The 57,671-nt window shown below is 57.9% G+C and carries 36 protein-coding genes and 4 pseudogenes (2 of these 40 only partly in view); 15 read left to right on the forward strand and 25 right to left on the reverse strand.

The genetic code is table 11. From position 1 onward, the window contains the following. From ACDZ94_RS26575 to ACDZ94_RS26620, 10 genes are all read right to left on the reverse strand, one after another. Window positions 1-1,651 carry the 5' portion of a type VI secretion system Vgr family protein gene (locus ACDZ94_RS26575; protein ID WP_432751681.1) on the reverse strand. 914 nt of this gene lie to the left of the window's left edge, so the window shows 1,651 of its 2,565 coding nt (coding positions 1-1,651); it begins with the start codon at window positions 1,649-1,651; its stop codon lies beyond the left edge, outside the window. A gap of 91 nt (window positions 1,652-1,742) precedes the next feature. After that, complete coding sequence (gene tssH, locus ACDZ94_RS26580) at window positions 1,743-4,364, reverse strand: type VI secretion system ATPase TssH (protein ID WP_432751682.1); 2,622 nt, start codon at window positions 4,362-4,364, stop codon at window positions 1,743-1,745. After that, entirely contained in the window at window positions 4,361-5,341 is a 981-nt protein-coding gene (gene tssG / locus ACDZ94_RS26585) for a type VI secretion system baseplate subunit TssG (RefSeq protein ID WP_262664726.1), read from the reverse strand. The genes tssH and tssG overlap by 4 nt, the downstream gene beginning before the upstream one ends. Further along, window positions 5,338-7,050 carry a type VI secretion system baseplate subunit TssF gene (gene tssF, locus ACDZ94_RS26590; RefSeq protein WP_432751683.1) on the reverse strand — a complete coding sequence of 571 codons (1,713 nt, stop codon included), beginning with the start codon at window positions 7,048-7,050 and terminating at the stop codon, window positions 5,338-5,340. The genes tssG and tssF overlap by 4 nt, the downstream gene beginning before the upstream one ends. A gap of 7 nt (window positions 7,051-7,057) precedes the next feature. Beyond that, a complete protein-coding gene (tssE, locus tag ACDZ94_RS26595; protein ID WP_221294707.1) occupies window positions 7,058-7,477 on the reverse strand; it encodes a type VI secretion system baseplate subunit TssE in 420 nt (139 codons plus the stop codon). 82 nt (window positions 7,478-7,559) lie between these two features. Further along, on the reverse strand, window positions 7,560-9,047 hold the full coding sequence (gene tssC / locus ACDZ94_RS26600) for a type VI secretion system contractile sheath large subunit (RefSeq protein ID WP_407016931.1): 1,488 nt from the start codon (window positions 9,045-9,047) through the stop codon (window positions 7,560-7,562). A 4-nt stretch (window positions 9,048-9,051) separates the two neighbouring features. Then, window positions 9,052-9,549 (reverse strand): type VI secretion system contractile sheath small subunit, encoded by a 498-nt coding sequence (gene tssB, locus ACDZ94_RS26605; RefSeq protein WP_064452398.1) that lies wholly within the window; start codon window positions 9,547-9,549, stop codon window positions 9,052-9,054. A gap of 54 nt (window positions 9,550-9,603) precedes the next feature. Further along, the gene (gene tssA, locus ACDZ94_RS26610; RefSeq protein WP_432751684.1) at window positions 9,604-11,118 is read right to left on the reverse strand and encodes a type VI secretion system protein TssA; all 1,515 of its coding nucleotides are present in this window, start codon (window positions 11,116-11,118) and stop codon (window positions 9,604-9,606) included. Between the two features lie 241 nt (window positions 11,119-11,359). Continuing rightward, window positions 11,360-11,713: a putative quinol monooxygenase gene (locus tag ACDZ94_RS26615; RefSeq protein ID WP_432751685.1), complete on the reverse strand. Its 354-nt coding sequence runs from the start codon at window positions 11,711-11,713 to the stop codon at window positions 11,360-11,362. A gap of 86 nt (window positions 11,714-11,799) precedes the next feature. Further along, window positions 11,800-11,997: a tautomerase family protein gene (locus tag ACDZ94_RS26620; RefSeq protein WP_432751686.1), complete on the reverse strand. Its 198-nt coding sequence runs from the start codon at window positions 11,995-11,997 to the stop codon at window positions 11,800-11,802. A 148-nt stretch (window positions 11,998-12,145) separates the two neighbouring features. On the opposite strand from ACDZ94_RS26620, the gene ACDZ94_RS26625 reads away from it, so the two are divergent. Beyond that, on the forward strand, window positions 12,146-13,048 hold the full coding sequence (locus ACDZ94_RS26625; protein ID WP_432751687.1) for a LysR family transcriptional regulator: 903 nt from the start codon (window positions 12,146-12,148) through the stop codon (window positions 13,046-13,048). A 280-nt stretch (window positions 13,049-13,328) separates the two neighbouring features. Here the strand turns inward: ACDZ94_RS26625 and ACDZ94_RS26630 are convergent, their stop codons facing one another. The 3 genes from ACDZ94_RS26630 to ACDZ94_RS26640 form a co-directional block, all read right to left on the reverse strand. After that, window positions 13,329-13,610, reverse strand: a complete 282-nt coding sequence (locus tag ACDZ94_RS26630; protein ID WP_064452401.1) for a pentapeptide MXKDX repeat protein — start codon at window positions 13,608-13,610, stop codon at window positions 13,329-13,331. A 70-nt stretch (window positions 13,611-13,680) separates the two neighbouring features. Beyond that, a complete protein-coding gene (locus ACDZ94_RS26635; protein ID WP_221294711.1) occupies window positions 13,681-14,466 on the reverse strand; it encodes a molybdopterin-dependent oxidoreductase in 786 nt (261 codons plus the stop codon). Next, entirely contained in the window at window positions 14,463-15,101 is a 639-nt protein-coding gene (locus tag ACDZ94_RS26640) for a cytochrome b/b6 domain-containing protein (RefSeq protein ID WP_259762533.1), read from the reverse strand. The genes ACDZ94_RS26635 and ACDZ94_RS26640 overlap by 4 nt, the downstream gene beginning before the upstream one ends. 202 nt (window positions 15,102-15,303) lie before the next feature. On the opposite strand from ACDZ94_RS26640, the gene ACDZ94_RS26645 reads away from it, so the two are divergent. Beyond that, a complete protein-coding gene (locus ACDZ94_RS26645) occupies window positions 15,304-16,176 on the forward strand; it encodes a patatin-like phospholipase family protein (RefSeq protein ID WP_432751688.1) in 873 nt (290 codons plus the stop codon). A gap of 124 nt (window positions 16,177-16,300) precedes the next feature. Here the strand turns inward: ACDZ94_RS26645 and ACDZ94_RS26650 are convergent, their stop codons facing one another. Together ACDZ94_RS26650 and ACDZ94_RS26655 are read right to left on the reverse strand one after the other, a co-directional pair. After that, complete coding sequence (locus ACDZ94_RS26650; protein WP_064452405.1) at window positions 16,301-16,663, reverse strand: response regulator; 363 nt, start codon at window positions 16,661-16,663, stop codon at window positions 16,301-16,303. Between the two features lie 44 nt (window positions 16,664-16,707). Next, window positions 16,708-18,129 (reverse strand): ATPase domain-containing protein, encoded by a 1,422-nt coding sequence (locus ACDZ94_RS26655; RefSeq protein ID WP_432751857.1) that lies wholly within the window; start codon window positions 18,127-18,129, stop codon window positions 16,708-16,710. Between the two features lie 253 nt (window positions 18,130-18,382). Between ACDZ94_RS26655 and ACDZ94_RS26660 the strand changes: the two are divergent. Beyond that, a pseudogene (locus ACDZ94_RS26660) lies at window positions 18,383-18,520 on the forward strand (inorganic diphosphatase); the annotation flags it as partial. A gap of 272 nt (window positions 18,521-18,792) precedes the next feature. Beyond that, the gene (locus ACDZ94_RS26665) at window positions 18,793-19,356 is read left to right on the forward strand and encodes a carboxymuconolactone decarboxylase family protein (RefSeq protein ID WP_221294715.1); all 564 of its coding nucleotides are present in this window, start codon (window positions 18,793-18,795) and stop codon (window positions 19,354-19,356) included. A gap of 43 nt (window positions 19,357-19,399) precedes the next feature. Here ACDZ94_RS26665 and ACDZ94_RS26670 read toward each other — a convergent pair whose 3' ends face one another. From ACDZ94_RS26670 to ACDZ94_RS26695, 6 genes are all read right to left on the reverse strand, one after another. Next, a complete protein-coding gene (locus ACDZ94_RS26670; RefSeq protein WP_064452407.1) occupies window positions 19,400-19,837 on the reverse strand; it encodes a PAS domain-containing protein in 438 nt (145 codons plus the stop codon). 220 nt (window positions 19,838-20,057) lie between these two features. Further along, window positions 20,058-20,768 carry an SDR family NAD(P)-dependent oxidoreductase gene (locus ACDZ94_RS26675; RefSeq protein ID WP_432751689.1) on the reverse strand — a complete coding sequence of 237 codons (711 nt, stop codon included), beginning with the start codon at window positions 20,766-20,768 and terminating at the stop codon, window positions 20,058-20,060. A 36-nt stretch (window positions 20,769-20,804) separates the two neighbouring features. Further along, window positions 20,805-21,365: a GTP cyclohydrolase I FolE gene (folE, locus tag ACDZ94_RS26680; RefSeq protein WP_064452409.1), complete on the reverse strand. Its 561-nt coding sequence runs from the start codon at window positions 21,363-21,365 to the stop codon at window positions 20,805-20,807. A 154-nt stretch (window positions 21,366-21,519) separates the two neighbouring features. Continuing rightward, on the reverse strand, window positions 21,520-21,984 hold the full coding sequence (locus ACDZ94_RS26685) for a thiol-disulfide oxidoreductase DCC family protein (RefSeq protein ID WP_432751690.1): 465 nt from the start codon (window positions 21,982-21,984) through the stop codon (window positions 21,520-21,522). A 268-nt stretch (window positions 21,985-22,252) separates the two neighbouring features. Beyond that, window positions 22,253-22,663 (reverse strand): hydroxyisourate hydrolase, encoded by a 411-nt coding sequence (gene uraH, locus ACDZ94_RS26690; protein ID WP_262664738.1) that lies wholly within the window; start codon window positions 22,661-22,663, stop codon window positions 22,253-22,255. A 10-nt stretch (window positions 22,664-22,673) separates the two neighbouring features. Further along, complete coding sequence (locus tag ACDZ94_RS26695; RefSeq protein WP_064452412.1) at window positions 22,674-23,177, reverse strand: GlcG/HbpS family heme-binding protein; 504 nt, start codon at window positions 23,175-23,177, stop codon at window positions 22,674-22,676. Window positions 23,178-23,323: 146 nt separating this feature from the next. On the opposite strand from ACDZ94_RS26695, the gene ACDZ94_RS26700 reads away from it, so the two are divergent. From ACDZ94_RS26700 to ACDZ94_RS26725, 6 genes are all read left to right on the forward strand, one after another. Continuing rightward, a complete protein-coding gene (locus tag ACDZ94_RS26700) occupies window positions 23,324-23,995 on the forward strand; it encodes a heavy metal response regulator transcription factor (RefSeq protein WP_064452413.1) in 672 nt (223 codons plus the stop codon). Next, a complete protein-coding gene (locus ACDZ94_RS26705; RefSeq protein ID WP_432751858.1) occupies window positions 23,992-25,362 on the forward strand; it encodes a heavy metal sensor histidine kinase in 1,371 nt (456 codons plus the stop codon). Before ACDZ94_RS26700 ends, ACDZ94_RS26705 begins: the two co-directional genes overlap by 4 nt. A 140-nt stretch (window positions 25,363-25,502) precedes the next feature. Continuing rightward, complete coding sequence (locus ACDZ94_RS26710) at window positions 25,503-25,751, forward strand: CsbD family protein (protein WP_064452415.1); 249 nt, start codon at window positions 25,503-25,505, stop codon at window positions 25,749-25,751. 222 nt (window positions 25,752-25,973) lie between these two features. Next, the gene (locus ACDZ94_RS26715; RefSeq protein WP_262664739.1) at window positions 25,974-26,624 is read left to right on the forward strand and encodes a dTMP kinase; all 651 of its coding nucleotides are present in this window, start codon (window positions 25,974-25,976) and stop codon (window positions 26,622-26,624) included. 641 nt (window positions 26,625-27,265) lie between these two features. Further along, window positions 27,266-27,901, forward strand: coding sequence for a TetR/AcrR family transcriptional regulator (locus tag ACDZ94_RS26720; RefSeq protein WP_082895887.1), 636 nt, complete (start codon window positions 27,266-27,268; stop codon window positions 27,899-27,901). Then, the gene (locus ACDZ94_RS26725) at window positions 27,898-28,575 is read left to right on the forward strand and encodes a glutathione S-transferase family protein (protein WP_221294718.1); all 678 of its coding nucleotides are present in this window, start codon (window positions 27,898-27,900) and stop codon (window positions 28,573-28,575) included. The genes ACDZ94_RS26720 and ACDZ94_RS26725 overlap by 4 nt, the downstream gene beginning before the upstream one ends. Window positions 28,576-28,793: 218 nt before the next feature. Here the strand turns inward: ACDZ94_RS26725 and ACDZ94_RS26730 are convergent, their stop codons facing one another. Then, window positions 28,794-29,855 (reverse strand): SDR family oxidoreductase, encoded by a 1,062-nt coding sequence (locus tag ACDZ94_RS26730; protein WP_432751691.1) that lies wholly within the window; start codon window positions 29,853-29,855, stop codon window positions 28,794-28,796. Window positions 29,856-29,991: 136 nt separating this feature from the next. Between ACDZ94_RS26730 and ACDZ94_RS26735 the strand changes: the two genes are divergently transcribed. The 3 genes and pseudogenes from ACDZ94_RS26735 to ACDZ94_RS26745 all read left to right on the forward strand — a co-directional run. Beyond that, complete coding sequence (locus ACDZ94_RS26735) at window positions 29,992-30,456, forward strand: DUF3429 domain-containing protein (protein WP_221294720.1); 465 nt, start codon at window positions 29,992-29,994, stop codon at window positions 30,454-30,456. Between the two features lie 580 nt (window positions 30,457-31,036). Continuing rightward, window positions 31,037-31,213 (forward strand): annotated as a pseudogene (locus ACDZ94_RS26740) (DHA2 family efflux MFS transporter permease subunit); the annotation flags it as partial. Between the two features lie 5 nt (window positions 31,214-31,218). Beyond that, window positions 31,219-31,563, forward strand: a pseudogene (locus tag ACDZ94_RS26745) (response regulator); the annotation flags it as partial. 35 nt (window positions 31,564-31,598) lie between these two features. On the opposite strand, the gene ACDZ94_RS26750 reads toward ACDZ94_RS26745, so the two are convergent. The 3 genes and pseudogenes from ACDZ94_RS26750 to ACDZ94_RS26760 form a co-directional block, all read right to left on the reverse strand. Further along, the gene (locus ACDZ94_RS26750; protein ID WP_432751859.1) at window positions 31,599-32,303 is read right to left on the reverse strand and encodes a methyl-accepting chemotaxis protein; all 705 of its coding nucleotides are present in this window, start codon (window positions 32,301-32,303) and stop codon (window positions 31,599-31,601) included. Between the two features lie 201 nt (window positions 32,304-32,504). Beyond that, window positions 32,505-33,290, reverse strand: a pseudogene (locus ACDZ94_RS26755) (hypothetical protein); the annotation flags it as partial. A gap of 949 nt (window positions 33,291-34,239) precedes the next feature. Next, window positions 34,240-37,977 carry a PAS domain S-box protein gene (locus ACDZ94_RS26760; protein ID WP_432751692.1) on the reverse strand — a complete coding sequence of 1,246 codons (3,738 nt, stop codon included), beginning with the start codon at window positions 37,975-37,977 and terminating at the stop codon, window positions 34,240-34,242. A 757-nt stretch (window positions 37,978-38,734) separates the two neighbouring features. On the opposite strand from ACDZ94_RS26760, the gene ACDZ94_RS26765 reads away from it, so the two are divergent. Further along, window positions 38,735-40,456 carry a ShlB/FhaC/HecB family hemolysin secretion/activation protein gene (locus ACDZ94_RS26765; protein WP_432751693.1) on the forward strand — a complete coding sequence of 574 codons (1,722 nt, stop codon included), beginning with the start codon at window positions 38,735-38,737 and terminating at the stop codon, window positions 40,454-40,456. A 33-nt stretch (window positions 40,457-40,489) separates the two neighbouring features. Further along, a protein-coding gene (locus ACDZ94_RS26770; protein WP_432751694.1) for a hemagglutinin repeat-containing protein crosses the window boundary here: on the forward strand, window positions 40,490-57,671 show its 5' portion. Its footprint extends 1,640 nt past the window's final position; only the first 17,182 of its 18,822 coding nucleotides appear in the window; it begins with the start codon at window positions 40,490-40,492; its stop codon lies off the right edge, out of view.

Here is a 57,671-nt window from a genome sequence, read left to right on the forward strand (position 1 = left end):
ATGTCAATTGCATATGAGCGTTGGTGCGCAGTTGCGCGCCGGCGACTTCGCCATTGCCCAGTGTGAAGGTGCTGTTACCGCCAGGCGCGCCCAGTTTCAGATGGGCGGCCCCAGGGTGGTCTTCCATCGCCAGGAAGTGCCCTCCGGCCGTGGAGAAGCCGCTCTGGGTGGCGTTACGCTCAATGACCATGCTCGGGTTTTCCGAGTTTGGCACGCAGCCAACGATAATCGGCCGGTCCGGGTCGCCGCCGAGAAATGACACCAACACTTCACTGCCTTTGAGCAGCGGAAAGTGCATGCCATGGCTGGAACCGGCAGACAACGACACCCTGCGCAGCCATGCCGAACCCCGAGTGCTGGGTTTTTGATCGCGGGTAAACGGGAAACGGACTTTGTAGCAGCCGTGCTGGTTGAGCAGGGGCTTGCCGCTGTCGTCGCCATCCACCACGGCACTCAGTACGCCAAACGCGTTGGGTTTTGGGGTTTCCAGGGGCGGACGGAACTGCACCTCGGCAGGGATCACCAGAAAGCGCGTTTGGGTATCGCGGGCCACGTTATCCTCGCCCGTAGCGGGCAGTGGTTGTTGCCCGCTGTGGTGCACTTCAAGCACTTGATAAGCCGCATTCATGCAGGGCCGCGCATGCCCGGCCAAGACCATCGAACCGCCTGATCGAAGGCCGGTAACATGGCCACTGCCGTGGAACAGCCGATGACGGCATCCCAGCGCCTGGGCACGGCGTTGCGCCAGCCAGATGCCCTGAGCGTGACTGCCAAAATGCTCACCATAGAGGCCATAGTCGCCGCTGAACGCTGGCGAGGCGCTCGGAGCTTGGGCATCTTCGGCGACGCTACCGGCCGCCACCGACGCTGTGCTGTGTAGCGCCAGTTGTGCATTGCTGGCAGAAAAGTCCTGTAGCACCACCTGCTCCGGTTGCACCACGGTGCGACGGATAAAGGTGTGCGCTACCGCCTGAAGACCGTTGTTCAGCGCGGTGTCCAAGGGGCGGTACAGCACCGGCAGCACTGTCTTGGGTTGGGCGCTGCGATCACTGCAAATGATCAGGGCTTCCTGCTGATCCTGCTGCTCGAAGAAGTAGTAGCAGCCGCTGTATTCCAACAGGCGCGACAGAAAGTCGAAGCTGGATTCTTCGTACTGGCAGGTAAAGTTGGCTTGCGTATGGGGGATGTCGTCGCCCCGCAGGCGTACGTCAAAATCGAAGGCAGCCGTGCTGATGCTGTCCGAGCCCGGGCCTTCACGCGTCAGGTCGGCATTTTTGAGGATGTCGCGGACCAACTGCGGCAGGTTTTTGTCCAGCCAGATTTCGCTGAAGCGCTGCTGGCGCAGCCGGGTGATGCGCGGCTCCAGCACCACACGGCAATAGTGGTAAAGATCATCGGCGTCCAACAGTTCCACCGACGTGACGATGCCGTGGTACGGGTGAGCGGCGCCCAGGGTGTCAAACAGGGTCAGGTGCGCGGCTGCACCGAGCATGGCATCTTCGTTCAGTAACGGGTTCAGCGATGCCAGTACCACCTCGAAGCGATAGGGCCGTGACAACACGTCTTCACCCTGCCAACGGGCGACCAGCAGGGGTTCTAAGGCGAGCGCGTCACTGAGGAAGGTGCACAGAGGTTGCTCGGTCAATGTCATGGTCTGAACTCCTGGTTACCTGCGCAATCGAGTCACGGGGCCACTGTAGGGCGGGCCCGTTTTTTTTGCGCTCGGGTAAAGACCTGATTGTTCAGCTGTCCAGGGCGTCGATCCGCCACCCACCACTGGCGTCCATATCGACGCGGATGGCACTGAGCACGCGCTGCTCGGCCATCGCCGTGAGCAGCACGTCCGACAGGCGCGGCGTCAGGCTTTTGCGCAACATAAAGTCAATGTTGCGCGCGCCGTTTTGGACGTTCGTGCAGCGCTCGGCGAGGGTGCGCGCGACCGACGCGCTGAAGCACAGGCGTACCTTGGCCGATGCCAGCAGGCGCGACGCCAGGCGCTGCAGCTTCAGCTCGACAATGCTCGCCAGGTGTTCTGCTTGCAGGGTGAAGTAAGGCACCACGGTCATGCGGGCGAGCAACGCCGGTTTGAAGTGCGACGACAGCACGGGCTGAATCCGCTCCACCAGCGTGTCGGCACACGGGCGTTCACCGGCACACAATGCGCTGATTTCATCGCTCGCCAAGTTGCTGGTGAGAAATATCACGGTGTTGCTGAAGTCGATTTGGCGGCCTTCACCGTCGGAAAGGACGCCCTTGTCGAACACCTGATAAAACAGGTTGACCACCTCCAAATGGGCCTTTTCCACCTCGTCGAGCAGCACCACCGAATAGGGCCGACGACGCACGGCTTCTGTCAGCAAGCCACCTTCTCCATAACCCACATAACCGGGAGGCGAGCCGACCAGGCGACTCACCGTGTGCTTTTCCTGAAACTCACTCATGGCGAGCGTGGTCAGTGCATGCTCGCCGCCAAACAAGTGATCGGCCACGGCGAGTGCAGTTTCGGTTTTACCGACACCGGAAGGACCCACCAGCAGGAACACGCCCAAGGGTTGTTGCGGATCGCGCAGACCCGATTGTGCCGCCTTGAGTATGTCGGTGATGCATTGGACGGCGGCGTCCTGGCCATGAATCCGGGTGTTGATCGTGGCGGCCAACGACATGACGCCGCCGGCGCTATCGCGCAAGACCTTGCCCAGCGGGATGCCGGTCCAGTCAGACACGACTTTGGCGATGGCGTCCGGACCGACCTCGGTGAACAGCAATGGGTCGTCACCTTGCAGGTGCGCCAGGCTGTCACGGGCCTCAGCCAGCCTTGCCGGCCAGTCCTCAAGGGTTTGCGCCTCGGCGCGCGCCTCAAGCACGCGATACGCAGCAGCACGCTCCAACTGCCAGCGGTGTTCCAGCGCCTGGTACTCCACACCCAGTTGAATGAGTGTTTGCTCGATGGCCTGTATGCGGCCAGGGTCCACCGGGTGGCCATGGCGTTGATCGCGTTCCAGGGCCTCGCGCTCGCGGGACAAGGCGCCTTGATGCCGTTCGAGCTGTTCCAGGTTCGCGGGCCGTGTGTCCAGGCCAATACGCACGCGCGCACTGGCCGTGTCTAGCAGGTCGACAGCCTTGTCGGGCAACAACCGCCCTGTGACATAGCGGTCGGACAGTTCGGCGGCGGCGGTAATTGCATCATCGCGAACGCTGACACCGTGGACTTTTTCATAGTGGGGCTTGAGGCCTCGCAGAATCAGCACAGCGGTTGCCACGCTCGGCTCCTCAAGCTTGACGAGCTGGAAGCGGCGGGCGAGGGCAGGGTCTTTTTCGAAGTGCTTCTTGTACTCGCCCCAAGTGGTTGCGGCGATGGTGCGCAGCTCTCCCCGGGCCAGCGCAGGCTTGAGCAGGTTGGCGGCGTCAGTGCCACCGGTCGGCCCCCCGGCGCCAATCAGCATGTGGGCTTCGTCGATAAATAAAATGATCGGCACGGTGGACGCTTTAACCTCGTCGATCACCGCGCGCAGGCGACTCTCGAACTCACCTTTGACACTGGCACCGGCCTCCAGCAGGCCCATATCGAGACTCAGCAGCCGTGTGTTGCGCAGAAAATCCGGGACATCGCCCAGGTGGATAGCCAGCGCCAGGCCCTCGACCACGGCGGACTTACCAACGCCCGGTTCGCCGACCACGATGGGGTTGTTCTTGCGGCGTCGGGCGAGGATATCCACCATCTGGCGAATTTCCTGGTCACGTCCGAACACGGGGTCAATACCACCCTTGGCGGCCTTGGCGCTGAGGTCTTCGCAGAACCGCGCGATGGTGTTTTCGCGATTGACCCCAGCGCTGGTATCAGGCGCGCTGCCGCCCGGCGCTGCGCCTTGCAGGTGTGCCAATAGGCCTTCGCTGGAACCAGCGACGATATCGGCGAACTGATTACCCAGGCGCTCGCGTGAAACGCCCTTGAGCAGTTCGCCGTAACGGGTGCCCGCCGTGTAGTAACCCAGGCGCGTGACCAAGGCGAGCAGCAACGTCCCGGCGCGGATGCTGGGGCTGCCGACAATCAGCGACGCGGCGATCCAGGCGTCCTGCACCCACTCGGTCAACAGCGGTGAAAAGACCGGGCGTCCCGGATTACCTCGCTTGAACTGGGCCAGGCTATCGTCAAGCCGGGCTGAAAGGCGTAAGGGATCTACCTCAAAATACGCAAGAATCAACGCAATATCACCCTGCGGGTCCTGCAGTAATTGGTGCAGGAAATGCTCGATCGTAATTTCGTAATGGGCGCGCGCCAGCGTCATGCCGGCGCTATTTTCCAGGGCGTGATTGCTGAAGGTATTGAGCCTGGCAAATAACGGCTTGAGTTCTACCTGAATCATTGTCCGGTCCTCGATTGAGCGCCGGGACTTTGCGCCCCGGCCAGCGTGAATACCGCCTTGCCCTGGTCGACTGTGCGCCCCAGCCAGGTGTTGGTGCCCAGGCGCTGCCAGCTGTCACCCAATCGCGTGCCACGCTGTTGTTCTGGTTTAAGGCTCAGCACCAGCCGGCATTTGAGCGGGGTGTGCAGGTACAACGCGGTTAATCGTTCGATACGTTTGTAGAGTGCGGCGCCCGGCATCAGCAGGTGAAAACGCAAGGCGTCCAGGGGGCCGATACGGATGTCCAGAGTACTGGTGCGGTCGCTGACCTGTTGCCCGAGCAGGCTGTCCTGCCCCAGCACGTTGCCCTGCAGACCCAACCGGCAGCGGGACTGGTCATCAATCGGCACTTGGGTCAGCACGCAGGGCACGACTTCGACGGGATCGCCGTCCAGTGTGCTGCTGAGCAGTTGCTCCAGGCCGAGCGCCGAGCGCGGGAACTGGTTGAAGATGCCGGCGTAGCGCACTAATTGCGGTGCATGCTGGCGCCACTGCGGGTCGGCGTCGGCCAGGCCGATCAGCGAGCGCACCAGGTTGAGACGGCTCAGGTCACGACGCTCGCCGATAGCCATCCACAGACGGTGTTTTTCCCAGGCACGAAACAGCAGCGGGTACAGCGCGGCATGCACGATATCGAGAAAATCACGGCCGGCGCTACGGCCTTGCAGCTGCTCGTCGATCAGGTCTTCGGTGTAGAACGTCGGCAGCGGTGAGGTCACGCCATACAAGCCAAAGAAGCTGGCTTGCAGGTGATAACGCCCGCTGTCGTCCTGGTCAATGGTTAAAATATCGCTCTCGGGGAACCCCAACCCCAGGCCAGGACGCACGCGTACGCCATCGCTGAAGGCGTTATCGTCCGGGAAGCGAAGACGCAGCAAGCGCAACGCCTGGAAAAAAGCATAGTCGCGACCGTTGGCCAGCAAGGCGTCCTGAGTCATAGCAGGCGCTGCCGGCCGATTTTCGCCGGCCAAGCCAGTGTTTCCTGATTAACGCTGTCGTACAGGTTGAGCGCTACGAAGCTGTTGAGCGCGACACTGCCAGCAAAGAACTCATCGAGTACCACGCCAAACAGGTAAAGCCCTCCGGCACCCAGGAAGTGGTCGCCACGGCACTCCAGGTGCACCACCGTACCTTCGATGGGCAGGCCGTTGATGAAGCGTCGCTCCTGCGTGGCAAAGACTTTTTCAATGCCGTTGATCCGTCGATTGTTGGCGTCTTGCCCACCCTCATCGGCGCTCGGCAGGTAGAGTTTGAGCAGGCTCTTGAGGTAATCGGCGTCCAGCAGTTTGAAGTGGTTGGCGTTCAGCTGGGAAAGCATGCGCCACAGCAACCGGTCCTGGTATTTGGGCGGATGGCAGGGGGTGATGCCACGAATGTTGCGCAGGGTGACGCGCGCCGGGGTGTTGTCCATCGGCTGGTTGAGGTCCCCGGGGTGCAAGCTCTCGGGCAGCGGGCCGTCAGTGCACAGCAGCGAGATCGACAGGGTGAGGTCTTCCGGCGATTGACGGTCGACATACGGCAGGCTGATGAAGTGCTCGTAATCACGCGGGTCGTTGCTGCCCTGGCGAATGCGCAGGTTGAACGCATCACGCTGGTAAATGGTGTGGAAGGGTTTTAAGGTTTTTTCGTTGCCGGTGCCCGAATAGGCGCTGACACTCAGCACCGAATGAATGCGCAGGCGTTGGCGCTGGGACTGGTTCGCAGGCTGGATGCGATATTCGGGTTGGCGGTGATCGACCCTGAGCGGGTGAGCGTCCTGGGTGAACAGGTTGACCGCGGGTGTCACCCCGAGCATGAAGCTGTTTTCAGTTATCGAGGGGGCCCACGACGGCACTTTGTCGAACACCAGCTTTACGCTCATGCGGGTGTGTTCGCCTCGATGGCGCCAGCGCTGCAAACCGCTCAAGCGCACGAACAGGAATTTTTCCGGCAACGCGAAATACTCCTGCAAACCCCGGTAGGCCGGGTGTGCGGCGTCCGGGTAGGGCAACAACGCGTGCTCACGATCAAAGCCGCACGGTTGGATGTGGTTGGCTGACAGCAGCGTTATCGGTTGGCCTTCACCCTGGATGCGTATTTCGCGCACATGCTGGTCCAGCAGACGGAGCAGGGCGCAAGCCTCGCTGAAGGTATCACCCAGGTAAAAGGTCAGGCTGTCGGCCTTGAAGTCATTGGGCGCGACGGTCAGCGCAAGGTCCAGCACCAGGCAACGGCTGTCTGAGGTTCCGCCTTCCCAGCGCGCACCGGTTAGCGTGACCGGCTCAAGGTCGACCGGCATCGTGCTGCGAAAGCTCACTCGATGGCCATCAATGGGCACGGAAGCCACTTCGCAGCCGGTATCGATAGTTTGTGTCTGTGAAAGCGCTGTTCGCGGCGCGAACTGCAGCAGCGTCATGCACGGCAGCGGCTGCAAATACTGCGGATAAAGCAACTGCGCCAGCTCTTGGACAAATTCGGGAAACTCGTCATCCAACCGCTGGCGCACCATGCCCGTCAGGAAGGCCACGCCTTCGAGCAGCCGCTCCACATCCGGATCACTGGCGGAGCCACTGCCGAGCAAGGGCGCCAGCGCAGGGTTACGCTGGGCAAACTCATCGGCCAGATGCCTCAGGTTATTCAGTTCACTTTGGTAGTAGAAGTTCTGCACAGTCCACCTAGCGCATCGACAGCGAGACGCGCCCGTCGCAGGAGACGAGGGTCGATAAGTGGATGGGGATGTCGCGGTCATTGATCGCGACCAATCCGTCGAGCATGAAGCGCAACGACAACACCTCGCGACCGTGTTCGGCCAGGGTGATGCAGGGTGATTTCAGACGCGGTTCGTAACGCGCAACCATGCGTGTCATGTGGTCGATGATTTGCGCCGTTTCTCCGGTGGCGAAACTGCCGGCCAGGTTGGTGAAGTCGGGCACCCCGAAATCCGGGTCTATCGGCACGCTGCCTTGGCGAGTGTTAAGAATCCGGCTCAGATGCTCCATCAGTGAATCCAGCAGCACTTGAGCCTGGGTCAGGTGAGAGCGTTCGCTGCCCAGTTGCAGGGCGCCAATGCGTTCCAGCAGGCGTTTTTCTTTCATCACCGATCCCTCAATCACTCATGATTCAACGGTTGCGGCCATCGGCAGGGCGGATGACCGCAGAGTGAGCAGCGCGCAGCTTTCAGCTCTTGTCCAGCTTGCCGACCAGCGACAAGGTGAACGAAGCCCCCATGTACTTGAAATGCGGCCGGACCTTGAGGCTCACGCGGTACCAGCCTGGGTCACCTTCGACGTCGTTTACGGAAATGTCGGCCTGGCGCAATGGCCGACGGCTGCGCACGCCCACGGCAGGGTTGTCCATGTCGGCGACGTATTGACGGATCCAGCCATTGAGCTCCGACTCCAGGTCGCCGCGCTCTTTCCAGGTGCCGATGTTTTCGCGCTGGATGACCTTGATGTAGTGAGCCAGGCGACTGACCACGAAGATGTAGGGCAACTGGGTGCCGAGCTTGTAGTTCAACTCCGCTTCCTTGCCTTCTTTGTCATTGCCAAAGTACTTGGGTTTCTGACAAGAGTTGGCGGAGAAGAACGCGGCGTTGTCGGTGTTCTTGCGCATGGTCAGGGCTATAAAACCCTGCTCGGCCAGCTCGAATTCCCGCCGCTCGGAGATCAGCACGTCAGTCGGGATTTTGGTCTGCACCTCACCCATGGCTTCGTAGTTGTAAATCGGCAGGTCGCTGACGGTACCGCCACCTTGCGGGCCGATGACGTTGGCACACCAACGGTACTGGGCGAAGCTGTCGGACAATCGGCTGGCAAAGGCGAAGGCGGCATTGCCCCACAGGAAATCGTGGTTGCTGGAGGTCACGCTTTCGTTGTAGCGGAATTTTCTGACCGGCACCGTTTCTTCCCCGTAGGGCGTGCGCAGCAGGAAGTGCGGCAACGTCAGCCCCACAAAACGTGAGTCTTCACTCTCGCGAAACGCATTCCACTTGATGAACTGCGGGCCTTCGAATACGGCTTGCAGGTCTTTCAGGTTGGGCAACTGGGAAAAGCTCTCGACACCAAAGAACTGCGGGCCTGCCGCCGCGATGAAGGGTGTGTGCGACATCGTCGATACGGACGCGATGGACTGCAGCAGCTTGATGTCCTGTGAGCCAGGGTTGAACTCGTAATTGCCGATGATGGCGCCGAACGGCTGGCCGCCGAATTGTCCGAATTCTGCGCTGTAAACGGCCTTGTACAGACCCGAGCGCGTGATCTCCGGGGCGTCTTCAAAGTCGTCCAGCAGCTTTTGCTTGGACACACTGAGAATTTCCAGGCGGTTGTTTTCACGAAAATCGGTACGGTCGACCAAAAATTTCAACGAGCGCCATGACGCCTCGAGTGCCTGGAAACGCTCATGATGCAAAATAGCGTCGACTTGACGGCAGAGCTTGGCGTCCAACGCTGCAATCATGTCGTCGATCAGGTTGGCACTGACTTTTTCGACCGCGCGGCTGGGTTCCAGCAACTGTGCGACAAAGGCCTCCAGACCTTGGCGCGTCACCGCGTAGGCCTCGTCGCCAGGCTTTATTCGCGCGGTATGGATCAATTGATCCAGCAGCGAACCCTCCTGTTGCGTCGCAGACGCTTGCGTGGCCGGGTTTTGCGTTGCTTCTTGGGTCATGGCTTTACTCCTTTTCCTCAACGCCCAACTCACCGAGCAAGCGGGCACGCGCACCGTCGTCTTCGATCAATGCCTGTAATTCCTTGCGAAAGTCGGGCACGTTACCCAGTGGGCCTTTCAACGCTTTGAGTGCATCACGCAGGGCGATCAACTGGCCGAGTTCCGGTACCTGCTCAACCAGGGCGTCCGGTTCAAAGTCACGAATCGATTCGAACTTCAGATTCACCGCCAGACGCTCGTCTGGCGTTGCGTCATCCGAGAGGCGGTTGGCGATGGATAGTTGCAGGCTCAGGTTCTGGCCTTTGAGCACGTCGGTGAAGTTGTCCTTGTCGACGCGAATCGGCTTGAGTTCTTCGACAGGTGTCTGGTCTTCACGCAGGGTGAAGTCACCGATCACCAATTGCTTGAGCGGCAGCTCGACCTGTTCCTGGGCATCGCCCGTCGCAGGTTTGTAGACAATATTGACGCGCTCTTTAGGCGCGACGGAACCGTCACTTGCCATGGTGTTTCTCCTCAGTGAGCGACTCGCAGAGGCGGTCGCGTCGTGTCAGCGGGTTCAGTCGGTTGCGGTACAGGCGCTGCGCTTGCGCCAGAACCCGTTGAGGTCCAGGCGTGACAATCGCCGTGACCATTCAGACGAGTTGCTGTGCTCAAGCATCATTTCAAGCAGCGGCTTGACCAACTCGGGCTCCCATTGCTCCAGATTGAGCTCGTCGGCCAGGGCCAGCAGGCCTTCCAGCGCGATACGCAGATCAGGGTGGGGGTCGAACCGATAAACCAGCACGCATTGCGAGGCACTCAGCCTGAAACGGTCGCGCGCGCTGGCGGTATGGGCGATGCAGCGCTGCAGTTCGGCTAACCCATCATTCAGCCGACCTTCATTGGCCATACGCCGAGCGTCTTCTACGCAGGTCTCGATAGCGTCCTTGGGGGCGACTACGGGCGTCGTCGGCGCCAGGCTTTCCAGCCACGCTCGGGTGGCGCCATCGGCAAAAGGCATGCCGTCGGCGAAGGTCAGATCGATAACGCCAGGCAGGCGGCTTACCAACCCTTGCACCTCGTGCGCTATGGCCTGGGCAGCAGCGCTAGCACCCGCCTGTAAAAGGGCGATGTGGCTGATGCGATTAAGGTCGAGCCAAAAGGGGTAGCTGCTCAGCCGACCTTCGCAGAAACGCACGATATCCAGCGGCTCGGCGACTTCCTGCAAACGCAGGAGACTCTCTCGCAGAGTAAGGGGCGGAGAGGGCAGGCGAGTGTTTCGACCCTGGCTGGGAGGAAGCGCTTCGAGCGTGATCCACAGTGCCTGGCGATTCAGCCGATAGGTCAAGGGCAGAGCAGGGCGCCGATCCAGGCAGTAGGCGTGCACCGGACGCAGCGACTCAAACACCTTTTCTACGTTGCTGACGATGGCCTCATCGCCGTCCAATAAGGTCACTGTCGGGCTGATGACCATGGGCAGGGCGCCGGTCGCGACGTCAGCGGGCGTGGATTGCGCGGCTGGCGACGTCGTGCCCTGTGACGGCTCTTGGGTTTTGCTACGGGTCAGTTGCTCCAGGCGCCGACGGACTCGGGCAAAGCTCGGGGCCTGGTCGTCCTGCATGCGCCAGAACGCCTCAATGGTCTCCCAGTCGCTGATCAAACGCTCAGCCGCCATGGGGTCCAACGGTTCAAAAGGCTCTGCCAGCGTCTTGTCCAGCCACTCGATCAGCCATTGCGCTTGATTGCGCCGAGCCCGCAAGCGCGAGACGGGTGGCGTCAGGGTGTGCCAATAGAGGTCCAACATCTCTCTGAGCAGATGAACCCCGGCGCTTAGCCCGGCCATCGCGCGCAGGCGAGTCCAGGCACACAGCAGCCAAATGGCGACACTGAGGTCTTTACCTTCGGATTTGAGAATGCCTTCGCAGAGTGTCGACAGGCGCTGCCAATCCACGGCGTCGACCGCATGGATATTATTGAGCTTGTCGATCTCTGCCTGAGCCGCAGCAAACGCATCACCCTCGCGAGGGTTGTGACCTGCCGGGTATTGTTCGTTGATGGGATAAGCCCCCAACTGATCCTGGTCACCATGCATAGTTCGTTTGCCTTCTACTGCCTGCTTAAAGGAGTCGTGCGAGGGCCCGAGGCAATACACGAAGGGCCCGGGGCTTGACGACTAAGCAGTACCGTAGGGGATGGGGGCGATTCATCCCATCAGGTCAACACCTGAAAGTGCAGGCGCAGATGCGGGACTTAATAACGTCGACGATAACGGACATAGTGATCTCTGTGCAGGATGTGGGGTGCGCAGGAAACGGTGCTGGCTTTGAGCGAACTCAGCGGCTGAAGCCATCGAACGGGATCATGTATACGGCCCCGAATGGGTCCAGGCGTTTGCGAATTTCTGCATCGGGGGTGCCGTATACCACCAGGCTGGTGATGGTGCACAGCGCCAGGAAACGCTGGCCGAAAGGGGCAAAAGTGGTGTCTACGTGGCTCACCACGGCATCGGCGTTATACCGCTCAAGAATGTGCACGGTGCTCAGCTCTTCGTTGACGCTGTATTCGTAAACCCGTGTGCCCGGTTCGGCACGGGTGGCGGCAACGATTGTGGCGATCAAGGCCTTGAATTCAGCGAACTGCGCGGGTTTTACCGCGAGAGAAAACAGGCAGGAAATAATGGGGTGCATCGTGGTTGTCTCCGGCAGAGGCTTTACAAACGCCTGCACCGCCATGTCGCTGGCCTAGCCGATTCATGCGGTGCGGGCAGGGAGCATCAGGTGTTTTCGGGCGCTTCCCCGAACAGCTTGCCGGCGCCCGCCCAATCCGAGGCGGCTACGTCTTCGAAAATGACGTAGATGTAATTGGCATCGGTACCGGTGTGTTTGACGATGCTTTGAGTGATATCGGCTGCAACAGCGGCTTTTTGCGCGTGTTCCTTACCTTTGAACCAGCTCACACGTACGACGGGCATGATGTATTCCTTCAGGACATTGATCGGGGAGCGGTGCGCGGTGCACCGTTGTCTGACTGGAATTCATCGTACTGTTGAACATGCTGGTGATAAATGGCCTCCAGCTATAATCTGGGTAGACTAAAACTCTACAATTGGCGAGCCGAGCATGGTACCTATCGATTCCTTTCAGGGCGTCATCACCTTTGTCGTCGCGGCCCGCTCCTCCAGCTTTACCCAGGCAGCCGAGCGCTTGGGGCTGTCAAAGTCCGCCGTGGGCAAAGCCATCGCGCGCCTTGAAGAACGCTTGGGGACGCAGCTGTTTCATCGCACGACGCGACGGATTTCCCTGACTGCGGATGGCGAGGCCTATTTTGTGGCTTGCTCTGCGGCGCTGGAGGAAATCGGCACAGCTGAAAGTGGGCTGGCTTCGGGAGGTGGAGAGCCAACCGGGCGTTTGCGCGTTGATGTGCCGGTGGCGTTCGGCCGTCGGGTCGTCGCACCTTTGTTGTTCGAGATCGCCAACAAATACCCTGAGCTGCACCTGAGCCTGACCTTTTCCGACCACTTGGTGGACCCGTTCGAAGAAGGTATTGATCTGCTCGTACGTTTTGGCGAATTGCAGGACACCAGTGGCCTCGTGGCGCGACGACTGACTCGTCAGCGCTGGGCCATCTGTGCAGCCCCTGATTACCTGGCACGTTTGGGCATCCCGCAAACCCTGGAAGAGCTGAGCCAGCATCGCTGCATTGTCGGCCATCGCCGTGGCCAGCCGCTCGCATGGCGCGTGATGCAAACGGGGCAGACCGTACGCTACGCACCGCCCTCAAGCCATCAGATTGGCGACGGCGAAGCCATGATTCTTGCGGCCGTAGCAGGCACCGGCTTATGCCAGATGCCGCGCAGCCTGTTCCAGGACGATATCGAAGCGGGCAGGCTGGTTGAGGTGTTACATGCTTATGAACCTGAAGCGGTTGATGTGCACGCGGTATGGCCGAAGGTTTCGCACTTGCGACCCAAAGTGCGGTATGTGGTCGATGAGCTGGTCAAACTGTGTGCGCATTGGCAGTAATAGACGTGCACATGCTTAAGCACTGAACAAATCAAACCGCAAGAGGCCGTCAAACTCATTGAAGGGCTGGAGAATAGGCGCTCGTACGCGCTTGTGCCTGGTGTTCCTTTGCACAATGCTTGGCATCAGGCACCCAACGTTTGGAACTGCAAACACCTGATCAATGAGAGGAGAACTTTTCAGATTGCAGGTTGATGCCATCGCACCTGTGAGCGCTATCGAGAAAACCCGCCGAGGCGGGTTTTCCAGACGCAGTACAATTTTCCTGTAATGCACCGCTTTACTGAGACATGTCATTCTTTTTCATGTCGTCTTTTTTCATGCCGTCATTGGACATGGAATCTTTCTTCATCGTGTCTTTGCCCATGGTGTCTTTTTTCATCGTGTCCTTACCCATGGTGTCTTTGTGCATTTCATCCTTTTTCATCGTGTCCTTTTTCATCGTATCGTGGGACATCGTGTCTTTCTTCATCGTGTCATTGCTCATCGTATCGTCGGCGTGTACAACCGCGACGCCCACTGCCAGGCACATACCCAGGATTGCAGTCGTTAACCTTTTCATCGTGAAGCTCCTTGAGACTCAGGTTGCGAAAAAGCGCAGCCCGGGCTGCGCAATGGGGTTGCCACGGGCGTCAGCTGCCACCGAACCAGTTGTAGCCCTGGTCTTCCCAGTAACCACCCGGGTAGGTATTAGTGACGAAAATCGCTTGAATGTGTTTTGGGTTCTTGTAGCCAAGCTTGGTAGGCATGCGCAGCTTCATTGGGAAGCCATATTCACGCGGTAATACGGCACCGTCGTAGGTCAGCGTCAGCAGCGTTTGAGCATGTAGCGCCGTGGCCATGTCGATACTGGTGTAGTAATCGTCGGCACATTTGAAGCCGACGTACTTTGCGTCGGTGTCGGCCCCGACGCGTTTTAGGAAATCACTGAAGCGCACACCGCCCCAGCGCCCGATGGCGCTCCAGCCCTCGACACAGATGTGCCGGGTTATCTGATCGCTCTGTGCCATGGCACGCAGTTCCTCAAGCTTCCAGCTGCGCTTGTCGGCGACCATGCCGGTTACTTCCAATCGGTAGGTGTCCTCATCGACGGCAGGCGCTTCGTCGATGCCGTAGAAGGCATTGAAGGGAAATGGCCGCGTAATCATTGACTCTGCGTAGGTAGGGGCCATGGCGTTCGGGTTGAACAGCCAGCCTTGCACCCTGTCATTGAAGCGCGACATGGAGGACAGAGCCGTTTCAACGTGATCGTTATCGGAAATGTTGCAGCCGGACAGCATCGCCACGCCGCCCAAGGTCAAGCTACGCAGCAGGAAGGAGCGCCGCGAGCTATCTTCGACCTGGAGCGAAATAATTTTCCGTGCATCCTTCAAAATGGACGACTCATCCAGCGCTGGGCGTTGCTCACGCTTGCTCATACGCGCTCCTTATGGCCAACAATCATGGCCAATAAGGTCTTTGGAACCAGTGCGACCATCACCAAATGCACGGCGATAAAAGCTACCAACAAAGACATCGCAATGAAGTGCACATGCCGCGCGCTGTCGTAGCCACCCAGCAGTTCACGCAGAAGCGAAAACTGTACTGACTTCCACAAAACCAACCCGGAAATCACCAGAACTGTAATGTCGAGCATTACAAACAGATACGCCACACGCTGCACGTGGTTGTAATGGCTTATATCGTTATGCCCCAACCGCCCATGGAGTGCAGACCACAGGTCATTAAAAAAACCTTTGGGTGATACAGGAAAAAAACGTCGCGACAGACGGCCGCTAAAAAGATTGAAAAGTAGGTAGAAAAGGCTGACGACGACCAACATCCACATTGCTGCGAAATGCCATTGCAACGCGCCCCCGAGCCAGCCACCCAAGGTGATCGACGTGGGGAAATTAAAATCATAAAGGGGAGAGGCGTTGTAGATACGCCAGCCGCTGGTGACCATTACCAACACCGCCAAAGCGTTCAGCCAATGGGCCAATCTCAACCAGGCGGGATGGCTGCTTTGTGGGACTACAGGAGCAGCACGGGTTGTTTCAGGTGCGGCTTGCATTGGAGGAGACTCCAAACAGGAATAACGTCATAACCATTTGATCGAGTGTAGACGCTAACTCAAAACACGTTGCTCCTTTGAGGTGGGCGAATCGCTCCGTACGTCCCATATGCCTATCAGGCAGGTAGTCTCCATCCGAGCCAATGTCGCCAGTCAGCTAGGCTTGTAACGTCAGGAGGGCGTTATCAGAGAGGGTACGTCTATGCCAACTGTTAAAACTGCTCTTGTACTTGCTGGTGGTGGGAGCCTTGGCGCGGTTCAGGTCGGAATGTTACAGGCGCTCGTTGAGGCTGAGGTTTCATTCGACCTGGTGGTTGGTGCTTCGGTCGGAGCCATCAATGGTGCCTACTTCGCGGCCAGACCGAATGCTAAAGGCGTGAGCGAGCTTGCGGATTTCTGGCGCAGCTTACGTAAGTCGGATGTGTTTCCGTTCTCGGCACTCGACACCTTCAAGGGTATTCTGAATCGTCGCGGTCACCTGCTGAGTGCTTCGGCGCTGCATCGTTTAGTGCGCAGATCTCTCCCGGTCGAATTAATCGAAGAAACTGAACTACCCCTGCATATTGTCACCACCAATCTGCTCAGCGGCGCCGAAGAACTTCTGTCCAGTGGTAATGCTGAACAGGCCTTGCTCGCCAGTGCTGCGATTCCGTTAGTGTTTCCCAATGTCCGGGTGGGAGAAAAGTTCTTGGTCGATGGCGGTGTCACCAGTAACACGCCGATTTCCAGTGCGGTGACATTGGGGGCAACGCGAGTTGTAGTTCTACCCACCGGGTTCGGTTGTGCTTGCCTGTGCCCACCGAGCGGGCTCGTTGCGTTAGCCTTGCACACGCTTAACTTGATGAGTATGCGTCAACTGGTACGCGACATCGAATTGTACAAGGCGCGTGCAGCTATCCATGTAGTGCCGCCGCTGTGCCCACTGGATGCGTCAGTGTTCGATTTCAACCAGACAGATCAACTGCTGCAACGTGCGTATCAGTCAACCCAAGCCTGGATAGAAGAGGGCGGATTGATGCGCGACGGGGTACCCGATTCGTTACTCGCCCATACTCATCATGTTGGTGAGCGCTGACTTTAGCCACGCAGGCGGTTGCGGAGTTGCACACGAAGGACTACACGCTGCATCGTTGTGTTGAGCGCAAATGAGAGCCCTTTGAGTGACATGGCGGGCTCTCATGGCGTTGAACGGTTGCGCGCTATCCTGAAGCCAAGAGTTTTTTAACTTCGGCAATGATCAAATCGATATTGAATGGCTTTGCCAATACAGCATCGAACAAATCTGATCTCTGCATACCGATATGTGCCTGAGCACCGCTCATCAAGATGATCGGCAAATCATTCGCGCAAGGAAGGGCTCGGACGGCGGTGGCGAATTCCAGGCCGTCCATGACCGGCATCATGAAGTCGGTAATGATCAGGGCAGGCCGTTCTCTGTCCAGCACCTCGAGTCCTTTTCGACCATTGCTGGCCGTCACCACCATGAACCCCTCATCCTCCAGCGCGAAGCTGAGAATGTCAGCGATCAAATACTCGTCGTCGACGACCAGGATGGTGGTCATGTTAATTCAACCCACTTAAAAGCTTAAGAAATCGAACCGGGAGATCACTCAGTGGGGACTGGTGGTTCATGCCTTGAAGCCTTTTTCAGGAAAACGTCTTGATCTTGGATGACGACCTCAAATCGCGAGGGGTCATAAGCGCTATCTCGTAATTTAAGAATAGATAGCGTCCTGCTTAGTTCAGAGTGATTCTCAGAAAATCGCATCAGCATCAGGTTGTCGACGATGCTGGACAGGTCAGAGCTTGGTGCGCTGACCTCGGAGCCAAATAGATCGCGCATTTCCCAGGATGCAAACACTGTAACGCCCCGGGATCGCAGCTCGTTCATCAATGCACTGAAGAAGTCATTGATCCGCGCCGGATTTGTCGAGACTCTTGTCATACCGCCAAGGCTATCGATGAACAGGCGCTTGATGCCCTTTGCTTCAACGATACTCAGCAGGCGTGCGCCCAGTCCATCCAGCAGGCCTTCCGTAGTAGGCTGCCAGGCAATGGTCAGCGCGCCGCTGTCTTCCATACCTTTGATATCGATACCCAGTGATTGGCCTTTGAGTCGCAACCGTTGCGGGCTCTCGTAGAAGCCAAAATGCAGCCCCGGAGTTTCCACCGTCGACTCGGCCAGGAATTTGAGACCCAGCGTGGTTTTACCTATCCCGGAGGGGCCCATGACCAGAGACACACTGGAACTGTAAAGGCCTCCGCCCAGTATGCTGTCCAGTGATCCAATACCACTGGCAATACGCGTCATGTCGGCGCTGTCGGGGGCGGACGGGTGGCTATAAAGGCTTTCGAGACGCGGGTAAACCACCAATCCATTGTCCGTGATTTCACACTCATGCAGACCGGTCATTGCTCCGCTGCCACGGGTTTTACGCAGTTGAATACGACGTGCTGAGCGCGTTCCATATAGCTCTTCGCCCATCTCGATTACGCCATCAACCATGGTGTGCTCAGGGCTACCGTCGTCGAGCCGGGAGCTGGTGAGAAACAGCACCGTGCAACCCGCGAAAGCGGCATGCCCCTGCAATTCGGAGATGAACTTCTTTGTGTCGATCGGCGAGTCGGCTTTTGAGCGCGCATTGAGCAGACCGTCGACTACCATCACCGTGGCTTTTTGACGGCTTATTTCGCGCCGAAGCAGCTTTACTACTTCATCCAGACCTTCGTTTTCCAGAGTGTCAAACGCGCTGACAAATTGAATGTCGGCGCCGACTTTGGACGCGTCGAAAAAGCTCAGGGTAGAAAGAAATTGAAAAAGACGGTCATGTGACTCGGCCAATAGCGTGGCGACCAGAACCCGACCTCCATTGTTCGCATGATGGAACCCAAGCTGGTTGGCGAGGATCGTTTTGCCAGACCCTGGGCGCCCTTGGATTATGTATGAAGCGCCTGCGACCAGCCCTCCCTTGAGCAGAGCGTCGAGCCCTTCTATTCCACTTTGGAGGCGTATTAGCTTTTCCACGATGCGACCCTGATCTGAAAAACAGGCTGTTTAAGCCGAGTGGGCGGAATGCTAACGCTATTTTCGCTCTGGAGCCATTCACGCCTAAAGCATGGTTGGTTATGTGCGTTGTCCGTCGCATTCCAAGGCCGCCTTTTACTCGGCCTTTGTCCCTCTAACGTCAAACTTCCCAGCAAATGACCCTCTCGCCTTGCAGTGATTCAATTTCACTCCATGAATTCTTGACCGTTATCGAGATTCCTGAAAACCACTCGCCCCAGATACGTTGAGCGATGACGTTGATCCTTTGGGCGTCTTGGTGATTTGCCTTTATCCGGTATCGCCAGGTGTTGTTATCCGCAGTCGCCCGGTAGGTGTGATGAGCAGGACGGACGAAGCGGGTGCGGATGCCAAATAAAACGTCAACACTCACCCGATTTTGTTGTACATGGATAAATGTCGCGTATAAGTTTTGTGTTGCCTTTTAAGGCGCGTTCAGGCGCAAAACGCTCCGGTGATTGATGTGCAGGTACCTGCCTGAATCGGATCGATGACTGAAGCGGATCATGGGATCGCAACGGCCGACGGTTTTATCCGAGCAGCACATTGAGTCCCGTCATGGGAAGAATCGCTGCAACTATCCTCTTGGAACGTGGCTCCGAGGTGGGCCTTAAAGGAAAATTAGCTATGACCCTACAATCGCGCCTCAGCCCACTTTCTGAAGAACAGATGGATGAATCACAGAGAGCTGTCCTCAGGGAGATTATCAGTGGCCCACGAGGTAACCTTGACGGCCCGTTTTTAGCCTGGATTCACAGTCCCGAGCTTGCCAACCATGCGCAAAAGTTGGGTGCGTTTTGCCGATACGGTACGCGCGTGGAGCTTCGATTGACCGAGCTGGCAATTCTTGTCACTGCCGCCTGGTGGCAGTCCCAGGCCGAGTGGCAAATTCACGAGCCCATTGCCCGCAGCGCGGGTGTGTCAGACAGCATCATCGAGTCGCTCAAGCAGCAGGTTTTGCCCGAGTTTCAGCAGGATGACGAACGTATTGTTTATCGTCTGGGGAGGGCGCTCTATGAGCATCGTCGGGTTGATGATGCTCTGTACACCGACGCCGTCAGTACGCTTGGCGAGCCTGCTGTGGTTGAGTTGATAGGTGTCTACGGGTACTACGCGTTTGTGGCGATGACACTCAATGTTTTTGCCGTGCGACGCGATGGAGATGCACCACTGCCATTCCCTGAACCCTAGGGCTTGCTGAGGCGAGTTAAGTCTCTATTCAGGCCGCTCATGGCTATTGAGCCAGTTGAGCCTTCAAGCTGGCGACTTGCGCTTCAAGTTCACGCACGCGTTCGCGGGCCTCAAATTCGACGCTGACGTCCTTCTGGATGCCGATGTAATAGGTAAGCTGGTCCGCCTCGTTAAAAACCGGAGTAATCGACAGCTCATTCCAGAAGGCGCTACCGTCCTTGCGATAGTTCCGAATGATTTGCCGGCAGGGCTGAAGGTTCTTAATGGCCTCGCGAATAGCGGCGAGGCCGGCCTGGTCACGGTCATCCCCCTGCAGGAAGCGGCAGTCCTGGTACAGCGTTTCGTCGGCGCTATAGCCTGTAAGGCGCAGGAAGGCGGGGTTGGCGTAGATCAGTATGTTCTCATCGCCTTCCTGCTCCGCAACGACGATGCCATCGTTTGATGCTTCAACAACCAGTTTCAGCAGTTCTGCGTTGATCATTTTCCGAGCCCCAGTAAATTTCACATCATTTTAGGACAATTTGGGGGGCAAGAAGGTTTTCGAGATCATTTGAAAGTATCCCTGTGACTTACCGAGACATTGCCGACGATTCGATGTGCCCTTCATCTGAGCCGCAAATCTCATCATGGGCGCACTGCAACAACCTGAGTCGATCATTGATGATCGGTCAGCCCCTATAGGTTCAAGGTCCACTCCCTGCTTACCAGGGGAGACGTTCGCCGTTATAAGCGAAGAAATTGCCGCTGTCGGCAGGCGCCAAGCGGTCAATCAGAGATAACAACTCATGGGCAGCAATGTTCGCCGGCCTGGCTGCCGAGGCACCACGAAACGGGTGTGACAGGCCCGAAATTACCGTGCCGGGATGCAGGCTCAACAAGCGGGTCTGAGGGCGGGTTCGTGCCAGTTCGATGGCAGCCGTTTTAATCAGCATGTTCAGTGCTGCCTTGGAGGCACGATAGGCGTACCAGCCGCCCAGGCGGTTATCGCCGATGCTGCCTACCTTGGCAGAGAGCATCGCCATTGCGCCATGAGCATCCAGCAACGGCAGGAAGTGACGCAAAACCAGCGCAGGCCCGAACGTATTGACTTGAAAGACCGACTGCAACGCGTCTGCTGCAATCGCGGAGTAGCTTTTTTCAGGCTTTATTTCGTCGCGATGAAGCAGGCCTGCAGCATGCACGATCAACTGGTACGGTGCTTCTTCAGTCAATTCGGCTGCCGCTCTGGCGATACTGTCGGGATCCTCCAGATCAAGGCATGGAACACTGTTGCGCCCCAACTCACGAACATACGCACACCGTGGATCCTGATTGAGCAACTCACAAAAAGCCGAGCCGAGCGCGCCACTGGCGCCTATCACGAGGGCACGATAGCCCTCACCAAGGGAGTTCATCGTCAAGTGACTGTTCATCCAGGCTCTCCTGCGGTCTGATGCGATTTGTTGGTGTTAACCCAGTCGCCCTATCAGTTGCAGGAACTCGTGACGCGTCGCAGAGGACTCGCGAAAGGCGCCCAGCATCACGGATGAGGTCATCACCGAATTTTGTTTTTCTACGCCCCGCATCATCATGCACATGTGCTTCGCTTCAATGACCACCGCCACGCCGGCGGCATCGGTGATGTGCTGAATGGCGTCGGCAATTTGTTTGGTCAGGTTTTCCTGGATCTGCAGGCGACGGGCGAACATATCCACCACTCGGGCCACTTTCGACAGGCCCAGTACCCTGCCGGTGGGGATGTACGCTACATGAGCCTTGCCGATGAAGGGCAGCATGTGATGCTCACACAATGAATACAGTTCGATGTCGCGCACGATGACCATTTCATCGTTTTGCGACTCGAACAATGCGCCATTGATCACTTCCTCCAGACTCATTGTGTAGCCATTGCACAGGTACTGCATCGCTTTGGCGGCGCGCTTGGGGGTGTCCAGCAGCCCTTCACGCTCAGGGTTCTCGCCTACGCCGACGAGAATTTCACGGTAATGTTCGGCTAATGATGGGTTCATCTTAATTCCTCGCAGCCATGCTGCGCTGTATGTGTCGGCAATCCTTGGCGGTAGGAGAGTATCTGCTGCGCACGATCTGACGCAGATGACACAGGGTTCGCCAGATCAGCCATGACCCAGGTTCTGCGTCGGGGCCATGACCAGGCGAAACTTTCTAGGTCTGCTTGGTTTTCAACGTTGACGGCTCGTCTGATGCGGGTTTGGACGCTGGCACCGTGCAACGGTTATCGACACAGCGGCGACCACTGTCTGGGTGGGGTAACCACGCCAAATGGGGCCGTAAGCGGCAGAAAAGGCGATAACCCAGTTCAAGCAACGGGCGCAATGCACGCCACGTCAGTGGCGCTGCCCAAAAACCCAAACCGGCGGCTCGCCAGCTCCACAGGGTGGCGTCCAGGCCGGTTACCCAGCGTCCGTCAGCGAAACGGGCGTGCAACGACGACTGCATGTGCTCGAACGTAAACCCGAGTGCCTCGGCATCGAATGCACCGCTGCTGATGTCCACAAAAACCAGTCGATCCTTCACCGCGTGCCCGCGCAGGTACTTGATTTCGCGCGCACACAGAGGGCATTCACCGTCAAAGTACAGCGTCAGCGGCCAATTCATTTTGTTGTACATCGACAAGGCCTTTGTATAAGTTTTATACAAGATATGCCGAAAGAAACAGCCTGACAATGGGCAGTGTTTTTTTACTGCGCTAAGGACGGTGATGCCCAGTTTTGTGAAGGGACTGCCTGTGCCTTCGATAGGAAGGTGGCGGCGAGCTAGGCGAAGGCGTTCATGTTCGGGGGGAGGGCCCAACCGGTCATTTCCAGCAAAGCGGGGCGTGCAAAAAAATGCCGCCCATGGGATGAGGGGCGGCCTTGTCTCTTTGTCCGGTAGAAGCTCAATTCCCTCTGTAGGTAGAGAAACCGTAGGGGCTGAGCAGTAATGGGATGTGGTAGTGCGCAAGGGTGCCGTCCACCTCAAAAATGACCGGCACCTCCGGAAAGAAACTTGAGATCTTGTGAGCTTTGAACCACTCACCGGTTTTGAAGGTGACACGGTAGGTGCCTTTTTCCAGGGCCTGACCTTCGGGGTAAAGCCCGGGAATACGACCTTGCTCGTTTGTCGCTGCGCTGTTGAGCATGTTCCAGTGCTCGCCGTCCTGTTTTTCCAGCGTGACATTGACACCCGGGGACGGCAAACCATCTTGTAAGTTGAGTACATGCACACTGAGCGGGTTTCCTGCCGCTGATGCCAGTGACGATACGACACTCAATACCACGCCAGCGAAGAGTGCTTTTAATACAGTCATGATGATGTCCTTAGTTTTTAACAGCAGGTAAAATTTTGTTGATAGCGACTAATGCGCAACCTTCGTCGAATGCGGCCCCACCGGCACCAGCCACTCCGATAGCGCCAATGACTTGCCCTTCAAACAACAGCGGGACTCCACCGCCCAGCAGCAATAGTTCACCCAGGGTGTTGAGGTTTTCAGCATCGGGTGTACTGCGAGCACGCTCTGCCAATAGTCGTGTTGGCGTCTTGGTCGACAGGGCGGTATAGGCCTTGCGTTGGGCCGCTAATGTGTTGTGTGGGCCAACGTTATCGTCGCGCTGCAGGGCAACTAAATTGCCTCCGCGGTCGACAATTGCAGCAACACCTGTGCGGCCATCGGCATGGCACGCTGCCAGCGCGGCATTTAGCAAATCATTGGCCATTGCCAGTGACACGTCGTTGCGCTGCACAACTTGAGCCGGGGCTGCAACGGCGAGCGCAGAGCTCATTGCGAGTGACATCAGCAATGAAGTCGATAGGCTTATACGCATGCGTTTTCCTTTGTTTTGTCTGGCTGGGTCATAGCCAGGCATGATGACCCGTGCACTCCGTCAGAATGATTGCCTCATGATTACCAAGATGTAATGTGCCAAACCGGTCGGGCGCGCTAGCCTATGCTCCCGGTTTGGAGGAAGAGATGCGTATCCTGGTCGTTGAAGATGAAGCGAAAACAGCGGATTACCTGCACAAAGCCCTGACTGAATCGGGCTACGTGGTTGAGGTCGCCCTGGATGGCCTGGAGGGTCAGTACCTGGCGCAGGAAAGTGAGTTCGACTTGATCATCCTGGACGTCATGCTGCCGGGCCTGGACGGATGGCAATTGCTTCAGATTATTCGGCGCAAGTGGCAAACCCCGGTGCTTTTTCTTACCGCCAGGGACTCTGTGGAGGATCGGGTCAAGGGGCTTGAGTCTGGCGCCGATGATTACCTGGTCAAACCTTTTTCCTATGCCGAGTTGTTGGCACGCGTACGTACTCTGCTGCGCAGGGGGCCGCCCCGTGAGGTCGAGCAGTTCCTGGTTGCAGACCTGAGCCTGGATCTGTTGCGGCGTAAGGTTACGCGCAGGGGAGAGCGCCTGACCTTAACCAACAAGGAGTTTGCCCTGTTGCACCTGCTGGTCAGTCGTGAAGGGGAGGTGCTATCGCGCTCGTTGATTGCCTCACAGGTCTGGCAGATGAACTTTGACAGTGATACCAATGTGGTCGACGTTGCCATCCGGCGTCTGCGCGCCAAGGTTGACGATCCTTACCCGCTTAAATTGATACACACAGTGCGTGGCATCGGCTACATGCTCGAGGTGCAATCCTGAAACTGTTCCCGCGTGCCTTGAGCTTGCGCCTGGCAGTCATGTTCGCGTTGGTCAGTGCGCTGCTGCTGGGCTCGATTGGTTTTTATCTTTATCAGTCGTTACAGCGAGAAATCGCGTGGCGCGATGACCAGGCCCTGCTTGGGCGCCTGGAGCGCATGCAGGCGTTGATCAATGACAGTGTCAGCGTCGAGCAACTCAGAAATCGGCCCACGCTCTACGAAAATATGCTTGGCAATCGCGACAACCTGCTGTGGATTGTCGATGACACGGGCCAGTTGCTGATCGAAATCAACCCCGTAAGCATGAGCTTGCCCACGTTACCAGCGGCTGCCCAGGCCCGGCTCGGTGACGGCCATGCCTCGCAGGCAGTGCGACTTGCCTGGAAAGATGTCATGCAGGGCGGGCGCGGCTTGACCCTTATTGCGGGCAAGTTGTTAAGTGAGCGTGAGCAGATGCTGGGGGCTTATCGACTCAAACTCTGGCTGGCCATGTCAGTCGGCGCGCTGTTGGCTTTTTTGCTCGGCGGGTGGGTCAGTCGACGAGGCTTGCAACCTGTGCGCAGGCTGGCGCAGCGCGCAACCGGCATTGATGTACAGCATCTGCATCTGCGGCTGGATGAGTTCAATGAAATGAGTGAACTGCAAGCGCTCAGCCATGCACTTAATCAAATGCTTGCACGCCTTGAAGAAGGGTTCGCCCAGCTCTCACGATTCTCGGAAGACCTCGCCCATGAGATGCGTACCCCGCTCAGTAATCTGATGGGGCATACCCAACACAGCCTGAGGCACAGTCGTTCAATCGAGGACTACCAGAACCTGCTGGTATCCAATCAAGAGGAATATGAGCGGCTGGCGCGAATGATCGACAGCATGCTGTTTCTTGCGCGTACCGAGCAGTCGCAAGCATCCGTGCATGACGAGCGCATCAACCTGCATGATCTGGTCGAACAGTTGTGCGAGTATTTCGAGGGCGTTGCGCAAGAGCGCAATGTAACGCTGATCAATCATGCCCATGCTGAATTGCGGGCTGATCCGGCCTTGATCCGTCGAGCATTGGCTAACGTGGTGGCCAATGCACTGCGCTACGGAGCTCCCGCTGCGGACGTGATTATCAACAGTGTGGTGCGGGAGGACTGGGTTGAAGTCTCTGTGCACAACCAAGGCCCGCCGATTTCAGCGGAGCATCTACCGCGACTGTTTGAACGCTTCTACAGGTGCGACCCATCACGCAATCAGCCAGATGACTCCGGTGGCCTGGGGTTAGCAATCGTTCACTCAATTATGCAGTTACATGGCGGTCGGGTGACCGTAGACAGCAGTCCAGCAGGAACGAGCTTTTGCTTGGCGTTTCCTGTTCGAAACGGTTGATAAGTCGGTTTCTGCGAACGGCTCCTGAGGCTCATCCATTCTGAACTAATCATAATGCCCATCACCCTAACGCTGTGCAAATAGCCCCCAGGTTAGTTCGACCCTGAGCTAACCCCTTACACGCGAAGGTTTGGTGAATCATGAAGAGTGAACAAGTCGAAGGTGTTGCAGAAAAACTTGCCGGGAAGGCGCAGAGCGCGGTCGGGAAACTGTTGGGTGATTCGAAAATTGAAGCTGAAGGTGCCGGTCGCCAGGCTGCTGGTCAGTTGACCCAGACCTATGGTGACGCACTGGACAGCGTATCTACGTTCGTTAAAGAGAAGCCTGTTGCCGCACTTGCAATCGGCGCAGTGGCCCTGCTGGTGCTGGACCGTTTCCTGCGCCGTTGAGCCGCGAGGAGACGTTTTCAGTGGTTTTCACCTCGTACTCCCCAGGGTTGTCTATCTGGAGAGTGTGAGACCCTGGACTTTGGGAACCTTTAGCCAGAAAGCGGGGTAGAGTGTTCATCACTGTCTGTTCATAAGAACCCTCCACTCGATTCGCGTAGTCGCGCCAAGCGGTTTCAACGAACGAATCGGGCAAAAAAACGTATATCACTCGTTGTTTGAAGAATGAATCGTCCGCTGTTTGTTTCTCTCGATGGGCCCAAAGGCACTGGCAAAACCACACTGTTGGAGGCCGTTACGAAAGTACTGAGGGCAGACAACAAAAAGGTGATCCGGCTTTGCGAGAAAAAAAGCGATCCCTATAGGGGTGAAACAATGGCCCTCGTTAACAAGCTCGTCAGAAATCCCTCCCGGGATTTGGAGCTGGGGGTTTGTGAGCGCTTTGCTGATAGCCGTAACTGGATTTCCCAGCACGTTCTGGCTAAACAGCCACCTGGCAGCATCATTTTGATCGATCGCTGGTACCCGTCTGATGCCGCGTTTCGCCGGACAATCGCGTTTGCAGAGATTCTACAGTTGAACATTGATCGAAACGTGCGTGTCCCAGACCTGCATGTCGGGGTTGTCACCGCCCCTGATATTTCATGGGCGAGGGCAGCGGCGCGCCGGCGCGGGCTGAGCAGTACCGTAATCCATAAGCTGGAAGAACATGTCGCTTGTACCAGGTCGTTCGAGCAAGCGGTTGCAGATCACGGCTGGGTTTTATGCCGTAATGAAGGATCGATCGAAGACGCGACGATGCAGGTGGTTTCGGAGATTTATAGAGTCCTTCGATGTCCCTGGACGAAGTTTGCTGCGCCGGCCTTGATGCGGTGAGATAGCCGTTGCGAGGAGATGAATTGCCGCCCTTTGCCCAGTAGGATCACGGGCCGCGCATTGGAAAGATGGACTTCGTTGTGGGCAATGTGATTGCCAACCTCATCTAAAGCCGACTGGACTCGCCCGAGATGACGCGCGATTAGAGTTTGAACTGATGCACAATTTCCAATAAACGCTCGGCGTCTGCGCCGCTTTCGCGTCCGCGCTTAATGCCCACTGGACGCTTCAGTGTTCGACTTCAACCAGACAGACCAACTGCTGCAGCTTACTTATCAGTGAACCCAAGCCTGGATAGAAGAGGGCGGATTCATTCGCGACGGGATACCCGATTCGTTACTCGCCCATACTCATCATTTTGGTAAAGAGTGATCTTCGCCTCTCAAAAGGCAGGTTAACCGATTGCATGCGACGGTAGATGACCCTGGCGCTGAATGGTTGGTTCACGTGCTCCGCCTATTCACTTGATGACAAGGGTGCGAGTCGATATCAAAAATTGACCAGTTCTTGCTCCTCCATTCGAGAGTTCTTCCGTGCGCATCTCTGGTCAGTGAAGTTCGGAGATGTGAAATTCGTTTTGTGGTGATCGATACAAAACCTGTGCTATGGTCAACAACAGTTCTCAAATGCGTGCGAAAACCATGGCCCGTCCCCGTACATTCGATGAGTCGACGGTTTTAACAGCCGTCGCTGAAGCGTTCTGGACGCAGGGCTACGAGGCCACCTCGACCCGAGACCTCGTCAATCGCACAGGGCTCAATCAGCCAAGCCTTTACAACGCGTTTGGCGACAAACGTAGTCTTTACCGTCGCGCCCTCGTGCACTATCTGGAGTGCAGTGTGCGTGATCGAATTCGGCGCCTTGAAGCTCTGCCAAACGCGGGAATGGCCATAACTGGGTTCTTCGCAGAGGTATTGAGTCGCACACTCAACGATCCTTTTCATCGTGGGTGTCTGTTGGTGAATTCTGCCCTCGAAGCAAATGCAGAAGACATGGATTTGCGACAGGCCGTCGCAGAAGAATTCGACGCCATTCGCAGTTTTTTTGAAGGCCGCCTGCAAGCCTTCCGCCTGCAATCTGTCGATTCTGTCGAGATTGATGTGAAGCAGGGGGCGCATCATTTGCTGAGTGTGTTACTTGGTATTCGAGTTTTGGCTCGGATTAATCCCGATCCTGCGTGTGTAACAGACGCCATTGGTATTGCAATCAAAAGCCTGGGTCTTCCTCCCTTGGCTTTAGCGATGTTCACTGAAAACCACTGCACGGAGTCAATATGATCAAACTCTACTATCACCCGTCTCCTAACCCCGCGAAGGTTGCGCTGTTCTTGGAGGAGTCAGGCCTTGAGTACGAACTCATCCCTGTTGATACGCGCAAGGGTGAACAGCACGATCCGGCGTTTCTTAAGATCAATCCGAATGCCAAGACACCGGCTCTGATTGATGGTGATAACGTGGTATTCGACAGCAACGCCATACTGCTCTATCTAGCCGAAAAGACCGGGATGTTCCTGCCTGCTGACAATCTCAAGGCGCGAGGGGAGATGTACTCCTGGCTCATGTTCGTCGCGACCGGCATCGGCCCGTACTCTGGACAGGCTGTCCACTTTAAGCACTTCGCACCTGAGCCAAAAGACTACGCCGTTACCCGCTACACCTTCGAAGCCTGGCGTCACTGGACCATCATCAACGAGCACCTGGCCAAACAGCCTTACATGCTCGGAAGCGAGTACACGCTGGTGGACATGGCCGTATGGGGGTGGGCGCGCGCGGTACCTTTCATCCTAGGTAATGACGCTTGGGTAAAACTTCCAAACGTGAAACGGCTCCTTGATGACATCAATGCTCGACCGGCAGCACAGCGAACCGAAGAGCTGAAGACCCAGCACAGTTACAAGACCGAGATGGATGCTGACGCGCGTAAGGCAATGTTCCCTCAGATTACTCAGTAGACGCGCCAGATCATGATCGACTGGCATTGCTGGACTGCCGCCTAAGGGGTAGAGATTTCATGTTCTTTTAGGTATCCGGGCTTCCGCACGCCATTGCTCCAGTGAGCATTGGTATAAAAATGGAGCAATTTGCTCGGTTCAAGACTGCGGGCCCCTAAAAGGGGCCCGCACCGTTCGGCCTCTACTTATTCACAGTGCTTTATCCGTTGTGGCACGAACTAGGGTATCAAGCTCATCTCGCGTAGTTTGTCGAACACATCGAAGAATGCTTGATCGCTCGCTTGGTAGGCGGTGAAGCCCATTGCACGGCTTTTCGACATATCAGTGACGACTTCGATTGGTCGACCAAGGTCTGCATCGGTATGCCATGGGGATATCAGGCGACCAATATCGGCTTGTTTCAAGCCGTACTCCGCGACTATCTGCGTCCACATGGCTTGGTCGTCAGCCATTTGCTTCTCAAGAGGTGAGAGTGAGGCGGGATAATCGGCAGCAGGCAAGTCGAAGTATTCGGCAATTCGGCTCCACATCCATTTCCAGCGAAACACATCACCATTAGTGACATTGAATGCCTGGTTGGCCGCAGCCGGCGTGGTGGCCGCCCACAGTTGTTGTTTCGCCAATTGCCGTGCATCCGTCATATCGGTGAGGCTGTCCCACTGCACTCTTGATCCCGGAAATACAAAAGCGCGATTGGTTTGTTTGCAAATCGAGGCGTAGACGGCGAGGGTGGTTGCCATATTCATCGCGTTGCCTACGGCAACCCCGGTGACGGTATGCGGGCGATGAACGCTCCATGTGAAGCCGTCCTCTTCAGCAGCGGCGAAAAGTTCGTCCTCTTGGGCGTAATAGAAATTCTCTACATTCAGACGACCCTGCTCTTCGCGGAACGGTGTTTGCGGAAGGCTGCCTTTACCGTAGGCTTCGAAAGGGCCGAGGTAGTGTTTCAGGCCAGTAACCAGTGCTACGTGCTCAACGCTCTTGGCTGGCCGAATGGCGGCAAGCACGTTGCGTACCATGGCGGCATTAACGCGAATGTTTTCGGCCTCCGTGGCTTGCCGTGACCATGTGGTGATGAACACATGAGTGGGTTTCAAATCCGCCAGCGCATGTTCCAGCGAAGCAGGATCCTGAAGGTCTGCCGCGACGGGGATCACGCCTTGCAATTGTGACGGATGCCTCGATAGCGCGGCGACCTGCCAATTGTTGTCGATGAGTAATTGAGTAATGGCGCTGCCGACGATGCCGCTGGCGCCGACGACCAAAGCTGTTTGGCTCATAAGGTTCTCCTGGATTTAGATCTGGGAGTCCACCTAGGCAACAGAGGTTCAACCTAAACCGGATCCGTACAATATCTCGCCCAAGGGGGGCTTTTGGGCCTACAGTCTTGAGTGTCGCTCACTGCAAGGAATACAAATGAACGTGTTGCCTTCAACGTCTCCGCCAAAGCACGTCAGCCTGCTGGGTTATGGCGGTCTGTTGCCGTTTATTTTTCTGGCGCTGCTGATCCCGTTCTCACTCGACTATCGGCCGTTGTTTGCGATTGCGCTTGTTAACTATGGCGCAGTCATCCTGAGCTTCGTCGGCGCCTTACACTGGGGCTTCGCCATGACCGTGCGAGACATGAGCGCCGAGGAGGGCAGAGACCGGTTTATCTGGAGTGTCATTCCGGCGCTTATTGCTTGGATTGCCACGTTATTGCCAATGCCATTGGGTTGCTTGCTATTGGTCATCGGCTTAGTTGTCCACCTCTGGCAGGACAAGCAGGTATTGCGGGTTATGAGCTTGCCCGCTTGGTACCAGCCAATGCGATTACGGCTTACCTTCGTGGCAAGCGTCTGCTTGCTGCTTGCCGCGCTTGTGGAGGTGCTTCATTTATGAAGCCTCGCGTGCCCGGCGCGTTGCCCGTGCTTGGTAGCTGCTTATCGCGGTTGATGCGCTTTGGCAGTTTGGCCTAGAGCGTCGCGGGCGGCATGCTAGCCGAAGGCGCTGAGCATTGGGTTCAGGGCAAACGTCCGGAACTCATAGAACTGCTGTTGACGTCGGGTAATGAGCCAATCGCTTATTTACGAGAAAATCCGTAAGCCAAGCCAGACGCGAGTTTTGTAAATGCTCTGCGAATTAATGAGACTAAATTCGGGATTTTCTCGTAATTAGTCATTTTCTTTCCGGTTTTTCTCGAATTTTAGCAATAATCGATAGCCGAACACGTCCTCAACAACTGTGGTTATCCATACGCCCGAACCGTCATGGCAGGATCTAGCGCATAAGGCCGGATGCTTGTATTGCTGAAGCTCCTCCAGAGATAAATCGCTACGCCCCGACAGGATGCCGAGGCTCTCAACGAGGTTGAAATGTCCACGGTGTTGTGGGCGGTTCAATCTGTTAGATACAAGCGGTCGGTTGATCTCATTTACGCCCTCAAGGCAACGTCTTCGCTCGACAACAATCTTGCAATTGACGGATGATCGCCGCGTCTACCATCGGCGCCGTAGCGTCCCTCGCGCCCACGTCGGGCTCGGCGGCGGTCGAGGGGATCACCGACATTTCCTCTTGGCACTGGCTGCTCTACATCAACCTAGTGCCGGGCCTGTTCGTGACCTTTGCCGTGCCGATGCTGGTCGAGATTGACCGCCCCAACCCGTAGATGACGAACTTTCGATCCGGATGCTCGTATCTGACGTCCTGAGTAATCTTGGATACGCCACGCTTGAAGCTTCTGACGGTGTAGGCGGCTTGAAAATTCTTCAGTCTGATGCAGTTGTCGACCTGCTCATCTCCGACGTCGGATTGCCTGGAGGAATGAACGGGCGACAAATGGCTGAGGCTGGGCGGAAATGTCGACCCAATCTTCCTGTCATTTTTATCACAGGTTATGCCGAGAACGCCGTATTGAAAGACGTTCATCTCGAACCTTATACGCATGTTCTTACCAAGCCATTTGGGTTGGACGCTCTTACTTCTCTTGTAGTGAATTTAGTCGAGTAGTCGCTTTGCCTATAAACGGAGCGATCAAGTATCAGTTAGAGTTTGAACTGATGCACAATTTCCAATAGACGCTCGGCGTCTCCGCCGCTTTCGCGTCCGCGCTTAAGAGTGCTTTCCGCTAGCGCTACAGTGGTGGTGGCTACCACTGACACACTGCTGATTCGTCGATTAATTTCGTCGGTAACCATAGCCTGCTCATTTGCAGCTTGAGCTATCTGTAGGCTCATGTCTGATACAGAAGACACCAGTCCGCTGATTCGTTGTAGCGCCTCGCCAGCGCTAATCGCCTGCTGCACGCCGCGCTCTGCGAAGACACGGCTATCGTCCATTACTTCTACGGCTTGTTTCGAAGCGTTTTGCAGGCGGTCGATCATGCCGTTTATCTCTTGGGTAGACTTTTGCGTTCTGCTTGCGAGCGTACGTACTTCGTCAGCCACTACTGCAAAACCACGACCTTGCTCGCCTGCACGAGCGGCTTCAATGGCGGCGTTGAGAGCCAATAAATTGGTTTGTTCGGCAATAGTGCGAATCACCTCCAGTACCCCACCTATCTCGCGTGAATGGCCTTCTAGATCGGAGATCACAATTGCAGCACGACCTACTTCGTCTGCCAGGGCGCGAATATCTATGATAGTTTTATTGACCACGGCAATCGCCGCTTGCGCCTGCTTATCGGCATCTTGAGTTTGAGCCGCGCTGGCTTGCGCGTTTGTAGCAACGCCCTGCACGTTGGTGGCCATCTGATTAGCCGCCGCCGCTACCTGTTCCACCTCGACTTGAAGATCTGTAGCACTGCGCTGAGACGCGCCAGCATCGCTGAGCAATTGTTCGGCGGAGCGCTCCAGGCCCGTCGAAACATCTGCAACTGTGGTAATTTTGAGGCGTAGGTTTCCAAGGAACGCATTGAACAGCTCGATAACCTGTCCAATTTCGTCATCTCGATTCGATTTGATAGTGCGGCTCAGGTCGCCACTACCGTCATTCAACGCACTCAGAGCCTTACTCAAAGACTGCATGGGCGGTAGTACCCGATTGGCAATTAACCACAACGCCCCAAGCATAATGACCAAGACCGTGCTCCACGCGATGAGGTTAGTGGTTCGAATCATTGTGCGCTCAGCCTTACTATCAGTTAGCTGCTGACGATATAGCTTATCCAGCGGCTCACTAAAAGCAGCGAAATCCGAAATAACTTTCGCTGAGCGCAGGTCTAAGTCTTCCATGACTTTATCGCCATCAACTTTATTACGGGCATAAGCCTGCACCATGAGCTTACCGGTGCTGTTAAGCTGCTCAAGTGGAGTGCGCAAAGCCTGAATACTGCTGGAGAGGCTCGGAACCATGGGCGTTAGTTCATCAAGTAACTGAAGCGACGCGGCGTAATATTTCTGCGCATCGTCTAAGGGATCAGCGTCTTGGGTTAGGCTGGCATCAGTATAAAACTGTTGAATTTGTGCGCTGTCGTAACGCAATTTTTGGGTTGATTCAAGAGCAGTTCCTAACTGCTTGCTATTGAGCTCCATGTCATCGAGGTCATTGATTTGAGTGTGCATTAATAACGTCAAACCGACTGCAGTTACGACCAAGCCTGCTGCACAGAAAACCATCAAACGAGAAATACTTAGCGTCACAGAGTTCTCCAATATTGCAAAGGAAATAAGAGCGTGGCTCGCGCGCTTGCGCGCTGAGGCGCACGTGCGAGAAATTTCCTGCATTGCAATCGGCATATGACGAGGTGAAGACGTCGCACTGGAGATGGCGCGCGTCTAACTGTTGTCGATTGCAATCTAAGAGCATCAACAAACATGGCTTGGTGTTGGTGAATTTACCAATGTCAGATACCAACTGACAGGTTGAGGTGTATCTCTATATCTAAAGTTGCCGAGCTTCTTAACTGGGCGATTTTGATGGAGATATGTGAGCCTACTTTTTTATAAATTAGGCCGTTTGCCATCCTTGGATTCTAGCGCTGGCACTTCGCAGCGATTTTCTCTAAAGCGGCGCCTCACGTCAGTATAGGGCATCCATTTCAAATCGGGGCGTAAGCGCAAGTATAGACGTTAAACTAACGCAAGGAGCGGCCGTGATGCTCACCCATTTCAGCGCAGTGACCCAGAAACCTAGGTTGGCAACTGGCACTCCATCGTGTCGCGTCTAGAACGGCACCCCAGCGGCCATCTGCAAAGCTCGCATGCAATGACGAGTGCATTTGCTCGAGATTGGCTCCCAAAGCCGTGGCGTCGAACTCAGCATGTCTAATGTCAAAAAAAAACAGCCTGGCGTCCTGGGCACGGCGTTGCACAATTTTTATTTCTTGGCCGAGAAGTGAGCATTCACCCTCAAAATGCAGCACTGGAAGCTATTAGCCATTATTGTACAAGCTTAGAGCTTTGTATAGGTTTTGTACAAGGTATTCCGAAATATCTGGACTTACAATGGACGCTACTGCTTTATTTTGAATAGAGGGTGATGCCCGGCCTGTGGATGGCTCAGCCGGGATCTCGACCAGCGGGGTAGGAGCGGCAGTTAGCTGCCGCCCGAGCACAAATCCATACCGGACACAGCTCCTACCTGGAATAAAGGGCAACTGTGGCACAGGGTGCGGATGCGGTTGCCGAGCCGCGTCTGCGGTTATGCCGATGTGCTTCTGTACCGTAATAGCTAATGAGATTCGCGTTACTGGCGCTTTATGCGGAACGAAGAGCAGTGAGTTATTTCGTCAAGCAGTGCCTCAATTGGCTCCGGTTGGTGAGGAAAATCACCCTGTGCATAGTCGATGCCCATTTCGCGGATTAGCGCTAGCACCTCGGCACTGTCTACAAATTTCGCTACTGTCTTGGCTTTCGTCGCTTTGGCCACCGTCACAAAAAAACGCACCGCTGCGTCGTTAAGCGGATCGGTGAGTATGTCGCGCATGAACTGACCATCGACCTTAAACTCGTCGATGCGCAGTGACTTGAGGTGGCCGAATGAAGTAGCGCCAGCTCCAAAGTTTTCTAGCGCGATACGAATACCCAATGTGCTCGCATGCGCTATGAAGTGTTTGGCTTCGGCCAAGTGATTGATGGCCGTTGTTTCTTTAAATTCAATGCAGAGCAGCTTGCATATCGCCTCGCCTGCTTCCTCGAGCATCTGAAAGATCTCGTAATGTAAAGCTCGGTCATTCACTGACTGATCTGAAAAGCTCAAGGAGAGCATTTCTATATTATCCAGTGTCGGGAGTGCCTTTAGCAGTGTAATGGTGCGCCTGAGCACCCATTTGTCGATATTGCTGGCCAGGTTAAAGCGCTCGGCCGCTGCCAGGAAAGAGCAGGGCGGTATAATACGGCCGTCATTTTCACGCATACGAATGAGCACTTCGGCAAGTAGCAATCGCGACTCCCCCGCCAAGGGAATAATTCGTTGCGCGTATAGAACGAACTGGTTTTCAGCAAACGCCTGCTCTATGCGCGTCACCCAATGCATATCGCCAGAACGTGCTTCCAGGACAGTGTTGCTATCAAACGAGACGTGGACGCGGTTGCGGCCTGTACTTTTGGCCGCATAGCAGGAGCTATCCGCTACTTGCATGATGGCCGAGATAGAGTCCCAGCGTCCATCCACGGATACCAGCCCTATACTTGTCCCGACTTGAAAGCTCTTGCCATCGTAGAAGAAGCGAAACTCAACCATTCGGTCGCACATCTGCTGCGCAATTTTCTGAGCGTGTTCTATCGAGCAATGTTCCAGCAACACGGCGAATTCATCGCCTCCCATCCTTGCAACAGTGTCTCCGCTTCGCACTGCATCGCCTAGTAGACGAGATACTCGCTGCAGAAGTAAGTCTCCCGCCGCATGGCCACATGCATCGTTAACCTGCTTGAATTTATCTAAGTCGATGAACATCAGGGCGTGCTCACTATCGCTGTGCCTGCATTCTGAAAGCACACGCTCCAGCCGAACTTCAAACTCCAGCCGGTTCACCAATCCGGTCAGCGCATCATGAGTGGCTCGATACTTCATCTCGCCACTGAGGCGGCGTTGCTCGGTCACGTCATGGAAGACCAGCACCGTCCCCAGCAGCTCTCCCAATTCGTTGCGGATGGGTGAAGCGGAATCCTCAATACCAAATTCATCACCGTTACGGGATACCAGTACAGTGTTGTACCTGAGTCCCGTTACCTTATCCTGCTGCATACAGATGATGACCGGGTTCTCTGCAGGTAGACGTGTATCCTCTTTGATGATGTTAAAGACTTGCTCAAGTCGCTGACCACGGGCTTGCAAGGCAGTCCAGCCGGTTAGACGTTCAGCGACAGGGTTCAGCCAAGTGACCAAAGCCTCTTTGTCAGTTGTGATCACTGCGTCGCCAATGGACTGCAAGGTGACTCGCATCAGCTCATGCTGCTGTGCAAGTTGTGTCGCAAGATTATGGCTTTCCGTTATGTCCTGGATTGCTCCAGCCAACCTCGTGGGGCGACCATCGACGAACTCCACCGCGCCCACTGTTCTGATCCATCGGTGCTCGCCGCCACTGCGCATGATTTGCAACTCAAGGTCAAAGCCGCTCCCTCCGGATATGGCGATATTGACTGCCTGCTGGATACGCGGTCTCGAGTCTGGCAAGTAATAGGAGATGCCTTCTTCTAATGTGGGCTGATAACCTGATGGCAATCCATGGATGTGACAGACTTGGTCTGACCACCGGACATCTCCCGTTACCAGGTCAACTTCCCACCCCCCCACACCCGCGAGTTCGCCGGTACGGGCGAGAAAGTTTTCAGAGCGACGTAGCAGATCTTCGGATTGCTTTCGCTCAGTAATGTCCTGACTTGTGCCACGTAGCGCAACCATCGAACCAGAGTCATCGATTACAGGCTCCGCTCGTGCATCCAAAATGCGCTGTTCGCCGTCGGGCCGGACGATCTCAACCTCAATTCTGAAAGACTGTTTGGACTTCTTAGCGCACGCAATCGCTTCTTGCAGCCGGGCGTAGCTTTCAGGCAGATACAGATGAGATTGCTCTTTACTGCCGGGAGGCTTAACTGGCAGTGAGAAGCCCATGATGCGGTAGAGTTCGGGTGACCATTTTGTAGTGTCTGTCGCGATTTCCCACTCCCAGCTTCCTATCTGACCTAAACGCTGTGCCTGCCGCATTGCTGCAGTAGCTTCGTTAAGCGCCAACTGGGAATTTTTCAACGACGTGACATCTGTGACCTCAACGAGAAAACCCCTTACTTCACCGTCAGCGATGTCAGGAATATAGTTCGCGATGCTGTGGCGAGAGATACCTTTTGGCCCAGGAATCTCACGCTCAAAATTTTGCGGCACTCCGGATAGAACGGCTTCGATATGTGGTTTGTTGCGCTCGAAAAGCTCTGCCCCCAGCAAGTCCCAGATAGGTTTCCCTATTAGCTCTGAGGGATCTCTACCGAACCAGGAGCGGTAGGCTCGGTTGGCAAACCGGCAGGTCAAATCCCTATTCCAGTAGGCCATCATGGATGGAGAGTTGTCTGTAATTAAGCGCAAATCTGCGGCCACTTGGGCCAAGTCGCTCGCGATTCGATTACGTGCGGTGATGTCGCGCACAAACTTGGTCGATCCCAACAGGGTGCCGTCAACGTCGATCTCTTGCACAATCGTTACCGATACGTCTAGAAGCGTGCCATCCTGCTTCTCGCGCACAGCTTCATAGGTGAAATACCGCGGTTGCTCCCGACGCAGAATCCTGGTCGCCTTTTGTGCAAGATCTGTCTCTGGGATGAGTAGATCAAGGGACTGTCCAATCGCCTCCGCCGCTTCATAACCGAATAGGCGAGTGGCCGCCGGGTTCCACCGCTCTATTTGGCCTGTTGCCGACAATCCGATGACAGCATCGGCACTATGTTCAAGTACTGTGGCTGCTCTAGCATTCATCAAGGTGGATTGCTTGAGCTGCCTTACTGAGGCGCGACCTTCAAGACTCTTGACCACTGCAACCGAAAGAGCTATGAGTGTTTCGCGCTGCTCTGAAGTCAGCCACCGAGGTGTGCGATCAATCACGCATAGCGTACCGATCCGCTCGCCGGAGCTCAGTCGCAAAGGCGCTCCCGCGTAAAAACGAATGTATGGGTCTCCCGTCACCAAGGGGTTGTCTATAAAGCGTGGGTCGCTAAGGGTGTCGGGCACCTCAAACAGCTCGTCTCCCAGAACCGTGTGCGCGCAGAAGGCAATGTCTCGGTCTGTCTCCATCACATTGGGCAGCCCCACGCGGGCCTTGAACCACTGCCTGTGCTCGTCGATCAAACTTATAAGTGAAATGGGTACGCCGCACACGACCGATGCGGCATGCACAATGGCGTCAAACTCCGCTTCAGCAGCCGTATCGAGCACCTCAAGGGCCTCCAGCGCAAGCAGAGTCTGATCCTCGTTTTGCCGATAAAGTGCCCGGTGCATAGAGCCATCCTTTTAAAGGTTGTGTTTCGAATCAAGCGGTTTGTGCAGTGCTGCTTGATCAACATCGGCCCAAAGGTTTTTAGTCAGTGTAGGGTTACTGGGCTGGCGAGCATTGAAGCTACGCAGGTGTGTTGGCGAGGGGATACGGTAGGCGCTTGCCTCCAGAGCCTTATGATCTGGGTACAGCTCAGCATGAAGCTCTTGGTTGTTAATAGCACAATGGCGACGGCGTCATCATCGATATAACACGATAGTGCCGCCCCGCATTTGAGGCATTAGTCCAAAGCCTTTCTGATGCCCGGGGCCTTCTGCACAACCAGGAGCCGGGCGATGAGAAAACCCGCCGAAGCGGATTTTCTAGATGCAGTGTAATTTTCCTGTGACGCTTCGCTTTCAAATTTGATTCCTGCCTACGCTAAACGCAAGTTTGTGCTGAACGTTTGCGTAACTGAATCGGCCCGTATTTTTTAGATACCTTGCAAGCTTCGACACACGCCTCAGGGGCGGCTTTTAGCCGATCGATCACCCGACGAACTCTTTGACTTGGGAGAAAATATTCATGAAGCATTCAAAACGTATTATCTGAATTTATTCTTTTTTATCAAATGGTTATCTTTAATCGCTATATCGAGCAATCCTTTGCCATCATGTATCTGTTTTGTATAGAAACAAAGCCGTACATTAATTGACGCCACTAAAACGACACCCTATAATGGCCGAAATTTGATGGCATAACGCCATGCATAGGGATGTGGAAATGTTTCGTTTTGCGCGCCGGACCAGGCTCAGCCTGCTGTCCGCTTTTTTTTGCCTGGGCGCAATGGGATTGGCACAAGCCGCTACTTCTCAGAGCACTCCAGGTATCACCGATCTGATCCGCGACCGCCAGGACCGCCTGCTCGAAGAGCAGCAACGGCGCATCGAAGAACTCAAAGACCTGCCCGGTCAGTCCGCCGCCCCCGCAACGCCGACCGCTCCCGTCGACAGCCGTTGCTTCCCGATCAAAACCATCGAACTCGCCGGCGCCGACGCCCTGTCCGAAGACGAGCGCGCCGGGCTGATCAAACCCTATATCGGCCAATGCCTGGGCGTACCGCAGCTCAACGAAGCGCTCAAAGTGATCACCGACCGCTACCTCGCCAAAGGCTTGGTCACCAGCCGCGCCTACCTGCCGCAACAGGATCTCTCCAGCGGCAACCTCAAGATTCAAGTGGTCGAAGGCAAGCTCGAAAGTTTGAAGGGCATCGAAGGCAGCGGCATCACCGACCGCCAGTTGGCGATGAGTTTCCCAGGCAAGACCGGGGAGCTGCTCAACCTGCGCGAAATCGAACAGATGGTCGACCAGCTCAACCGCCTGCCGTCGAACCAGGCGCAGATGGAGTTGGCGCCAGGAAAGGCCGTGGGTGGTAGCGACGTTCTGGTCAAAAACACTCCGCAGAAACCGTGGCGTGTCGGCTTGTCGCGCCATAACGGTGGCCAGCGCAGCACCGGCGAGCAACAGTGGGGCGCAAGTCTGGATTGGGATAACCCGCTGGGGTTGGCTGACCAACTGTCGTTGCGCGGCGGCCACGATGCGGTGAGCGACCACCAGAAAACTTCACGCAATTCGATGCTCAATTACAGCCTGCCGTTTGGCTGGTGGAACCTCACTTACAGCTACACCGAGAGCGAGTACCGTTCCCAGGCCCAGGCGAATAACTTCACGTTCAAGCAAACCGGCGACAGCCAAAACCACCAACTGCGCCTGGAGCGTGTGATTCATCGTGACGCGCTGAGCAAAACCTCCTTGAGCACTGGCCTGGCCTACCTGCGTACCAACAACTTCATCGAAGACAGCAAGCTTGCCCTGAGTAGCAACCGCCTCAGCGAAGCCCAGTTCGGCATCAACCATGGTCGCCGCATCGGCGGCTCATTCCTGAACATCGACCTGGGCATGCAAGACGGCATCGGCGCCTTCGATGCCCAAGCCAATCATCACCCCAAGCCCGGTCAGGCGGATGCACGCTACCGCAAATACACCGCCACGGTGAGCTACTTGTACCCATTCCAGCTGTGGGGCGAGTCGCTGAGCTTCAGCAGCTTGATGACCGGCCAGCACAGTGAAGACGTGTTATTCAGCCCACAACGTATGAGCCTTGGCGGGCAGTCGTCGATTCGCGGCTACAAAGACCAGATGCTCGCAGGCGACAGTGGCGGTTATTGGCGCAACGACTTGCGCTGGAGCCGCCCGGTGACCTGGGCCTGGCTGCAACCGGTGTTTAGCGAATACGGCACCAGCCTCGGTTACGACCAGGGCGTGATCAGCCACGGCCGCTACAACGCCGAGCAGCATGGGCGCATGAGCAGTAATTCTGTGGACCTGTTCGCACGCGGCAAGAACGTCGCGGCCACAGTGACCTTTGCACACTCTTTGGAACGACCGGATGCAATCACGGAACGTGAAGCGCCGATCTATTTCCGCCTGGATTTTTTCCTTTAAATTTTTTACCGCCCTCGGGCATCGAGACATGACATGGATGTTCGCCAGTTCGCTTTCCTCGCGCGTCAGCCTTCTGCTGCCGTAAAAAGCCGCTCCCACTTCCTGGGGCTGCCTAAACGTGGGTTGGCGTTGATCCTGGCCAACGCGATGTTCTGGCAACCGTTGCTGGCCCAGGCCGACGGCATCGTGGTGAGCGCGCCGGGCACCACGCTCGGGCAGGCGGGCAATGGCGTACCCATCGTCAACATCGCTGCGCCGAATTCCAACGGGCTGTCGCACAACCAATTCCATGACTACAACGTCGGCGCCAACGGGGTGATCCTCAACAACGCCACGGACCGCACGCAGGCCACTCAGTTGGGCGGCATCATCGTCGGCAACCCGAATTTCAGAGGCACTGCCGCCAACATCATCCTCAACGAAGTCAACGGCGGCAGCCCCAGCCAACTGCGCGGCTACACCGAAGTGGCGGGGCAGTCGGCGCATGTGATCGTCGCCAACCCGTACGGCATCAGCTGCAACGGCTGCGGCTTTATCAACACGCCGCACGCGACGTTGACCACCGGTAAAGCAGTGATCGAAAACGGCCAGATCAGCCGCTATCAGGTTGACCAAGGCAACGTCGCCATCGAAGGCGCCGGCCTGAACGCGACCAACGTCGACCAGTTCGAAATCATCACCCGCGCGACTACTCTCAACGCACAGATTCAGGCGAAAAAACTCACCATCGTCGCCGGTCGCAACGACGTCGACGCACGCACCCTCAACGCCACTGCGCGGGCGGCAGATGGCAGCCAGGCGCCGGACCTGGCGATTGACTCGTCGGCGCTCGGCGGCATGTACGTGGGCGCGGTCAAGCTGATCGGCACCGAGGCTGGTGTGGGCGTGAAGCTGTCGGGCGACATGGTCGCCGGCGGTGATATCCAGATTGATGCGGCGGGCAATGTGGTGATGGGCACGACCACCGCAGGCACTGCTGTCGCTGTCAAAGCGGCCAGCCTGGAAGCCAAGGAGGCGGTCTACGCCGGTACTGATCTGTCGGTAAAAACCCAAGGCGCACTGACCAGCCAACAAACCCTGGCTGCCAAGGACAGCATCGCACTGGACGCCGGTGGCCGATTGACCAACAACGGGATCATCGAAGCAGGCGTCAATACCGATAACAGCCGCAATGCCCAGGGCGATGTGCGATTGAGCGCGCAGGCCATCGACAACACCGGCAAGACCGTGATCGCCAGCCGCGACCTCAGCGTCAACACCGGTGAACTCGCCAACCAGGGCGGCACCCTGAGTACCCAACGCAATGCGCAATTGACTGCGACAATCGTGGACAATCAGAACCAGGGCCGGATCCTTAGCGCTGGCGGCCTGGGCTTGAACGCCAGTCAGTTGCTCAACAGCCAGGGCGGCCTGGTGACCAGCACCGGGCCGCTGACGGCCACGGTCGGCCAGTTGACCAACCGCAACGGAGAGCTGTCGAGCCTTGGCCAGGCCAGCTTGCAAGTGGCAACGCTGGATAACGTCGCCGGCCTGGTGTCGGCCGGCCAAACCTTGAGTGTGAAGGCGAGCGGTGCCATCAATAGCCAGGGCGGGCGAATCGCTGCACGCCAAGCCGTGCAATTGCAGGCCGCTTCACTGGACAACAGCCAAAAGGGCGTGCTCACCAGCCAGGGCACGCTGGGTGTTGAACTGAGTGGCACTCTGGCCAACCAGCAGCAGGGACGGATCGAGTCCACCGGTGGTGCGCAGGTCAAGGTGGGTGCGTTGGATAACCAGCAGGGCGGTGTGCTCACCAGCAGCCAGACCCTGGACCTGACGGCAGGTGCGGTCAATAACAGTGGCGCAGGCCAGATCGCCAGTGCCCAGGGCTTGAACGCGAATCTCGGCAGCCTTGATCAACAGGAAGGCGGCCGCTTTTACAGCAACACCGACCTGAACCTCAACCTCAACCAGGGCCATCTGGATAACCGCAGCGGGCTGATCAATGCCACCGGGCAATTGACCCTCGATAGCCTCAACAGCGTAGACAACCGCCAAGGCGAAATCTCCAGTGCGCGGGCCTTTACCGTTGCGGCGCGTACCGTCGATAACGCTGCCGGCAAGTTGCTCAGCGACCAGGGGCTGACCCTGCAGATTGCGCAGACCTTGAATAACAGTGCGGGATTGATTGCAGCTAACGGCTTGCAGATCGATGTCGCCAGCCTGGTCAATGACCAGAACGGCAGCGTGAGCAGTCGCGGTACGCTGAACGCCCGTGTGGCGGGCATGCTGGATAACCGTGGCGGTAGTCTCAGCGGCGCCGGTGCAAGCCAACTCAGTGTGGGCAACCTGAACAATGGCGGTGGTCGTCTGTCCAGCCAAGCCAGTTTGAGCCTGGACCTCAATCGCGGTCATCTGGATAACCAGGGCGGCGTGATCAGCGCGCCCGGCCAGTTGTTGCTGAACCACTTCAACAGCGTCGATAACCGCAACGGAGAAATCTCCAGCGCCACCGGCTTCACGCTGCAAGCTGACACTTTGGATAACCGCAGCGGCAAGGTCTTGAGTGAGCAGTCGCTGACCTTGGCCGTTGCTCAGGCCTTGAACAATGCGGCAGGTCGGGTGAGTGCGGCGTCGTTGCAGGTGCAAGCTGGCAGTCTCGACAACAGCAGCGGCCACTTAGTGGCTCGCGACAGCCTGAATCTGGGCGTTGGTGCAGCACTGCTCAATCACAGCGGGGAGATCCTGAGCCGTGATGTACGGCTCACTGCAGGTACGTTGGATAACGCCCAAGGTCGGGTGCAGGGCGACAATCTGCTGAAGATCGACAGCGGCGCACTGAGCAATCGCAATGGCACGTTTGCCAGCGGCCAAACCCTGGAAATGACCGCCGCCAGCCTGGACAACAGCCTTGGTAAACTCACCAGCAACGCCGTACTGACCGCTGCGATCGCCGGCAACCTACTTAACCAGAGCGGGCTGTTTACCGCCGGCGCGAACCTCCAACTGAGCAGCGCCGACCTTAGCAATCAGGGCGGCCAGCTAAGCGCCGGCGGCACTCTGCAACTGCGTGCCGGGCTGGTGGATAACAGCGCGGGCGGGCGCATCAATGGCAAGGCCCTGAGCGCCAGCGTGACAGGCCTGGACCAGCACAATGATGGCCGTCTCTACGGTCAGGGCAACGTGAGCCTGGACCTCAACCGTGGCCATTTGAATAACCAGGGTGGGGTGATCAACGCGCCGGGGGCGTTGCTGTTAAGTAATCTCAGCAGCGTCGACAACCAAGGTGGGGAAATCTCCAGCGCCACAGGTTTCAGCCTGCAAGCGGACAGCTTGGATAACACCCGCGGCAAAGTGTTGAGCGAGCAAGCACTGACCCTGCGTATCGCCCGTGCACTGGAGAATGCCAAAGGCCTGGTCTCGGCCGCAAGCCTGGACGCCCGCACCGCAAGCCTGGGCAACCAGGACGGCACACTGCGTGCCCGTGATGGCTTTAACCTGAGCGTCGACGGCCTGCTGGACAACCGCAGCGGCAAGCTGTTGGCCAATGATCTTTCGTTGGCGGCAGGCGGTCTGGACAACAGCAATGGTCAGGCTCAAGGCGACCACACCCTGACGATCAACAGCGGGGCGCTGACCAATCAGCACGGCACCCTGGCAGCGGGCAGCCACTTCACGCTCACTGCAGCGAGCCTGGATAACACCGACGGTAAGCTCACCAGCGACGGCGCCTTGACCGCCGCAATTTCCGGGCACTTGCTTAACCAGGTCGGCCTGTTGGCGGCCACTGGCAACCTCAGCCTGAACCTGGGCAGCCTCGATAACCAACGCCAGGGACGCATCAGCAGCAAAGCCGACCTGACCCTGGCCGGCACCACCCTCGATAACCGCGCCGGCAACCTCGGGGCGGTCGGTGTGTTGAAACTCAATGCAAACACCCTGGATAACCGCCAGGGCAGCGTGTACGCGAACAATCAGCTCCACCTGTTGCTGGGCGATGCCCTGAACAACCAACAAGGGACCTTGCGCGGTGACACCAAGCTGGACCTGAAAGCCGGCCAGGTGGACAACAGCGATGGCGGGCGTATCAGCAGTGGCCAGTCGCTGAACGCCAACGTGACCGGGCTGGATCAGCACAATGACGGCCGGCTGTTCGGCCAGGGCGATGTCAGCCTCGACCTCAATCGCGGCCACCTGAACAATCAGGGCGGTGCGATCACCGCACCGGGTCAGTTGCTGCTGAGCAATCTCAACAGCGTCGCCAACCAAGGGGGTGAAATCTCCAGCACTCGTGCGTTTACCCTGGTTGCCGAGACACTGGACAACAGCAACGCCAAGGTCCTCAGTGAACAGGCCCTGACCCTGCGCATTGCGCGCGCGCTGGATAACACCAAGGGCCTGGTGTCGGCCAAGGCGCTGGAACTGCATGCCGGCAGCCTGAATAACCTGGGTGGCACGGTCAGTGCCACCGAAAGCGTAGCGTTGCAGGTCGACGGTGCGCTGGATAACCGCAACGGCAAGCTGCTCGCGCGCACCGCCTCGGTCAATGCAGGCTCCCTGGACAATCGCCAGGGCTTGCTTCAAGGCGATGCCACGCTGAACCTCAACAGCCTGGGCGCCGTGGATAACCGTCAGGGCACACTGTTTGGTGCGCTAGCGTTCGACATCGCCGCCGCTAGCCTGGATAACAGCGGTGGCAAGCTGACCAGTGATGCTCGGTTGACGGCGCGCATTGCCGGGCAGTTGCTCAACCAGACCGGTCAGTTTATAGCGGGCTCCAACCTACGACTGACTGCGGCCAGCCTCGACAACAGCGCCAAAGGCAACATCTACGCCAAGGACCATCTGCAGCTCTCGGTCAGCGGCGAGTTGAACAATGCGCAAGGCACGCTCAACAGCGACGGCACTCTCGCTCTCACCGCAGGGCAGGTAGACAACACCGCCGGCGGGCGCATCACCAGCCAGCAGCAACTCACCGCATCTGTTACCGGCCTTGACCAACACAGCGACGGGCGCCTCTACAGCCAGGCGGGCGTAAGCCTGGACCTGAATCACGGCTACCTGAACAACCAAGGCGGCTTGATCCATGCTCCGGGCGCGTTACTGCTGAGTAACCTTGCCAGCGTGGTTAACCAGGGCGGGGAAATTTCCAGTACCCAGGCGCTGACGTTCACCGCCGATAACCTGGATAACCGCCGCGGCAAGTTGCTCAGTGAACAAGGGCTGGTGGTACGTATCAGCAAGGCCCTGGACAATACCACTGGCCTGGTTTCCGCTACCGGGTTGGATCTGCGGGCGAACAGCCTGGTGAATGCCGAAGGCTCCCTCAAGGTTCGCGATGGCCTGACCGCGCACGTCGAGTCGGCACTGGACAACCAGCAAGGCGAAATCCTCGGCGCCACCACTACCCTGACTGGCGCGTCTCTGGATAACAGCCATGGCCTGATCCAGGGCGACAAGCTGCTCACCCTTAATCACTCGGGCGCGGTATCTAACCGCAATGGCCGTCTTGTCACGGGCCAGGCGTTGAACCTGACGACTGCGAGCCTGGACAATACCCAGGGCACGCTCACCAGCGACGGCACCCTGAACGCCTTGATCAGCGGGCAGTTGCTCAACCAGGCCGGGTTACTTGCCGCCAGCAGCCAATTGCAATTAACCGCCGCCAGCCTGGATAACCAGGCCAAAGGCCGTCTCACCGGCAAGAGCGACCTGAGCCTGACCGTCGGCCAATTCGACAACCGCGGCGGCAGCGTTGTGGCGACGCAGCAGCTGCAGCTTAATGGCACGACGCTGGATAATCGCGACGGCGGCCTGGTCAATTCGGGCAAGGCCATGACCCTGGTGACAGGAACCCTGGATAACCGCGCAGGAGAAGTCTCCAGTGTTACCGACCTGGCACTCACCGGCAGCCGGCTCGACAACAGCATAGGTGGACGCCTGCTGGCCAACGGTGAGATGCAACTGACCTTGCAGCGCCTGGACAACCAACTCAAGGGCATCATTTCCGGGCAGAAGTCGATCAACCTGAACGCCGCACAATTGGATAACAGCGGCGAGGGCAGCCTGTATGCCAAGGGCAACCTGTCCATGGCATTGAACGGTCATTTGAAAAACCAGCAAGGCGCTCTGCGCAGCGACGGCGGCTTGAGCGTGCACGCGGCCAGCCTCAACAATGACCGCGGGCGCATCAGCAGTGCCGCGCCATTGGTACTGGCAACTACGGATATGATCAGCAACCAAAAGGGCGAGCTGCTCAGTGCTGTCGCCTTGACCTTGACCAGTGCCAGCCTCGACAACCAGGGTGGCAAGATCGTCGGTGACGGTGCCGTGCAGGTCACCACCGGCGCCTTCAACAACCAGCAAAGCGGACGCCTCACCAGCGCCGACCGCCTCGACCTGGCAGCCGGGCAGGTGGACAACCGTGGAGAGGGCCGCATCGCCAGCGCGAAGGCCCTCACCGCCAACCTCACCGGCCTCGACCAACGGGACGGCGGCGAGCTTTACAGCCTCAGCGCCCTGACCCTGGACATGAACAAGGGCCATCTGAACAACGCCGGTGGCTTGATCAATGCGCCTGGCCCGCTGGTGCTCAAGAACCTGTCGAGTGTCGCCAACCAGGGCGGCGAGATCTCCAGCAAACAAGCCTTCAGCCTGGCGGCACAAAGCCTGGATAACACCGGGGGCAAACTGCTGAGTGGCCAGGCGCTGAGCCTCAAGATCGAGCAGGCGCTGATCAACCTCAAAGGCCAGATTTCAGCGGCCGGGCTCACGGCGCAAGCGGCGAGCCTGGATAACAGCGATGGGGAGTTCAGCAGTACCAGAGACCTGACCCTGACGTTGGCCGGTGAGTTGCTGAACGTCGACGGCGAAGTTTCCAGCGCTGGCGCCAGTGTGGTCAACGCCATCACCTTGAACAACCGCAATGGTCAGGTCATGGGCGATGTGAGCCTCGACCTCACGACCCTGGGCGCGTTGACCAACCAGGGCGGCACCGTGGGCGCCGGCCAGCGCTTGCAGGTCGCTTCGGCGAGCCTGGACAACAGCCAGGCCGGTAGCCTGGTCAGCGACGGCAGCCTGACGGTGAACGTTGCCGGCTTGCTGGACAACCAGGCCAAAGGCAGTGTGTTGGCCAAAGGGATCGTGGATATTCAGGCGGCAAGCCTGGATAACCGTGGCGGGCGTGTTTCCGGGCAAAACCTGCTGACCGTTCGCGGCAACAGCCTGGATAACCGCACTGGCGTGATCCGCGCCAATCAGGACTTGAACCTGCACCTCGGCCAGTTGGACAACCGTGAGGGCGTGCTCAACAGCAAGCAGGCCCTTGGCGTTACCGGCCAGTCGCTGAGCAACCAGGGCGGTTTGATCAGCGCCGTGGGGCCGGTGCATTTGAGCCTGGATAACGTCAATAACAGCAAAGGCCGTATCGCCAGCCAGAGCGACCTGGATGCCACCCTCGGCGTGTTGAACCAGCAAGGTGGCGAGCTGGTTGCCCAAGGCAATCTGACCCTTCGCGGCACCACCCTCGATAACCGCGACGGCGGTTTGGTAGGGGCCACAAAAGCGCTGAAGCTCAAGGTCGACAGTGTGGATAACCGCGCTGGTGAAATCTCCAGCCAGATAGACGTCCAACTCAGCGGCCAGTCCCTGGACAACAGCGGCGGCAAACTGCTGGCCGGAACGGCGCTGCAACTGGCCGTGGCCCAGGTGATCAACCAGGCCAAGGGGCTGGTGTTCGCCCATGACGTGCAGTTTACCGGGACTCGTCTGGACAACGCCCAAGGCACCTTTGCCGGCCAGCGTTCGCTGGCAATTCAGCTGGCAGCGGGGCTGGACAACACCCATGGCAAGCTCAGCAGCGAAGGCACCCTGACGCTGGGTGGCCAACGTATCGACAACACCGGCGGCAGTATTTCCAGCGCCGGCACACTGGACATCACCAGCGCCAGTGATTTGCTCAACCAGGGCGGTATCGTCGAAACCGCCCAAGGCCTCACGCTGACTAGCACCCGCCTTGACAACAGTCAGCAGGGCCTGCTCAAAAGCCAGGGCGCCGCGACCCTCAACACCGGCCTGTTCGACAACACCCTGGGCGGCCGCCTGATCAGTGCCGACCGCCTTGACCTCACGGCCACCCAGCTCAACAACGGTGGCCGCATCGCCAGCGCCGGCGCCCTGAACGCCAGCCTTGCCAGCCTTACCCAACAGGGCGGCGAGCTGTTCAGTAACGCGCAACTGAACCTGGACATGAACCACGGCGAGGTGAACAACGCCGGCTTGATCAACGCACCGATCCTGGTGCTGAAAAACCTCGGCAACCTCAACAACCAGAACGGCGAGATCTCCAGCCAGAACGCCTTCACCCTGGCCGCCCGCAACCTCGACAACAGCAACGGCAAGCTGATCAGCAACCAGGCGCTGACACTGCGCGTCGAGCAGGCCCTGGCCAACGTCAAAGGCCTTGTCAGTAGCGCCAGCCTCATCAGCCGCAGTACAAGCCTGGACAACACCGACGGTCTGCTCAGCAGTCGTGGCGGCCTGGATATCAGCGCCAGCGACCTGATCGATAACCAGCGCGGCACGTTGATCGGTGACGGCGCCTTGCTGCTGACCACCGCGAACCTGGACAACCGTGGCGGCGAGATCGCCGGCAAGGCCGAACTGGCCGTCAACGTCAACCGCCTCGACAACCGAAAAGGCCAATTGATCGGCACCCAGACCCTGCACGTCAGCGGCGCCAGCCTTGATAACCGGGGCGGTCTGGTAGGCGCCACAAAAGCGCTGAAACTCGACGTAGGCACCCTCGACAACCGCGCCGGCGAACTGACCAGCAACGCGGACCTCAGCATAACCGGCCAGCGCCTGGACAACAGCGACAGCGGCCAGGTGTTCGCGGCCAGCGGCCTGAACCTGGCAGTCGAGCAACTGCTCAACCGCCAGGGCGGCAAGCTCAGTGGCCAGCGACTGTTGCTGACGGGCACCGGCCTGGACAACACCGGTGGCAAAATCCTCAGCCAGCAACCGTTGCAACTGACGCTGGACGGTGACCTGGACAACAGCCAGGGCCTGCTGAGCAGTGAAGGCACCCTCGACGTCAAGGCACGCAGCCTTAATAACACCCGAGGCAGTCTTTCCAGCGCCCTGGGTTTGAACGTCGGCATCACAGGCCAGTTGAACAACCAGAACGGTGAACTGGTCACCGACGGCGCCTTGGTAATGAGCAGCGCCAGTTTGGGCAACCAACAAGGCAGCATCAGCGGCAAGGGCGCGGTGGCGGTCAGCACCGGCGTGTTGAATAACCAGAGCGGCCGCCTCAACAGCGGCGACACCCTGAACCTGACGGCCAGCCAAGTGAACAACGGCGGCAGCATTGGCAGCGCCAAGGCCCTGACCGCCAGCGTCACCGGCCTTGACCAGCAGGGCGGCAAGCTCTTCAGTAACAGCGGCCTGAGCCTTGATCTGAATAATGGCCAGTTGAACAACCAGGACGGCCTGATTAACGCCAGCGGTCCGTTGGTGCTCAAAAACCTTACTGGCGTCAGCAACCAGAACGGTGAAATCTCCAGCGCCCTAGCCTTCACCCTGGCTGCGCAAAGCCTGGACAACAGTAACGGCAAGCTGCTGAGCAACCAGGCCCTGACCCTGCGCCTGAACCAGGCCCTGGCCAACGTCAAAGGCCTGATCGGCGCCGCCAGCCTCAACGCGCACGCAGGCGCCGTGGACAACCGGGGCGGCACCTTGACCAGTCGCAGCGACCTGCAACTGACCAGCGACGGCCTGCTCAACAACCAGGACCAAGGCCTGATCAGCGCCTCTCAAATGCTGACCCTGCACAGCGCCAACCTGAACAACCAGAACGGCAGCCTGCTCGGTGCAGTGGGCGTCACCCTCAGTGCCATGGCCCTGGACAACAGCGCGGCCGGCCTGATCAACAGCCAGGGCAGCCTCAACCTGAGCGCCGCCAGCCTTAACACCGGCAGCGGCGGTGAAGTTTCCGCCAAAGGCGCTATGGACCTGAGCCTCAGCGCACTGGCGCTGGCCGGCGGCCGCGTGGTGGGCGAACAGCGCGTTACCCTTGACCTGAACAACAGCGACCTGGACAACCGCAACGGCCTGATCCTCGCCAGAGGCCCGCTGACCCTCAACCGTCTGCGCGCCTTCAACAACCAGAACGGCGAACTTTCCAGCCAGCAAGACCTGTCCCTGAACACCGGCACCCTGGACAACAGCGGCGGCAAGTTGATCAGCAGCCAGGTGCTGACTGTCAACGCGGCCAACCTGATCAACCAGAACGGCCTGGTCTCAGGTTGGCAGGGCCTGAACGTCGGCGGTGGTAGCCTCGACAACCGCAACAACGGCACCTTGTCCAGCCGCAACGGCGCGGTGGATGTGCGCCTTTCCGGCGAGCTGCTCAATGGCGGTGCCGGTGCGCTGGTCAGCCAAGGTAGATTGAGCGTCAGTGCCGCCAGCCTCGACAACAGCGGCGGTATTCTCTCCAGTGGCGCGGGGCAAAGCCTCGTCGTCAGCGGTTTGCTGAACAACGCCAACGGTGGCCTGATCGACAGCGGCACCGACCTTGACGTCCAAGCCGCCACCCTGGGCAACCAGGCCGGCACCGTCAATGCACAGCAAACGCTGGCCGTCACCGGCACAAATCTGCATAACCAGAGCGGCACACTGGCCAGCAATGGCCGCCTGACCCTGAGCCTGCTGGGCACCCTCGACAACACCAACGGCAAGCTGGCCAGCGCTGGCGCGTTGCTGTTGCAACGCGCTGCCCAGGTCAACAACCAGGGCGGCCAGATCGCCAGCCAAGGCTTGCTGACCCTGCTCGCCGGCGGTATCGATAACCGCCAGCGCGGCACCATCGCCGGCAAGGACCGCCTGGCAATCACCAGCAGCGGCCTGCTGCAAAACGACGCCGACGGCTTGATCTACAGCCAGGGTGCCGACCTGCAGGTGAAGGCCGTTGGCCTGAGCAACCGTGCGGGTGTGGTGCAGGGCCAGAGCGGTTTGAGCCTGGACGTCAGCGGCGACCTTGATAACGAAGGCGGCAAGCTCCTGGCGCAGACCGGTGACGTGAGCGTCAAGGCCAACACCCTGAATAACCAGGCGGGCACACTGGCCAGCCTCAAGGGCCTGCTGGATGCCAACGTCGGTGACAGGCTGCTCAACGGCTTTAGCCTGGGCAACAAGGCTGGCGTGATTCAAGGCCAGCGTTTGAACCTGGTGGCCGGCAGTGTCGACAACCAGCACGGCCGCATCGCAGCGCAAAATGGCGACGCAGTGGTCAACGCCAACTATTTCGCCAACGCCTATGGCGGCTTGTACGCCAAGGACCTGCTACGCGTCAGTGGGGTAGGGCTGGATAACAGCTCAGGCCAAGTGGCGGCGAATCTAATTGAGCTGGGACTCAGCGGCCAACTCAGCAACCATTCAGGGATTATCGAAAGCGACACACTGCTCAACGTGCGCGCCAACAACGTTGATAACCAGGGCGGCCAATTGCGCGCCATGGGCGGCAGCGGCAAGACCGATTTCCAGATCGCAGGCCTGTTCGACAATCGCAATGGCCGCGTCGAGAGCCGTACCAGCGACCTGACCCTGAATGCCGCAGGCTTCCAGAACCAGGGCGGCAGTTTGCTGCACAGCGGCACCGGGACCTTTGATATTGCCACCGCCAACCTCATCGATGCCGGAGGCAACGTGGTGACGCGAGGTGGCCTGACCCTGGCCGCAGACCACTGGACCAACAGCAGTGTGATCCAGGCCGGGCGTTTGACGGTGAACGTCAATACCTTGAATCAGACCGCCAGCGGGCAGTTGCTGGCGTCTGACAGTCTTGTCGGCAGTGGCGGTAACTGGAACAACGATGGCTTGATCGCCAGCGATGGCACGGCGCAATTAACGCTGGCCGGCAGCTATGGCGGCAATGGGCGTTATAGCAGCGTGGGTAACCTGGGCCTGACTGCCGGGTCAGTGAACCTGAGTACGTCGGCGAGTGTTGCCGGCGGACAAGACAGTACGATCAACGTCGGCGGGCAGCTCACTAACGCCGGGCGCCTGACTTCCGCTAACACCATGGCCCTCACAGCCGCAGAGGTCAGCAATACGGGCACGCTGGCCACGGGTGCCAACCTGACCCTCAGCACCAACACCCTGGTTAACAGCAATGGTTTGATCACCAGCGGCGGCGACATGCAGTTGCTGGCCAACAGCTTCACCAACGCCTATGCCGATGTTTATGGGCTGGGTGACGTACTGATTGGCAAAGACTCGAACCAGACCAAAGCCGATCTGCTGGATAACCGTTCGGGCACTATCGAGAGCGCTAAGAACCTGACGATCAATGCCATGACCGTCAATAACGTCAGGGACGTGCTGGAGTATTCGGCACATGAAAAAAGCTCGGTGAAGATCACCGAACTTGATTGCAACCTGATCCCGGGTGCGGGTTGTGACTTCCGTAGCAAAGGCCGTCGAAACGGCCTGTGGCAGATCGATGAAATCGATAGCTTGAACATTACCCGCAGCAGCGTGGCTTCGGGGCTTAGCAGTGGCGCTGACATGCAGATCAACGCCCAGACCCTCAACAACCTGAGCAGCACCATTGCCGCGACGGGCAACCTCACCGCCAACGCGACCACCATCAATAACCAGGGCGTGCAAGCCCAGGGGATCAAGACCACTCGCACCTACTGGAACTTTGTCTCGCAGATTTTCCAGGCCTTGCCGGCTGCTGCCAACTTCAACGCTAAAAATAGCCCCACGCCATCGGCGACCGTCGAGGCAGACCTCAGCTATTTCCTGAGCCTCATGGGCGGCGGCAAGCTCTCGCAAACCATCACCACCCTCAACAGCGATGGCCAGTCCTACGATGCAGTCATCCAGGCCGGTGGCAACGTTGCGCTTAATGCAGCCCAGAACATCAACAACAGTGTGGTTCGTCCTTACTATGCCTATGTAGCAGCGGGCCGCACCAAGACTGACACAGGCGCGGGTAGCGGCTACTCGACAGCGATCGCCATCAACTCGCAGTTACCACCTGATTTGGCTCAACAGCAAGTCAACCCCATCGCGCTTCCGGGCTTCAGCCTGCCTACCGGCCAGAACGGTTTGTTCCGACTGAGCGGGCAGGGCGCCAGCAGCGGGCAGGCCGCTCAAGCCAATGCAGGGCCGCAAAGCTGGACCCTTGGCGCTGCGAGCGTCGGTTTGGCGCAACGCCAGCAGAACCTTCCCGAAACCCAAGGTCGGACGATTCAATTGGAGGAGGTCACCCAACTCGCCGCCAACAACCGTCAGGTCTCGGTGACGGCCCGCGAGGCCAGTGGAATCAATGCCAGTGCCAGCGCCATTAACGTTGCCGGCGTGGGCAGCGCCGACGTAGGAACGCTGCAACCTGGCCGCACCAGCGGTGGCACGATCAGCCATGTCGATGGCATCGATGCCCAGAACGCCGTTGACGGCTCCCGGCCAGCGGTCGATGTATCGCGTCCGAACGTCGACCTTTCTGGCCTGACACCCGCCGAGCGCGATGCCCGAATTGTGCTGACCACACCCGATGGCACACCGTCTGGCAGCGCTCGCCCCGACCTGAACGTACCGGGCCTGTCGACCGTGGATCGCGATACCCGCGTTGTGGCCATTGCGCCGGGGAGCTCACACCCCGACCTCAGCCTGCCAGGCCTAACACCGCTGGCCCACGATGCACAGGTTGCCGTCAGCACACCACAGCTGTCCGTGGTGGTTCCGGTAGCGGCGGTGCCGCATGAGACCCAACCGGTCATCAGCCCGGTTGAACAACCCGCTGCCGCGAGCACCGGCAGCCGACCTGCCGTGGTCATCGTCCAGCCCTCCGAAGCACAACCGACACCGGTGGCCAGCCAGACCGTCAACCGAGTGCAGGGCCTGCCAGACAAGAGTGCGGTTTCACAGCCGCATAAATACTTGATCGAAACCAACCCGGCACTCACCGACATGAAGCAATTCATGAGCTCGGACTACCTGCTGTCCGGCCTGGGCTACAACCCGGACGAGAGCGCCAAGCGTCTGGGCGACGGTTTCTACGAACAACGCCTGATCCAGCAAGCCGTGGTCGCGCGCACCGGCCAACGCTTTCTCGACGGGCAAACCACCGACGAAAAACTGTTCAAACACCTGATGGACAACGCCATCGCCAGCAAGCAAACGCTGAACCTGGCCGTGGGGGTAAACCTGACTTCCGAGCAAGTGGCAGCGTTGACCCACGACATCGTCTGGCTGGAAAAGAGCGTGGTCAACGGCGAAGAAGTGCTGGTGCCGGTGCTGTACCTGGCCAACGCCAACAACCGCCTGGCACCCACCGGCGCGCTGATTGCGGGTAACGATGTGAGCCTGATCGCCGGGCAAGACCTGAACAACGTCGGCACCCTGCGCGCCAGCAACAACCTGTCGGCCAAGGCCGGCAATGATCTGATCAACAGCGGCCTGATCGAAGCAGGCAACCGCCTGGACCTGCTGGCGGGTAACAACATCGTCAACAAGGCCGGCGGCATCATCGCCGGCCGCGACGTGACCATGACCGCCGTGAATGGCGACGTGATCAACGAACGCACCATCACTGGCCACGACAGCAGCGACGGCCTGATCAGTGAACACAGCGACTTCCTCAACAGCGCGGCGCGTATCGAAGCCGCCAACGACCTGAGCATCAGGGCCGGACGCGACTTCTCCAACCAGGGCAGCGTGCTGCAAAGCGGGCGCGACACCACGATCCAGGCCGGGCGTGACCTGAGTTTTGGGTCGGTGGAGCAAGTGAACAGCAACGCCAACACCAGCGCGCGTAACAACAGCAGCTCAGTGACGCAGAACGGTTCTTCGGTGACGGCGGGTCGCGACCTGATCGCGGTGGCGGGCCGGGATTTGACCGCGATTGCCAGCCGGATTGATGCCAAGCGGGATGTGGCGATGTCGGCTATCGAGAACCTGACTCTGGTTTCGGCGGCGGATGAGCAGCATTCGGCGTTGAACCTGAAGAAGGTTAAGGCGCAGGAAGATCATGTGAGTCAGGTGTCTACGACGGTTAAGGCCGGTGGGGATGTGGCGCTCAGTGCCGGAAAGGACTTGGCACTAAGTGCCAGCCGTGTCCAGGGTGGCGCAAATGTCGCTCTGGAAGCACAGCGTGACCTGAACATCCTCTCGGCACTTGACGAAGACGCTTCGTTCTACTCGAAAAAGAGCAAAGGTTCGTTTGGTCGCAGCAAAAGCGAACAACGCGAGAGCTATGACAGCACCAACGTGGCCTCCATCGTTGAAGCCGGCAAAGACCTGACCATCAATGCCAGCAAAAAAGCCGATGGTGGCATGAACATAGAAGGCGGGCGTGACGTCACCGTGATCGGCAGCCAGTTGAAGGCCGGCGGCGACATGCTATTGGGCGCCACGGGCGATATCGCCGTGCTGTCGGGTGTCGAGGAGCATGGATCGTACAGCCAGAAGAGCAAGTCCGGATTCCTCGGGCTTTCAAAAAGCGGCAAGAGTCAGTTGATAACCACCGCCAGCCAAGTGGGTAGTGAGTTGGAAGCGGGCCATGACGTGGTGGTGGCTGCGGGTAATGACGTGCGGTTGCGGGCCAGTGAGATCAGTGCCGCGAACGACACGGAGTTGCGCGCAGGTCTGGTGAACAGCACCGGCGACATCAACTTGGTTTCGGCAAATGACACCGCCTACAGCCGTAGCGAGGAATACAAAAAGAAATTTGGCTATGTGGAGAGGCCGACTTCGGTAGCGATCTCTTCGGCGAAAAAGGCTGGGCGTGAAGCGCAGAGCAGTACCAGCGTGGGCAGCCAGGTCAATGCTGAACGTGACGCCACCTTGCAGGCCGAACGCGACATCAACCTGATAGGCAGCGGCATCAGTGCCGGGCGCAACGTCAGCCTGAACGCTGGGCGCGACGTCAACGTGGTCGAGGCTCAGAACACCAGCAGCGAAAGCAACTGGGAGAAGAAAAAACAGACCGGCTCCAGTATTTCCAGCAATGGCAATGGCTTCAGCGTTTTTGCAGGCACCGAAGGCACCACGAAAAATAACCGATTGGAACATGAGGTCGCGTCAGGCAGCCATATCAGTGCCGGCCAGGACGTCGCGATCAACGCCAAACGCGATATCAATCAGCGAGGCTCCGACCTTGATGCAACCAATGATATTGACCTGACGGCCGGGAGAAATATCAACATCGATGCCGCCCGTGAAAGCACCCTCACCGAGCAACTGCGACAAAAAGAGAGCAATGGCCTGGGGGCTTCGATCAACCATAACTACGCCAATACCAAGGAAGCGGTGAGCGGAGCGGGCAAGGGCGAGGACAATGTCAGCAAAGGTTCGAGCACGCTCAAGGCCGTGGATTCGGTCGGCCAGTTTGTTAATGGCCCGACGGGTGATGCCAAGTTTGGTCATAGCAAACAGAGCAATAGCCAACAAGTGGTCGAGCAGACCAACAGGTCCTCGACGCTCAATGCTGGCAAAGACCTGAACCTCAACGCCGGCAACGACGTCGTGGTGAAGGGTAGCCATCTGGAAGCCGGGCGTGACATCAATATAAAAGGGCGTGACGTCACGCTGGACGTGGCCAAGGGCGGTACCAGTGAAGAAACCACCAACACCCAGAGTTGGGGCGGCATTCATGGCGGCACCAGCGGCGGGATCAAGTTGGGTGCCGGCGCGAGTTTCGGCACTGCTACAGGCGAGAGCTCCCAAGGCTCCTCTTCGGCTTCACAGCTGGATGCAGGTCGCGATATCAACCTCAAGGCCAGCAATGATCTGAACCTGATCGGTACACAGGCCAAGGCGCAACGAGATATTGAGCTGAATGCCGGCAAGGATTTGAATATCCGTTCGGCGCATAACGACAGCACCAGCGAGAACAATCGCCACAGTGGCGGCGGGGAGGCGGGTCTTACCTTTGGCTCCGATGGCATCGGCGTTTATGTCAGTGTGAGTTTGGGCAAAGGCAACCTGGAACGAGAAGGCCAACGTCAACAAGAGGCATACCTCTACGCAGGCGACCGCCTGGGGTTCAACAGCGGTAAGGACACCAACATCGGCGGTGCCAACCTACGGGGTGATGAGGTGGTAGGCCGCGTCGGCGGCAACCTCAACGTTTCATCGGTGGCCGATACCGGCAAGGTCAAGGGCAAAGAATTTGACATTAGCGTTACGGCTACCATCGGCCCGGGAGCGGGTGTCAGCGGTTCGGTTG

Origin of the sequence: Pseudomonas sp. UBT (assembly GCF_050915955.1) — a bacterium.
Lineage (GTDB): Bacteria > Pseudomonadota > Gammaproteobacteria > Pseudomonadales > Pseudomonadaceae > Aquipseudomonas > Aquipseudomonas antarctica_A.

Bases quoted from the DNA above. Each gene is read 5' to 3' on its own strand.
- tssH (WP_432751682.1), bottom strand. From the start codon at position 4,364: ATGATTCAGGTAGAACTCAAGCCGTTATTTGCCAGGCTCAATACCTTC.
- tssG (WP_262664726.1), bottom strand. From the start codon at position 5,341: ATGACTCAGGACGCCTTGCTGGCCAACGGTCGCGACTATGCTTTTTTC.
- tssE (WP_221294707.1), bottom strand. From the start codon at position 7,477: ATGAAAGAAAAACGCCTGCTGGAACGCATTGGCGCCCTGCAACTGGGC.
- tssC (WP_407016931.1), bottom strand. From the start codon at position 9,047: ATGACCCAAGAAGCAACGCAAAACCCGGCCACGCAAGCGTCTGCGACG.
- tssB (WP_064452398.1), bottom strand. From the start codon at position 9,549: ATGGCAAGTGACGGTTCCGTCGCGCCTAAAGAGCGCGTCAATATTGTC.
- tssA (WP_432751684.1), bottom strand. From the start codon at position 11,118: ATGCATGGTGACCAGGATCAGTTGGGGGCTTATCCCATCAACGAACAA.
- ACDZ94_RS26615 (WP_432751685.1), bottom strand. From the start codon at position 11,713: ATGCACCCCATTATTTCCTGCCTGTTTTCTCTCGCGGTAAAACCCGCG.
- ACDZ94_RS26620 (WP_432751686.1), bottom strand. From the start codon at position 11,997: ATGCCCGTCGTACGTGTGAGCTGGTTCAAAGGTAAGGAACACGCGCAA.
- ACDZ94_RS26625 (WP_432751687.1), top strand. From the start codon at position 12,146: ATGGTACCTATCGATTCCTTTCAGGGCGTCATCACCTTTGTCGTCGCG.
- ACDZ94_RS26630 (WP_064452401.1), bottom strand. From the start codon at position 13,610: ATGAAAAGGTTAACGACTGCAATCCTGGGTATGTGCCTGGCAGTGGGC.
- ACDZ94_RS26635 (WP_221294711.1), bottom strand. From the start codon at position 14,466: ATGAGCAAGCGTGAGCAACGCCCAGCGCTGGATGAGTCGTCCATTTTG.
- ACDZ94_RS26640 (WP_259762533.1), bottom strand. From the start codon at position 15,101: ATGCAAGCCGCACCTGAAACAACCCGTGCTGCTCCTGTAGTCCCACAA.
- ACDZ94_RS26645 (WP_432751688.1), top strand. From the start codon at position 15,304: ATGCCAACTGTTAAAACTGCTCTTGTACTTGCTGGTGGTGGGAGCCTT.
- ACDZ94_RS26650 (WP_064452405.1), bottom strand. From the start codon at position 16,663: ATGACCACCATCCTGGTCGTCGACGACGAGTATTTGATCGCTGACATT.
- ACDZ94_RS26665 (WP_221294715.1), top strand. From the start codon at position 18,793: ATGACCCTACAATCGCGCCTCAGCCCACTTTCTGAAGAACAGATGGAT.
- ACDZ94_RS26670 (WP_064452407.1), bottom strand. From the start codon at position 19,837: ATGATCAACGCAGAACTGCTGAAACTGGTTGTTGAAGCATCAAACGAT.
- ACDZ94_RS26675 (WP_432751689.1), bottom strand. From the start codon at position 20,768: ATGAACAGTCACTTGACGATGAACTCCCTTGGTGAGGGCTATCGTGCC.
- folE (WP_064452409.1), bottom strand. From the start codon at position 21,365: ATGAACCCATCATTAGCCGAACATTACCGTGAAATTCTCGTCGGCGTA.
- ACDZ94_RS26685 (WP_432751690.1), bottom strand. From the start codon at position 21,984: ATGTACAACAAAATGAATTGGCCGCTGACGCTGTACTTTGACGGTGAA.
- uraH (WP_262664738.1), bottom strand. From the start codon at position 22,663: ATGACTGTATTAAAAGCACTCTTCGCTGGCGTGGTATTGAGTGTCGTA.
- ACDZ94_RS26695 (WP_064452412.1), bottom strand. From the start codon at position 23,177: ATGCGTATAAGCCTATCGACTTCATTGCTGATGTCACTCGCAATGAGC.
- ACDZ94_RS26700 (WP_064452413.1), top strand. From the start codon at position 23,324: ATGCGTATCCTGGTCGTTGAAGATGAAGCGAAAACAGCGGATTACCTG.
- ACDZ94_RS26710 (WP_064452415.1), top strand. From the start codon at position 25,503: ATGAAGAGTGAACAAGTCGAAGGTGTTGCAGAAAAACTTGCCGGGAAG.
- ACDZ94_RS26715 (WP_262664739.1), top strand. From the start codon at position 25,974: ATGAATCGTCCGCTGTTTGTTTCTCTCGATGGGCCCAAAGGCACTGGC.
- ACDZ94_RS26720 (WP_082895887.1), top strand. From the start codon at position 27,266: ATGGCCCGTCCCCGTACATTCGATGAGTCGACGGTTTTAACAGCCGTC.
- ACDZ94_RS26725 (WP_221294718.1), top strand. From the start codon at position 27,898: ATGATCAAACTCTACTATCACCCGTCTCCTAACCCCGCGAAGGTTGCG.
- ACDZ94_RS26730 (WP_432751691.1), bottom strand. From the start codon at position 29,855: ATGAGCCAAACAGCTTTGGTCGTCGGCGCCAGCGGCATCGTCGGCAGC.
- ACDZ94_RS26735 (WP_221294720.1), top strand. From the start codon at position 29,992: ATGAACGTGTTGCCTTCAACGTCTCCGCCAAAGCACGTCAGCCTGCTG.
- ACDZ94_RS26750 (WP_432751859.1), bottom strand. From the start codon at position 32,303: ATGGCCACCAACGTGCAGGGCGTTGCTACAAACGCGCAAGCCAGCGCG.
- ACDZ94_RS26760 (WP_432751692.1), bottom strand. From the start codon at position 37,977: ATGCACCGGGCACTTTATCGGCAAAACGAGGATCAGACTCTGCTTGCG.
- ACDZ94_RS26765 (WP_432751693.1), top strand. From the start codon at position 38,735: ATGTTTCGTTTTGCGCGCCGGACCAGGCTCAGCCTGCTGTCCGCTTTT.